58 protein-coding genes, 3 pseudogenes and 1 other annotated feature (1 of these 62 running past the window's edge) are annotated in these 57,671 nt (G+C 36.5%); of the genes and pseudogenes, 31 read left to right on the top strand and 30 right to left on the bottom strand.

Translation table 11 applies throughout. The features are described 5' to 3' along the window. On the top strand, window positions 1–481 hold the 3' portion of the coding sequence (locus E0H79_RS08660) for an N-acetylmuramidase family protein (RefSeq protein WP_131261390.1). Its footprint begins 101 nt before the window's first position; only the last 481 of its 582 coding nucleotides appear in the window; its start codon lies off the left edge, out of view; its stop codon occupies window positions 479–481. Between the two features lie 55 nt (window positions 482–536). Here E0H79_RS08660 and E0H79_RS08655 read toward each other — a convergent pair whose 3' ends face one another. Then, window positions 537–791, bottom strand: coding sequence for a metal-sensing transcriptional repressor (locus tag E0H79_RS08655; RefSeq protein ID WP_131261389.1), 255 nt, complete (start codon window positions 789–791; stop codon window positions 537–539). 348 nt (window positions 792–1,139) lie between these two features. Between E0H79_RS08655 and E0H79_RS08650 the strand changes: the two genes are divergently transcribed. From E0H79_RS08650 to E0H79_RS08630, 5 genes are all read left to right on the top strand, one after another. Then, complete coding sequence (locus E0H79_RS08650; protein WP_131261388.1) at window positions 1,140–1,760, top strand: hypothetical protein; 621 nt, start codon at window positions 1,140–1,142, stop codon at window positions 1,758–1,760. A 20-nt stretch (window positions 1,761–1,780) separates the two neighbouring features. Further along, complete coding sequence (locus E0H79_RS08645) at window positions 1,781–2,854, top strand: XRE family transcriptional regulator (RefSeq protein WP_131261387.1); 1,074 nt, start codon at window positions 1,781–1,783, stop codon at window positions 2,852–2,854. A gap of 107 nt (window positions 2,855–2,961) precedes the next feature. Continuing rightward, a complete protein-coding gene (locus E0H79_RS08640) occupies window positions 2,962–3,087 on the top strand; it encodes a YHYH domain-containing protein (protein ID WP_131261386.1) in 126 nt (41 codons plus the stop codon). Between the two features lie 88 nt (window positions 3,088–3,175). Then, the gene (locus E0H79_RS08635) at window positions 3,176–3,622 is read left to right on the top strand and encodes a DUF4236 domain-containing protein (RefSeq protein WP_131261385.1); all 447 of its coding nucleotides are present in this window, start codon (window positions 3,176–3,178) and stop codon (window positions 3,620–3,622) included. Next, entirely contained in the window at window positions 3,580–5,478 is a 1,899-nt protein-coding gene (locus tag E0H79_RS08630; protein WP_131261384.1) for a P-loop NTPase fold protein, read from the top strand. Before E0H79_RS08635 ends, E0H79_RS08630 begins: the two co-directional genes overlap by 43 nt. 65 nt (window positions 5,479–5,543) lie before the next feature. Here E0H79_RS08630 and E0H79_RS08625 read toward each other — a convergent pair whose 3' ends face one another. Continuing rightward, on the bottom strand, window positions 5,544–6,047 hold the full coding sequence (locus E0H79_RS08625) for a hypothetical protein (RefSeq protein ID WP_228258781.1): 504 nt from the start codon (window positions 6,045–6,047) through the stop codon (window positions 5,544–5,546). Between the two features lie 143 nt (window positions 6,048–6,190). Between E0H79_RS08625 and E0H79_RS08620 the strand changes: the two genes are divergently transcribed. Together E0H79_RS08620 and E0H79_RS08615 are read left to right on the top strand one after the other, a co-directional pair. Then, a complete protein-coding gene (locus E0H79_RS08620) occupies window positions 6,191–7,045 on the top strand; it encodes an ORF6N domain-containing protein (RefSeq protein WP_131261383.1) in 855 nt (284 codons plus the stop codon). 226 nt (window positions 7,046–7,271) lie between these two features. Next, window positions 7,272–7,862, top strand: a complete 591-nt coding sequence (locus E0H79_RS08615) for a uracil-DNA glycosylase family protein (protein ID WP_131261382.1) — start codon at window positions 7,272–7,274, stop codon at window positions 7,860–7,862. A gap of 77 nt (window positions 7,863–7,939) precedes the next feature. On the opposite strand, the gene E0H79_RS08610 is transcribed toward E0H79_RS08615, so the two are convergent. After that, window positions 7,940–9,463 carry a phospholipase D family protein gene (locus E0H79_RS08610; protein WP_131261443.1) on the bottom strand — a complete coding sequence of 508 codons (1,524 nt, stop codon included), beginning with the start codon at window positions 9,461–9,463 and terminating at the stop codon, window positions 7,940–7,942. A 237-nt stretch (window positions 9,464–9,700) separates the two neighbouring features. On the opposite strand from E0H79_RS08610, the gene E0H79_RS08605 reads away from it, so the two are divergent. Together E0H79_RS08605 and E0H79_RS08600 are read left to right on the top strand one after the other, a co-directional pair. Continuing rightward, window positions 9,701–10,816 (top strand): S-(hydroxymethyl)glutathione dehydrogenase/class III alcohol dehydrogenase, encoded by a 1,116-nt coding sequence (locus E0H79_RS08605; RefSeq protein ID WP_004973720.1) that lies wholly within the window; start codon window positions 9,701–9,703, stop codon window positions 10,814–10,816. A 517-nt stretch (window positions 10,817–11,333) separates the two neighbouring features. Further along, window positions 11,334–12,392: a 3-deoxy-7-phosphoheptulonate synthase gene (locus E0H79_RS08600; RefSeq protein WP_104851962.1), complete on the top strand. Its 1,059-nt coding sequence runs from the start codon at window positions 11,334–11,336 to the stop codon at window positions 12,390–12,392. Between the two features lie 123 nt (window positions 12,393–12,515). Here E0H79_RS08600 and E0H79_RS08595 read toward each other — a convergent pair whose 3' ends face one another. From E0H79_RS08595 to E0H79_RS08580, 4 genes are all read right to left on the bottom strand, one after another. Further along, window positions 12,516–13,706, bottom strand: a complete 1,191-nt coding sequence (locus E0H79_RS08595; RefSeq protein WP_131261381.1) for an MFS transporter — start codon at window positions 13,704–13,706, stop codon at window positions 12,516–12,518. Between the two features lie 295 nt (window positions 13,707–14,001). Further along, window positions 14,002–14,376, bottom strand: coding sequence for a glycine cleavage system protein GcvH (gene gcvH, locus E0H79_RS08590; protein WP_104851960.1), 375 nt, complete (start codon window positions 14,374–14,376; stop codon window positions 14,002–14,004). Window positions 14,377–14,447: 71 nt separating this feature from the next. Beyond that, window positions 14,448–15,476, bottom strand: a complete 1,029-nt coding sequence (locus E0H79_RS08585) for a helix-turn-helix domain-containing protein (protein WP_096902549.1) — start codon at window positions 15,474–15,476, stop codon at window positions 14,448–14,450. 227 nt (window positions 15,477–15,703) lie between these two features. Next, window positions 15,704–17,563 (bottom strand): ABC transporter ATP-binding protein, encoded by a 1,860-nt coding sequence (locus tag E0H79_RS08580; protein WP_131261380.1) that lies wholly within the window; start codon window positions 17,561–17,563, stop codon window positions 15,704–15,706. Window positions 17,564–17,983: 420 nt separating this feature from the next. Here E0H79_RS08580 and E0H79_RS08575 point away from each other — a divergent pair, with 420 nt between their 5' ends. Further along, on the top strand, window positions 17,984–18,442 hold the full coding sequence (locus tag E0H79_RS08575) for a DUF2147 domain-containing protein (protein ID WP_096902547.1): 459 nt from the start codon (window positions 17,984–17,986) through the stop codon (window positions 18,440–18,442). Between the two features lie 190 nt (window positions 18,443–18,632). On the opposite strand, the gene E0H79_RS08570 is transcribed toward E0H79_RS08575, so the two are convergent. Next, on the bottom strand, window positions 18,633–19,967 hold the full coding sequence (locus E0H79_RS08570; protein ID WP_131261379.1) for an ISNCY family transposase: 1,335 nt from the start codon (window positions 19,965–19,967) through the stop codon (window positions 18,633–18,635). Window positions 19,968–20,114: 147 nt separating this feature from the next. Then, window positions 20,115–21,440 carry an ISNCY family transposase gene (locus E0H79_RS08560; RefSeq protein WP_131261378.1) on the bottom strand — a complete coding sequence of 442 codons (1,326 nt, stop codon included), beginning with the start codon at window positions 21,438–21,440 and terminating at the stop codon, window positions 20,115–20,117. Window positions 21,441–22,284: 844 nt separating this feature from the next. Between E0H79_RS08560 and E0H79_RS08550 the strand changes: the two genes are divergently transcribed. The 5 genes and pseudogenes from E0H79_RS08550 (at window position 22,285) to E0H79_RS08530 (ending at window position 27,531) form a co-directional block, all read left to right on the top strand. Next, window positions 22,285–22,464 (top strand): DNA-binding protein, encoded by a 180-nt coding sequence (locus E0H79_RS08550; RefSeq protein ID WP_004915830.1) that lies wholly within the window; start codon window positions 22,285–22,287, stop codon window positions 22,462–22,464. A gap of 222 nt (window positions 22,465–22,686) precedes the next feature. After that, window positions 22,687–23,397: a TnsA endonuclease N-terminal domain-containing protein gene (locus tag E0H79_RS15580; protein WP_004639141.1), complete on the top strand. Its 711-nt coding sequence runs from the start codon at window positions 22,687–22,689 to the stop codon at window positions 23,395–23,397. Beyond that, window positions 23,394–23,987: pseudogene (locus E0H79_RS15515) on the top strand (transposase); the annotation flags it as partial. The gene E0H79_RS15580 and the pseudogene E0H79_RS15515, both read left to right, overlap by 4 nt. 1,312 nt (window positions 23,988–25,299) lie before the next feature. After that, a complete protein-coding gene (locus E0H79_RS08535) occupies window positions 25,300–26,250 on the top strand; it encodes a TniB family NTP-binding protein (RefSeq protein ID WP_131261375.1) in 951 nt (316 codons plus the stop codon). Window positions 26,251–26,298: 48 nt separating this feature from the next. Then, window positions 26,299–27,531: a hypothetical protein gene (locus tag E0H79_RS08530; protein ID WP_131261374.1), complete on the top strand. Its 1,233-nt coding sequence runs from the start codon at window positions 26,299–26,301 to the stop codon at window positions 27,529–27,531. Between the two features lie 144 nt (window positions 27,532–27,675). On the opposite strand, the gene E0H79_RS15275 is transcribed toward E0H79_RS08530, so the two are convergent. From E0H79_RS15275 to E0H79_RS08515, 5 genes are all read right to left on the bottom strand, one after another. Next, entirely contained in the window at window positions 27,676–27,840 is a 165-nt protein-coding gene (locus E0H79_RS15275; protein ID WP_165492526.1) for a hypothetical protein, read from the bottom strand. A 9-nt stretch (window positions 27,841–27,849) separates the two neighbouring features. Next, window positions 27,850–28,011 carry a hypothetical protein gene (locus E0H79_RS15270; protein WP_165492525.1) on the bottom strand — a complete coding sequence of 54 codons (162 nt, stop codon included), beginning with the start codon at window positions 28,009–28,011 and terminating at the stop codon, window positions 27,850–27,852. Window positions 28,012–28,177: 166 nt separating this feature from the next. Continuing rightward, the gene (locus E0H79_RS08525) at window positions 28,178–28,771 is read right to left on the bottom strand and encodes a DUF6338 family protein (protein ID WP_004910988.1); all 594 of its coding nucleotides are present in this window, start codon (window positions 28,769–28,771) and stop codon (window positions 28,178–28,180) included. Between the two features lie 14 nt (window positions 28,772–28,785). Further along, window positions 28,786–31,080, bottom strand: a complete 2,295-nt coding sequence (locus E0H79_RS08520) for a Mov34/MPN/PAD-1 family protein (RefSeq protein ID WP_131261373.1) — start codon at window positions 31,078–31,080, stop codon at window positions 28,786–28,788. Between the two features lie 6 nt (window positions 31,081–31,086). Beyond that, window positions 31,087–32,259 (bottom strand): metallohydrolase, encoded by a 1,173-nt coding sequence (locus tag E0H79_RS08515; RefSeq protein ID WP_131261372.1) that lies wholly within the window; start codon window positions 32,257–32,259, stop codon window positions 31,087–31,089. 120 nt (window positions 32,260–32,379) lie between these two features. On the opposite strand from E0H79_RS08515, the gene E0H79_RS08510 reads away from it, so the two are divergent. The 4 genes and pseudogenes from E0H79_RS08510 (at window position 32,380) to E0H79_RS08495 (ending at window position 35,803) form a co-directional block, all read left to right on the top strand. Continuing rightward, a complete protein-coding gene (locus tag E0H79_RS08510; protein WP_131261371.1) occupies window positions 32,380–33,273 on the top strand; it encodes a helix-turn-helix transcriptional regulator in 894 nt (297 codons plus the stop codon). Between the two features lie 3 nt (window positions 33,274–33,276). Continuing rightward, window positions 33,277–33,948, top strand: coding sequence for a hypothetical protein (locus tag E0H79_RS08505; protein WP_131261370.1), 672 nt, complete (start codon window positions 33,277–33,279; stop codon window positions 33,946–33,948). Window positions 33,949–34,175: 227 nt separating this feature from the next. Further along, window positions 34,176–34,520 (top strand): annotated as a pseudogene (locus tag E0H79_RS08500) (heteromeric transposase endonuclease subunit TnsA); the annotation flags it as partial. 49 nt (window positions 34,521–34,569) lie between these two features. Then, window positions 34,570–35,803 (top strand): annotated as a pseudogene (locus E0H79_RS08495) (IS3 family transposase). Then, window positions 34,845–34,961: a sequence feature (AL1L pseudoknot), on the top strand. Its footprint overlaps the pseudogene before it by 117 nt. Here E0H79_RS08495 and mrdA read toward each other — a convergent pair. The 8 genes from mrdA to cysS form a co-directional block, all read right to left on the bottom strand. Then, a complete protein-coding gene (mrdA, locus tag E0H79_RS08490) occupies window positions 35,786–37,675 on the bottom strand; it encodes a penicillin-binding protein 2 (RefSeq protein WP_131261369.1) in 1,890 nt (629 codons plus the stop codon). The pseudogene E0H79_RS08495 and the gene mrdA sit on opposite strands and share 18 nt — an antisense overlap. A 6-nt stretch (window positions 37,676–37,681) precedes the next feature. Then, complete coding sequence (thrS, locus tag E0H79_RS08485) at window positions 37,682–39,598, bottom strand: threonine--tRNA ligase (protein ID WP_131261368.1); 1,917 nt, start codon at window positions 39,596–39,598, stop codon at window positions 37,682–37,684. Between the two features lie 36 nt (window positions 39,599–39,634). Further along, a complete protein-coding gene (locus tag E0H79_RS08480; RefSeq protein WP_131261367.1) occupies window positions 39,635–40,990 on the bottom strand; it encodes a dihydroorotase in 1,356 nt (451 codons plus the stop codon). Next, complete coding sequence (locus E0H79_RS08475) at window positions 40,980–41,540, bottom strand: carbonate dehydratase (RefSeq protein ID WP_000619803.1); 561 nt, start codon at window positions 41,538–41,540, stop codon at window positions 40,980–40,982. The genes E0H79_RS08480 and E0H79_RS08475 overlap by 11 nt, the downstream gene beginning before the upstream one ends. A 29-nt stretch (window positions 41,541–41,569) precedes the next feature. Beyond that, window positions 41,570–41,989 carry a phosphoribosyl-AMP cyclohydrolase gene (gene hisI, locus E0H79_RS08470; protein WP_000233115.1) on the bottom strand — a complete coding sequence of 140 codons (420 nt, stop codon included), beginning with the start codon at window positions 41,987–41,989 and terminating at the stop codon, window positions 41,570–41,572. Beyond that, window positions 41,983–42,888 (bottom strand): GTP cyclohydrolase FolE2, encoded by a 906-nt coding sequence (gene folE2, locus E0H79_RS08465; protein WP_034583425.1) that lies wholly within the window; start codon window positions 42,886–42,888, stop codon window positions 41,983–41,985. Before folE2 ends, hisI begins: the two co-directional genes overlap by 7 nt. A 94-nt stretch (window positions 42,889–42,982) precedes the next feature. Beyond that, the gene (fur, locus tag E0H79_RS08460; RefSeq protein WP_131261366.1) at window positions 42,983–43,399 is read right to left on the bottom strand and encodes a ferric iron uptake transcriptional regulator; all 417 of its coding nucleotides are present in this window, start codon (window positions 43,397–43,399) and stop codon (window positions 42,983–42,985) included. 61 nt (window positions 43,400–43,460) lie between these two features. Beyond that, window positions 43,461–44,894 carry a cysteine--tRNA ligase gene (cysS, locus tag E0H79_RS08455; protein ID WP_131261365.1) on the bottom strand — a complete coding sequence of 478 codons (1,434 nt, stop codon included), beginning with the start codon at window positions 44,892–44,894 and terminating at the stop codon, window positions 43,461–43,463. A gap of 175 nt (window positions 44,895–45,069) precedes the next feature. Here cysS and E0H79_RS08450 point away from each other — a divergent pair, with 175 nt between their 5' ends. The 3 genes from E0H79_RS08450 to zigA are packed head-to-tail and all read left to right on the top strand — an operon-like array spanning window position 45,070 to window position 47,465. After that, window positions 45,070–45,816: a D-Ala-D-Ala carboxypeptidase family metallohydrolase gene (locus E0H79_RS08450; protein ID WP_034586623.1), complete on the top strand. Its 747-nt coding sequence runs from the start codon at window positions 45,070–45,072 to the stop codon at window positions 45,814–45,816. After that, complete coding sequence (locus E0H79_RS08445) at window positions 45,809–46,240, top strand: Fur family transcriptional regulator (RefSeq protein ID WP_111861127.1); 432 nt, start codon at window positions 45,809–45,811, stop codon at window positions 46,238–46,240. The genes E0H79_RS08450 and E0H79_RS08445 overlap by 8 nt, the downstream gene beginning before the upstream one ends. After that, the gene (gene zigA / locus E0H79_RS08440) at window positions 46,233–47,465 is read left to right on the top strand and encodes a zinc metallochaperone GTPase ZigA (protein WP_000370506.1); all 1,233 of its coding nucleotides are present in this window, start codon (window positions 46,233–46,235) and stop codon (window positions 47,463–47,465) included. Before E0H79_RS08445 ends, zigA begins: the two co-directional genes overlap by 8 nt. 91 nt (window positions 47,466–47,556) lie before the next feature. On the opposite strand, the gene E0H79_RS08435 is transcribed toward zigA, so the two are convergent. Continuing rightward, a complete protein-coding gene (locus E0H79_RS08435; RefSeq protein ID WP_000855862.1) occupies window positions 47,557–47,883 on the bottom strand; it encodes an ArsR/SmtB family transcription factor in 327 nt (108 codons plus the stop codon). 111 nt (window positions 47,884–47,994) lie between these two features. On the opposite strand from E0H79_RS08435, the gene E0H79_RS08430 reads away from it, so the two are divergent. The 8 genes from E0H79_RS08430 (at window position 47,995) to E0H79_RS08395 (ending at window position 52,892) form a co-directional block, all read left to right on the top strand. After that, complete coding sequence (locus E0H79_RS08430) at window positions 47,995–48,411, top strand: YeeE/YedE family protein (RefSeq protein WP_002009552.1); 417 nt, start codon at window positions 47,995–47,997, stop codon at window positions 48,409–48,411. Continuing rightward, window positions 48,412–48,828 (top strand): DUF6691 family protein, encoded by a 417-nt coding sequence (locus tag E0H79_RS08425; RefSeq protein WP_000787781.1) that lies wholly within the window; start codon window positions 48,412–48,414, stop codon window positions 48,826–48,828. A gap of 2 nt (window positions 48,829–48,830) precedes the next feature. Continuing rightward, the gene (locus E0H79_RS08420) at window positions 48,831–49,703 is read left to right on the top strand and encodes an MBL fold metallo-hydrolase (RefSeq protein ID WP_000071898.1); all 873 of its coding nucleotides are present in this window, start codon (window positions 48,831–48,833) and stop codon (window positions 49,701–49,703) included. Between the two features lie 67 nt (window positions 49,704–49,770). Further along, entirely contained in the window at window positions 49,771–50,556 is a 786-nt protein-coding gene (locus E0H79_RS08415) for a sulfite exporter TauE/SafE family protein (RefSeq protein WP_000269848.1), read from the top strand. Window positions 50,557–50,656: 100 nt separating this feature from the next. Then, on the top strand, window positions 50,657–51,052 hold the full coding sequence (locus E0H79_RS08410) for a rhodanese-like domain-containing protein (protein WP_000844633.1): 396 nt from the start codon (window positions 50,657–50,659) through the stop codon (window positions 51,050–51,052). Window positions 51,053–51,103: 51 nt separating this feature from the next. Further along, entirely contained in the window at window positions 51,104–51,439 is a 336-nt protein-coding gene (locus E0H79_RS08405; protein ID WP_000875385.1) for a carboxymuconolactone decarboxylase family protein, read from the top strand. Window positions 51,440–51,462: 23 nt separating this feature from the next. After that, a complete protein-coding gene (locus tag E0H79_RS08400; protein ID WP_034586653.1) occupies window positions 51,463–52,083 on the top strand; it encodes a methyltransferase domain-containing protein in 621 nt (206 codons plus the stop codon). 65 nt (window positions 52,084–52,148) lie between these two features. Further along, the gene (locus E0H79_RS08395) at window positions 52,149–52,892 is read left to right on the top strand and encodes an SDR family NAD(P)-dependent oxidoreductase (protein ID WP_034586657.1); all 744 of its coding nucleotides are present in this window, start codon (window positions 52,149–52,151) and stop codon (window positions 52,890–52,892) included. A 79-nt stretch (window positions 52,893–52,971) separates the two neighbouring features. On the opposite strand, the gene E0H79_RS08390 is transcribed toward E0H79_RS08395, so the two are convergent. The 7 genes from E0H79_RS08390 to E0H79_RS08360 form a co-directional block, all read right to left on the bottom strand. Beyond that, a complete protein-coding gene (locus E0H79_RS08390) occupies window positions 52,972–53,280 on the bottom strand; it encodes a NifB/NifX family molybdenum-iron cluster-binding protein (protein WP_034586661.1) in 309 nt (102 codons plus the stop codon). A gap of 104 nt (window positions 53,281–53,384) precedes the next feature. Next, complete coding sequence (locus tag E0H79_RS08385; RefSeq protein ID WP_034586664.1) at window positions 53,385–53,642, bottom strand: helix-turn-helix domain-containing protein; 258 nt, start codon at window positions 53,640–53,642, stop codon at window positions 53,385–53,387. Between the two features lie 143 nt (window positions 53,643–53,785). Next, window positions 53,786–54,790, bottom strand: a complete 1,005-nt coding sequence (gene cydB / locus E0H79_RS08380) for a cytochrome d ubiquinol oxidase subunit II (protein ID WP_034586667.1) — start codon at window positions 54,788–54,790, stop codon at window positions 53,786–53,788. Next, window positions 54,787–56,220, bottom strand: a complete 1,434-nt coding sequence (locus E0H79_RS08375) for a cytochrome ubiquinol oxidase subunit I (RefSeq protein WP_000172113.1) — start codon at window positions 56,218–56,220, stop codon at window positions 54,787–54,789. Before E0H79_RS08375 ends, cydB begins: the two co-directional genes overlap by 4 nt. A 152-nt stretch (window positions 56,221–56,372) precedes the next feature. After that, window positions 56,373–56,840: a DUF2946 domain-containing protein gene (locus E0H79_RS08370; protein WP_000242853.1), complete on the bottom strand. Its 468-nt coding sequence runs from the start codon at window positions 56,838–56,840 to the stop codon at window positions 56,373–56,375. Between the two features lie 403 nt (window positions 56,841–57,243). Next, entirely contained in the window at window positions 57,244–57,408 is a 165-nt protein-coding gene (locus tag E0H79_RS08365; RefSeq protein ID WP_228258784.1) for a hypothetical protein, read from the bottom strand. A gap of 66 nt (window positions 57,409–57,474) precedes the next feature. After that, window positions 57,475–57,671: integrase core domain-containing protein (locus tag E0H79_RS08360; protein ID WP_165492524.1), on the bottom strand; the 197-nt coding region annotated here is incomplete at its 5' end.

Below are 57,671 nucleotides of genomic sequence, written 5' to 3'. Positions count from 1 at the left end.
CTCAGGCTTTAATGTAGATGGCACACCAGTGATTCTTTTTGAGCGACATGTATTTCGGCAAAGACTGATTGCTAACGGTAAAGCAGCAACAGCAGACAAAGCTATGCGTGAGCGTCCTGATCTGTGCAATAAAACCATGGGCAACTATGGCTTATACTCGGCACAGCACGGGCGTTTGAATGCAGCTGCTCAATATCATCGTGATTCGGCTTTAGAGTCAGCATCATGGGGCATTGGTCAGGTGATGGGCTATCACTGGAAAGCTTTGGGCTATCCGACTCTGCAAAACTTCATCAATGCCATGTACCGTGATGAAGCATCACAGCTTGATGCGATGTGCCGCTACATTGTGACAAACAAGTTGGTTAATGCACTCAAAAATAAGGATTGGCGAGCATTTGCGCGTGGCTACAATGGCCCTGCGTACGCAAAGAATTCTTATGATGTGAAGCTTGGTAATGCGTATAAGAAAGCCCGCTAATGCGGGCTGTTCTTTATAAACTTACTCTTATTATTAGTTTGACCAAATGAGTTTTTTATAAGTACCTTTTACAAAGAGTTAAAAACTCTTCCAACTTTTCAGGGTCAGATTCTTCCGTATTTGCGAATACACGCTCTTTAAGATAAACCTCAATCAAGTGACGCATAAGCCCATTTAGTGCGCCGTCAACTGCTGCAACCTGCTGTAGAATTTCAGTACAAGTAGCATCACTATCCGCTAGGCGACTTTGAATCGCATTAATTTGCCCCTCAATTCTTCTCACTCTGGTTAAAGTGCTTTTAGATCTCATTTCAATTTATAAACTTAAGTTTCAACAAACCAACCTTTAAGATATATAAAAATACCTAAAAGAAATATTGAAATTTGTTCAATTTATGTTGAGTGATTTTAAATATATATAAAATACAATGTGTTATTTTTGTTTTTGCAGATTAAAACAACCCATTTAAATTTACTAAACGGTTAATTTTTAGTTTTTTTACAAAAAAGTGGAGTTCTTTTTACTGCGTAAAATGGATAGGGGATTGTTTGGTTGACAAATTTCGATTTTAGTCCGAAAAGTTGGTTGACAAACTTCGATTTTAGTCCTATTTTGATTTTAACCCACATCTCAGAATTAATTTTTGGACTAATTTGTATGAAAGAAACAAAGTTACATCCCCCATCGGCTTTTGAACCGCTGTTAACAGACGAAGTACTTGAATACTTCGCAACACCAATGCTTGATATTTATTTTGATGTTCACGAAATTTTAAATAGTGAAAATGACAATAACTATACTCGCGGCACAGCAATATTTGGTCGTACGTATGAACAATTTAAAAAATTAATCGCATCTCAGGACTGTCCTGTAGAAGTTCTCTTAAAAGATGAAACGTTTAGATTCGTTTTTCAAATTGGTTATGCGCAAATTGGTTTCTGTAAAGGCGACTTTACTGATCCTAAGTCATTAAAATTAAGAAAATATACACCTACAAATTATGACCTATTTCAGGTTGATAATAACCAGCCTGTCATTTGGAAGTTCATTCTAAATGAGCCGAAGTCAGAGGAAGAAGAAGCATTTGTTGAATTTGTTGGCTTTAATTTAGCCACAGTGCCTGTTGCTTATTGGCGATCTAATGACAATCTAGATGGTAATAAGTTACATTTAGTGGATCCAATTACTCCAGAGCCTATCCATTTAGATGCGCCATCAGTTGGAGATCTTGATGAAGATGATCTTCAAGATGAAGATTTGGATACCAAATTTAAATAGTAGTAGCAAGCAATGTCATTATGAACACGCCTTTTAATGGATTAGAACTAAAACTTCTGAGACAGTTTAATCAACTGTCTTTAGAGGAGTTAGGTCAGCACCTTGAGTGCACACGGCAGTATGTTCACAAAGTTGAGACAGGGCAGACCATGCCAAGTTCTCAATTTATTCAACAAGCTGCCGCATACTTTAATGTTCCCGTAGGGCTATTTACTCATTTAAAACCTGTCTTACAGGAAGAGCAAATCCACTTTAGAAGCCTAAGATCTACAAAAGTAGCAACAAAACAAGTTGTTATTGCTCGTGGAGAATATATTAAGCGATTGACTGAATATCTGGATTCTAAACTTAGATTGCCTAAATATGATATTCAGGCTTCTGATCGGTCTATTTCTATTGAAGCGATAGCAGAACAGTGTCGTGCTGATTGGGGGCTTGGTTTAGGTCCAATTAGCAATATGATTCGTCTTTGTGAAACTCATGGAATCGTAGTAACGACATTTTCTTCTGTATCAAAAGAAGTAGATGCCTTATCTTTAGCAACAAAGCGACCTATTTTTGTACGTAATGAAGCAAAAGAAAGTGAATGTCGCCAGCGCTTTGACCTTGCTCATGAGCTTGGACATTTAGTTCTTCATGATGGTACGGTGACAGGCGATCGTCTTACTGAATCAGAGGCAAATCAATTTGCTTCGGCACTGTTAATTCCACAAACAATGATGCGAACTCATTTCCCTACATGGTTTAAAGGTGGTCGTTATAACTGGGCTAAATTAAGTGAGTTTAAACAGACGTGGAAGGTAAGTAAGGCCGCAATTCTTTACAGAGCCAAGTCTTTGGGTTTATTGACTCAGGAACAATACACCAGTGGTGTAATTGCACTGAGAAAAAATAGTGAATCCATTACTGAAAAAGAAGACTATTTGATTCCTAAGGAAAATCCTGAGCTTCTTCAAACTTGCTTTGCAATGCTCGCAAAAAAGAAAATTTTTGCTGAGGATATTGCTCAAGCTTTGGATGTGAATGTCAGCTTCCTTGAAAATCTTGTTGGAATGGATGTTCCTAAAAAGCCAAGAACTCTTACCATTGTTTAAAAGAAGCGCCTAATGGCGCTTTTTTTAAATATTTCAAAAATATAATTTTACTTTTTATTGTAAAATGAGTAGTTTAAATACTCGATGAATAATAATGAGGGTACAACATGAAAAAAGTAATAATTTTGGCACTGATCGCTTCGTTTGCAACTACAGTCTATTCCCATGGTGGTCGTACAGACAGTACAGGCTGTCATAACGACAACAAGACAGGTACAAGACACTGCCATTAATACAAAAGCCACTTTAGGGTGGCTTTTTCAAATCATTTCATTAAAGCTTAGAAAACAGAAATTCCAGCATTAATTTAACAGGTGATTTATGGGCTTTAACTTTAGAAAGAGTTTAAAAATTGCACCTGGTGTAAGAGTAAATTTAACGAAAAAGGGTGTATCTAGTGTTTCTATTGGACCTCGTGGTGCCAAAGTAAACATAGGTAAAAAGGGGACTCGTACTACTGTTGGTGCACCAGGCACTGGATTGTCTTATAGCAGTTTTAGTCCTAGGAAAACCAATACATCCAATAGGCAAAATAGTACAGACAATTCCGCTAATAGAATGAATATGTCTGCTGTACCTAATATCCCGCCGTTACCGCTTATGCCACAGAAAACACGCAAAGTTTCTGTACTGTTAGCAATTGGTATTTTTCTGTTCCCATATATTTTTGCATGGTTTACTTTGCGTGAAGGTCACTCAAAAACAGCAAGATACGTGAGTTTTGGATGGCTTTTATTTCTAGTATTTATGGGAATGCAAAAAAATTAATGTTAGAAGTCTTGCAAAGTCTAAGCTTTTGTTATTACCCAAGTTTTAAAAGGTTGTTTATGTCTTACATTTCAGAACCCAATAAACATATTGAAGAATATCTAGATTATTATTGTGAAAACGAGTTAAGCAACTATGCAGTTTTGATTAATGGTAAATGGGGTGTGGGAAAAACATGGTTTATTAATAGATTAGAAGAAAAATTAAAAAGTAGGGGTAAAAATGTAATCTATATAAGTCTAAATGGTGTTGCTAATAAAGAAACTATTGATGATGAAATATTTAGATTTTTGCATCCATTTTGGGCAAATAAACAAGTAAAATTACTTGGAAAAATTGCTACGGGTCTAGTTAAAGCAACATTGAAATTTGATATAGATGGTGATGGTAAAGCTGATGGAAGCATGAATGTTGCACTCCCGTCAGTTAATATTGATGATCTCCTTAAAAAAGGAGAAAATTTAATATTAATTTTTGATGATGTTGAAAGATGCAAAATACCAATATCTGAATTGTTAGGTTATATAAATTATTTTGTAGAACATGCAAACTCCAAAGTGATTTTAATTGGAAATGAAGAAGAAATAATTGCTAAAAATACAGATTATTTTACTGAAAAAGAAAAAATCATTGGTACAACTTTCTTTTTTGATGGGGATAATGAAAGTGCACTTGACTCTATAATTGATGAACTTACAGATTATAATTTCAAAAAAAGTATATTAGAACACAAAGAAAAAATACTAGAAATTCACAAATTATCTAAATACAATAATATTAGAATATTAAAACAATCAATTCACGACTTCAAAAGATTATATGATAGAAAATTATTTAAAGATGATCCTGATTTACTTGAAAAAATATTAAAGTATTATTTAATATTTTCAATAGAAAATAAAAAAAATTCACTTAACGGTGATTTATTCTGTTCAAAAAAACAAGAGGGGTTTGATTTTTATTCAAAATATAATTTAAATGAATTTTCGGTTTATATTTTAGATAAATTAACTTGGATTGACATTGTAATAAACAATATCATTGATGATAAGAAAATTAGTGAAAATCTTGAAATCAATTATTTTTCCTATAAATCTGAAAAGCCTGAGTGGTATAAATTGTGGTATTACTATGACTTAACTAATTCAGAATTTCTATCCTTACTAAAATCATCTATTAAAAAACTTAGGCATTTAGAATATGAAAATTTTGGAGAAATTTTTCATGTTGTTTGTGCCACTATTTATTTCAACCAAAAACTTGTAACTCCATATAATTCAGAAGAAATTAAAATAATGGGCTTTAAGAATATTGAATTTATTTGCAAAAAAATGAATAGATTGGAGTTGGATAACTATATAAAATTTGAAGATAGAACTCATTGGGGTGGGTATTCTTACTTGGGGTATAGTCAAGACTCAGTTAAATCATTTATAGAAGAATCTATTGAAAAAATTAAAGAATTTAAAAATTCTAGAATTAAAGAAGAAGCAGATGAACTATTTAAATTGTTAAATGAGAATAGTAACCTTTTTATACGTAAAATTTGTTTAACTACTAGCAGCGACAATATTTATTATAATGTTCCAGTTTTATGTGAAATTCCTCCAGAAAAATTTTCAAATACTCTTGTAGAACTAAAATTTGATGATGTTAAAAAAGTTCTATCTGCATTAGATAGACGTTATGGTGTTAAACCAATTGCAGAAGATATTCTTGTAGAAAAAGAATGGCTCAATAAAGTTTTGGAACATTTAACATATATCGCCAATCAAAAAACTGGTATTGAGAAATATAGTATTCAAATTGTCCTGATCGATAGAATAAGTGGAATACAAAAAAATATACCAAATTAAAGCCCCTTGAGGGGCTTTTTTAATCCCTAAAACGCTAGGGGATCAGGCTATAAGTCAGTAGTGACTTACTTCTCACTATTTTTTTTATGAAGATTATCCATAAACTCATCAGTGATGTGATCTTCTACGATAAGCCAATTTAGACTACCAACACCATCATTGACGATGTCCAAATGACTATCACCTTGGTAAACCAAAACATTTTTATTAAAAAAGGCCAATCGTTTAAATAGGAACGTGTCATATAATCTCTTGAGCGAAAGCTCAATATCAGACTTTAACGAAGTTAAATCTTGTGTGTAATCTAAATCAAATGCCTTTAAAAATTTTCCATACACCAAACGCTTTCTGCCATCTTTTAACTTGATGATCTTAATATCTATATCAGCAGGATCAATGTGACTCTCTGCAACTTTTAATCCGTTGTCCATCAACTCAATCATAGCCGTATTTATAGAAATATCCTTTTCCTCGGCATAAGCCACGATATCATCATATTGATCTAATGGAATTCGTATCTGAGTTCGTTTCCACTCATCCTGATTCTGGGTACGTGTTTTATCTGACATTTGAAAACTCATTAACTCAATCATTGACACTAGATTAGTAACATAATAAAGTAATGTCAATGTTACTAATCTAGTGACAATGAAAAGCCCCTACAACTTGGCGGAAGAGGGGCTTCTATCTAATCCCTAGCAGGAGAATAGACATGACAAGTCTAGCACAAATTAACAATACTCAAGTATCCATCATCAATTTTAAATCTATTCCAGTTGTCACAACTGCGATGTTAGCTGACTTCTATGGAACAGATGTAAACAACATCCAACAGAACCATTCACGCAATAACGAGCGGTTTATAGATGGTAAGCACTTTTTTAAGCTTGAGGGTGCTGAACTAAAAGCATTCAAGCAACTGACTGACTCAAAGACAGTCAGTCGAAATACAAGAAACCTGATCCTTTGGACAGAACGTGGTGCAGCCCGACATGCCAAAATGCTTGATACCGACCAAGCATGGGACGTATTTGAGCAACTGGAAGATTGCTATTTCCATCGTCAGGAAATTTTAGCCAAAACCCACAAATCAGAGCGTGAGCCACTAACCAATGCTGTGAATATGCTCGTGGCTAAAACCAAGCACTTGAATTACTCAGAAGCATACAAACTTGTGCATCAACGCTTCAATGTAGAGCATATAGAAGACATCCCATACGAAGCTATACCAGTGGCAGTAGAATACGTGCATCACTTAATAGCGTTATTCTCCCAAGCAGAGAAAAGCCAAACTGCTGTTTCAGATCGGTCACGTTCAATGGCACTGCATGCGCTATGGCTCGATCACTGGTGGACAGAGTTCGGAGACGTGATCCGTAAGATCAGCCCAGTCATGGGGCATGGTATCCACGATCATTTTAAATTTGCTGCAGAAGATGCACGGCAAATTGTAGGTAGGGAAGTCTATATGCCAATTTATGAGTTGGCGCAAAGACATGACTGGCATAAGGGCGGGATAGGCTACAAAGCACTGTCAGAATGCCGCAGTTTAAACCCCGTCATTTAGTGATATTTAGCCACCTTCGGGTGGCTTTTTTATGCCCATTTTTCCCAAAATTCCACTGTCATTTAAGTCAATAAATTTTTAGCCTGAAAAAATCATATTGTGAAAATATTGTGAAAATTTTGTGAATTTGATTTTTTGGCTAAATAATTAAACTCAGATCATTACACTTTTCAGCTAAAATATATGCGATGATAAACTTAATTTATATTAAATTATTAATTCGTAAATGACTGATTCTAAAATAGAAACCCACCCACTAGAACCCTTTTTACCCACCAATGCTAAGCTGTTAATGTTGGGTAGTTTTCCTCCGCCAAAAAGCCGCTGGAAAATGGATTTTTACTATCCGAATTATCAAAATGATATGTGGCGAATTTTGGGCTTATGCTTTTTTCAAGATAAAAACTACTTTTTAGATTTAGAAGCTAAAAATTTTCATCTTCATAAAATTATTGATTTTTTAAACACCACTGGCATTGCTATTTCAGATACGGCGCAGCAGGTGATTCGCTTAAAAGGCAATGCATCAGACAAATTTTTACAGATTGAAAAACCAATGGATATTGCAGCACTTTTAAGCAAGATACCTTTATGTCAAAGCATTATGACCACAGGCGATAAAGCGACTGATACACTCATGTTATCTATGCCTGAATCTGCCGAAAAACCTCAAATTGGGCAGGCGACACATTGCTATTTTGCCAAGCGTGAGCTGCATTTATATCGGATGCCTTCATCTTCACGAGCCTATCCTTTAGCTTTAGAGAAAAAGGCAGAAGCGTATTTTAACTTATTTAAAGAAATAGGCTTACTATAAGTAACTTTAAATAATTGTAGACAGTGATGGCAGAGAAAGAAAAATACGCTTCCATAATTAATGTCTATCTATTGTCATTACATCATCCATTCAATAGGGAATAATGAAACTGTTTTCATCATAAAACGCTGAAACTGTGTGGTTTCAGGATCATGATGATACGTTTGAATACTGCCATCTGCCTGATGATCTAACCAAATAATTTGACCGTTTTCGTCTAATTGCAGTTCATACGCAATTTGTGGCAAATAGCGGTCTAAAGATTGAGAAACATCGTTTTGCAATTGTTCAGACTCTAACACCAAGCCAACTTCGGTATTTAATTTTGCAGAACGAGGATCAAGGTTAAAAGAACCTACAAAGACCATGCCATCTATATCAAAGAATTTGGCATGTAAACTCGAGGCGTTTTTGCCTTTGGCAGGAATTACGTTACCCGTTGCAACTTCATACCAAGTACGCTTTTTTCGTTCAATATAAGGCTTAAATTCATATAAACGAATACCTGATTTAAGTAAATCTACGCGATACTGCTGATAAAATGCATGTACCAAAGGCACATCATTGGCTAAAAATGAATTGGTCAATACACGTATCTGTATTCCTTTTTCAGCCAGTTGAGTGAGTGTTTTAAGACCATCTTCTGTTGGGACAAAATAGGCAGAAACCAGTTCTAAATGTTGTTTGGGCTCACCCATTAACTTTAACATTTGTTTGTAAATCAGTTGCTCGCCTTGAGCTGTACCCCGAATTTTATTCGGAGAATCTGCCACAAAATGCGCACATACCCACTGTACAGGATGTTGTTCTAATTTGATGCTGACTTCTTCTTGCGCGTTAGCCACACGTTCACGAATTTTATCTTTATATTTGGCATTTAATTCATAGCGATTACGCAATTCTCTCAATTGCAACGCGTTGCCTGTGCCTAATAATTGCTTTACTGAATAGCTTAGTTCGTCATTCCAAAACTCTAAAAACACGGCATTGGCTTGGGGGACAGCACTGCCATAGAATAGAATATCCATATCAGTAAATTGAAAATTTTCACTGGCATCAAAATATTCACGGCTAATATTACGCCCACCTGTCACGGCAATCGCCCCATCGGCAATAATTAGTTTATTGTGCATACGGCGATTGATTTGTTTAAAACGAAACAAATAATCCATCACACGAAAATGCCGATATTTGTACGGATTGAAAATTTTTATTTCAAAATTAGGATGCTGAGCAAGCCGTTTTAAGGTTGGATCAAGTTGCGTACCATTTTGATCATCAATTAATAAACGAACTTTTACACCACGATCTGCTGCTTTGAGCAGTTCAGCCAACATCAACTGACCAATTAAATCATCTTCCCAAATGTAATATTGTAAATCTAAATGGTGCTGTGCTTTTTGAATCAAATATAAACGCGAGGCGATGCTACTAAAGGCATCATTTAGAGAAAGATACGCTGTTAAATTTTGGGATAAATGTGCATCAATTTCCTGACCATTCAGCCAATGATCTACATAATGCTCAACAGGGCTATCTTTGCTCGCTTGATTCATCGGTAAACTGCATCCTGTCAGTAAAATAGCGAAAAAAGCCAACATTCCAAGCCAGTAACAAGGTCTTTGGATCTTCATGATTATTCTTAAGTCATTCTGTATTTATACATGGAGATTATCCTCATGTTAATGCTTGAAACTCTGAATAGAAAGAGGGTATTGTGAGAGTCTGTTGATATTTTATAAATAGCTTGCGAGATATCTCTCTCACATCGCAAACATAGACGAATTGTCAGCAGCCCCTTATCATCTGTTAATGTATTTTTTAGGGATAATTTGCTCATGAAATCACGTGCAGCCGTCGCATTCGGCCCAGGTCAGCCGCTTGAAATTGTTGAAATTGATGTTGCACCGCCGCAGGCTGGAGAAGTCTTGGTCAAAATTACCCACACAGGGGTATGCCATACCGATGCATTTACCTTATCGGGTGAAGATCCTGAAGGTGTTTTCCCTGCAGTTCTTGGGCATGAAGGTGCAGGTATTGTGGTTGAAGTTGGTGAGGGTGTGACCAGTGTTCAACCAGGCGATCATGTGATTCCGCTTTACACAGCAGAATGTGGCGAATGTTTATTCTGTAAATCTGGTAAAACCAACCTATGCGTTTCCGTACGTGCGACACAAGGTAAAGGTTTAATGCCTGATGGCACGACACGTTTTTCTTATAATGGACAACCGATTTATCACTACATGGGCTGTTCAACCTTTAGTGAATATACGGTAGTTGCTGAAGTATCTTTAGCAAAAATTAATCCTGAAGCCAATCATGAGCAAGTTTGCTTATTAGGTTGCGGTGTTACAACTGGTTTAGGTGCAGTTAAAAATACTGCAAAAGTCCAAGAAGGCGATACCGTTGCGGTATTTGGCTTAGGTGGTATTGGTTTAGCAGTTGTGCAAGGTGCGCATAAAGCCAAAGCCAGCCGTATTATCGCCATTGATACCAACCCAGAGAAATTCAAATTGGCAGAACAATTTGGTGCAACCGAATTCTTAAATCCAAAAGATTATGACCGCCCAATTCAGGAAGTCATTGTTGAAAAAACAGGTTGGGGCGTAGATCATTCTTTTGAATGTATTGGAAATACCAATGTGATGCGTTCCGCTTTGGAATGTGCGCATCGTGGTTGGGGACAATCCATTATTATTGGTGTTGCAGGTGCAGGTCAGGAAATTTCAACTCGTCCATTCCAATTGGTGACAGGTCGTACTTGGAAAGGAACTGCGTTTGGTGGTGTAAAAGGTCGTTCGCAATTGCCAGGCATGGTTGAAGAAGCCATGAAGGGTGATATTCAACTCGAACCATTTGTAACGCACACCATGGGGCTAGACCAAATTAATGAAGCCTTTGATTTAATGCATGAGGGTAAATCTATTCGTAGTGTGATTCATTTTGATCAATGATGAGTAACGCGCTTAAATAAAGACCCAACAAAAACCAAGCTTCGGCTTGGTTTTTTTAACCCCTGGATTCGCTAAAACAGCAGCTTAATTTTAATAAATACATCCAATAAAAATTATTTTACAAAAAGGATTGCCAAACGGAACAATACAGCGTATTTTAATTTTAACAGCTCATTTTTTGATGAAAACAAGATGTTAAAGCAACCTTTAATCGCAAACGCTTACTATTACTTTTGGCAGTTTCAATGATTGCCTGAGTCGCGTTCGGGCAAAAGGTTGCCCACCAGTTGATACCTGATCGGCAACCCTGATCAGGTTTTTTTATGTCTGGTGTTTTGAATTTTATAGGTTTTTCGGAGATTTAATCATGTACAACGTTAATTATTCATACTTTAGCAACTTTTATTGGTTTTACTTTAGTCAATCTATGACTCAAACCTTGCAATCCATTAGACCCATAACGCTGAAATAAATGATCGGACTGTAAAAAAGAGAAACAGTCCAAAGGAACAGACCAATGAATGCTTTAAATACTGCTTTACAACAACAGACCAACAATACTGAAATTAGTTTAAGTTTACCGCATCAACTCAAAGCGCAACTCCCACTTTCATCTGCGCTAAAACAACAAATCGCACAACATCGACAAATTATTCAGAACATTTTAGCGGGCACAGACCCTCGCTTATTGGTCATTACAGGACCTTGTTCAATTCATGATCCGCAAGCAGCACTCGAATATGCAGAAAAATTAAAACAATTACAAAGCCAAGTTTCAGATCAAATTTTCTTGGTGATGCGCGCCTATATCGAAAAGCCACGTACTACGGTAGGCTGGAAAGGCTTTTTGTATGACCCAGACTTAGATGGCTCTGCAAACATGCAATTAGGCTTAGAAAAATCACGTGAACTGTATCTACAAATTATAGAAATGGGTTTACCAATTGCTTCTGAAATTTTAAGCCCAATGGCAACGGGATATTTTGATGATGTACTGGCTTGGGGTGCAATTGGCGCACGTACCAGTGAATCACAAATTCACCGTGAAATTTCTAGCGCCATGCCGTATAGCATTGGTTTCAAAAACGGAACTGATGGCTCAATTCAAATTGCATTAGATGCAATTCAATCGGCAAGTCATCCACATCAATTCATGGGAATGAGCCAGTCGGGTTTACCTGCTATTTTGTCATCACAAGGTAATCCACACGCGCATTTAATTTTACGTGGCGCAAATTCAGGGCCAAATTATCAATTGGCAGAAATTGAGAAAATTCAGCACAAAGCCAAAGGGCAGTTGCCTGCATTGATTATTGACTGTAGTCACGGTAACAGCCATAAAGACCCACAACAACAACCGCAAGTCTTGCGTACCATTGTGGCAGAACGTGAACAGACGCAAGTCCGTGGCATCATGTTAGAAAGTCATTTGGTGGATGGAAATCAAAAGATTTCTTGCGAGATGACTTATGGTCAATCTGTTACCGATGGCTGCTTGGGTTGGGATAAGACTGAACAACTGCTTATTGAGGTCGCTGAAAGCTTAAATCGTCAGGTTTTGGCTAAAACTGCATAAAAAATAAAACTCCAGAAACCCAAAAAACCTGAAATTTCAGGTTTTTTGGGTGGGAGAGTATTTAAAAATCAACTCTTCTTAGATTAGTTTTTAAAATAACAATTCTTTTGCTGCTATTAAAAACTAAGCCTGAATATCTGCATTAGGTTGTTTAGCCACAACAAATTTATAGAAAATTAAACTGATTAAGGTCACAACAGCACAGAGCAAATACGCTGCGGTATAGTCATAACCCGCAATAATCCAACCTAGAATTAACGCGCCTAAGGCGATACCAATATCGTAACAACAAAAATACGTAGATGTGGCATGACCAATACGATCTTTAGGGGAGCGTTGAATTGAAATGGTTTGCAGGCAAGGTTGGGCAGACCCGAACCCTACACCAATTAATGCAGCAGCCAACATAAAACCGAATACACTGTGTACCTGACTCAAGACAATTAATCCTAAAGCAAATAATATAATTGCAGGATAAATCACATAACTCGCCCCTTTACGATCATAAATTTTGCCTGTAATTGGGCGCAAAATCATCATCGAAACTGCAAATATCACGAAGAATAAACTCGCATAAGACAGCATATTGCGTGATTCTGCAAAGGTGGAAATAAATGACATAATACTGGCATACGCGAAAGAAACCATCATCGCCATGAGTGATACAGGAATTGCTTTTTTCTCTACAAAATCTTGAAGCCCTAATTTACGTTTAGGTGTTGTTTCAGTTTTTACTTTTTGGGTCGCAATTGGAATCATTAAACAGAAGGCGAAACCTACCCAAACACTGACGGATAGTAAGGTAGAAATACTGGCATAAGAAACACTTTGAATCAGACTTAAACCAATTAAAGGTCCCAATACAATCCCTAAATTTACTGACACCAAAAAATAGCCCATACCTTCACCTTTGCGACTGTCTGGAATAAAGTTATTGGCAATAGGGACGGTAACTGTGGTGACAATGCTGAACCAAATCCCATGTAAAAAACGCAGTACGAGTAGAAACAGTAAACTATCTACAAAAATGTATGCCACGCTACACAGACAAAACATGATTTCAGAAACATATAAGGTTTTCTTTACACCAAATTTTTCAATAATCAAACCGCTAAATGGGCGAATCGCGATTGCAGATAACATAAACAAAGTCATGGCTAAACCTGCCTGTGACAAGCTACCACCCAACTCATTCACAATATAAATAGGCAAAATTGTCGTTTGCGCAAAATAAAATATGAATAAGAACAAGTTATTGAATAAGCAGAGAATAAACGACTTATTCCATAAATGTTCGACATTTATAGCTGACATAACTTAAACCTATATATGGTGAGTGGAGTAGCGTGCAATGTGTACTTTGTTATACAGATGCTTTGTTATTGGAAGTCATCACACCGCGAGATCATGCAAAAAATAATAAACCCATTTATGTGAAAAGTACAGCTATTCAATAAAATTAAACTTAAAATTAGATTTTAATGCAATTATTTTAATTATTTTATCAAATAAAGATAATTAGGTTTATTTTCTAAAGTTGCAATACAAAAAAAATCAGCCGAAGCTGATTTCTTTGAATTTGAGCGATTAAACGCTGCAAATTTAAGGCTTATAAGCCAGATTCATAGTCTGCACTTGATAAAAGCTGTTCTACATCTGCCATATTGTCTGGTTTGATTTTATAAATCCAGCCTTTGCCATACGGTTCATCATTCACAAAATCAGGGTCATCTTCTAAATTGCTATTCACTTCAACTACTTCGCCTGAAACAGGGGCGTGAATATCTGAAGCTGTTTTAACAGACTCAACCACACCTGCTTGTTCACCCGCAATTACTTTTTGACCAACTTCAGGTGCTTCTACATAGACCAAATCGCCTAAAGCATCTTGTGCATGGTCTGAAATACCTGTGACGATCAAATCACCTTCAATACGCACCCATTCATGTGTTCTTGCATATTTTAATTCAGCAGGGTGATTCATTTGATAACTCCTTAAATTGTATCGAATCTTTTTGCCATGTTTTATACATGCTTTTTGCCAAAAACAAAAGTTTATAAATACGGATCTTTACGCCAATTGCTCGGACTGCGTCCACTCCAGCGTTTAAAAGCACGACTAAAATTAGCCACATCGCTATAACCCAATTCATCGGCAATTTGTTCTAGCGTGTAGTCTGTACGGGAAAGCAGGGAAGTTGCATGCCGATAACGTACTTCATCGACCAAGTTTGAAAATGAAGTACCTTCTGCAGCCAGTTGACGTTTGAGTGTGCGGTCGGACATGTGTAGATAGTCGGCAACATTTTCAATGCTTAAATAATGCTGTTCTGCGTGGGTTAAAATATCACGTACTCGCATAGAAATGCGGCGACGTTCACCTAAAGCAGAAAGTTCGGCTTCACATTGATTAATCGCAATTTGACTGGCAATAGGATCGGCATTAATCATTTTTAAGCCTAGATATTGCTTGTCAAAACTTAAACCTAAATACGGCTGATCAAAACGGAATTGATGATAAGGAAATTTCGCAAAATATTGATCAAAACCCGCAGGTTTTGGGAAGTCAAAATCGACTTCGCCCGTAAAGTGTTCTGTACCTGTCATGGCTTTACTCATGGTGATCATGCCAATAATTAAAGCGATAGCGATTTCTGTGCGTAAAGGTTCCATGTGAATATCACACTGCAATTGCAGACTGGCTTTTTCACCAAAAGTTGAGAAAAACAATTGTAAAAAGGGCATACGCAGTTGAATAAAACGATTGGCTAAAATCAACGCATCACTAATTTCATGCGCAGTCATAATCGCATAGCCAATAAAGCCATGAATGGAAATGCGCATTTGCGTACCAAGATGATAACCGAGCGTCGATTCGCCTGTAAGTTTTAAAGCATGTTTAACCAACTCATTGGCAATAGGTGTAGGAATACGACATTCTGGGTCTGCCAACATTTCGCTATTGAGTTGAAATGGTGCAAATAAGGTATCTGCGTTATAACCCCAACGGGATACAACATCCAAAACCAATAAGCCATAAACCCCTGGAACACCTTGTTCCTGACGTGCTGATATTGTTTTCATGCATGTTCCATTGCATTTGCTAATTTTATTTTAATTTGCCTTAGCGACTGTCATCTATGCATATCTTAGTTTGCCAAACGGCGACATAAGAACGTAGATGACATATTGCATCTTGGCATGAAAATTAAAGAAATTCTATGGAAATTGTTAGACAAAACAGGCTTTGACTATATGCGATAAATCTGCATTTCATCAAAGCCTGAGTTACAGCAAAGTTGCTGGAGATGCTAATTTTTATCAGTCGATGGTTTTACGATTTTATCTTGTTCAATTAAAAAACCACCTGTTTGACGCTGCCAAAGTTGTGCATAAATTCCGTTCATAGCCACCAGTTCATCATGCGTACCTTGTTCTGCAATACGTCCTTGATCGAGCACAATTAAACGATCCATTTGTGCAATGGTAGATAGTCTGTGTGCAATCGCGATTACAGTTTTACCTTGCATGAGTTCATCGAGGCTCGATTGAATTGCCGCTTCAACCTCAGAGTCGAGCGCACTGGTGGCTTCATCTAAAATTAAAATAGGTGCATCTTTTAAGAAAACACGGGCAATGGCAATACGTTGACGTTGTCCGCCTGAAAGTTTAACACCTCGTTCTCCCACGTAGGCTTCATAGCCTTTTTTGCCACGTAAATCGGTCAATTGTGGAATAAATTCCTCGGCTTTAGCTTTGCGTACTGCTTCAAACATTTCTGCATCAGTGGCGTCAGGTCGCCCATATTTAATATTTTCAGCCACAGTACGATGTAATAATGAAGTATCTTGAGTCACAAGTGCAATATTTTTACGCAAACTGTCTTGGGTCACATCCTCAATATTTTGCCCATCAATCATAATTGAGCCGTGTTTGAGTTCATAAAAATGCAAGAGCATTTGAATTAAGGTCGATTTACCTGCACCTGAGCGTCCCACAATACCAATTTTTTCGCCTGCACCAATATGCAGATTAAACTGGTCAATCACGTTTTTACTGTTATAAGCAAAACTTACATCTTTAAACTGAATTTCGCCTTGAGTAACTTGTAATGGCTTCGCATCGGCTTTATCTTGTATCGCAATTGGACGTCCAAGAGTTTTCATACCGTCTTGAATGGTGCCGACATTTTCAAACAGGGCAGAGGTCTGCCACATCATAAACTCGGCAATACTGTTGAGTTTAAGAATCATGGCTGTGGTGGCTGCAATAATCCCCAATTCTGCACGACCATTTAACCACAGCCAAATTGCAGTACCTAAAACGCCTACATACAACACCACGCTCAGTAAATTGATGCTGATTTCATATTGAGCGCCCAAACGCATTTGTTTATAAACCGTCACCATAAATTCTTGCATAGATGCTTTGGCGTATTGGCTTTCACGACCTGCATGCGCAAACAATTTTACGGTTTGGATATTGGTATAAGCATCGGTCACACGTCCTGTCATCACTGCACGTGCATCGGCTTGTTCATTAGATACTTTGCTCAAACGCGGAATAAAATAAGCTGCTGCAAGAATAAATAAAGCCAACCATAGCAATAACGGCAAAATGAGCATTGGAGAAATTGCGCCCAATACCAGACTAATCGTAATAAAGTAAATGAATACATAGGCAAGCATATCGCCCAAAATGACCCAAAACTCACGTACTGCTAAGGCGGTTTGCATGACTTTGGCAGAGAGTCTTCCTGCAAAATCATTATGGAAAAAATCCAGACTTTGTTGCAACATTAAATTGTGGAAACGCCAACGCAAACGCATTGGAAAACCACTGTATAACATTTGATGCTTCACAATTGACTGCGCACTGGCAAAAAAGATATTGGCCAATAAAATACAAAACAGCAAAGTAAGGTTCTGCTGATGTTGCGCAAGGAAAGTACCTGGCTGACTTTGACTAAGCCATGTGACTAAATCGCCAATTTTTGCATATAGCAAAGCTTCAAAGCTGGCAGCGCCTGCAGTACATAAAACCAATAACAATAAATATGGACGTACACCTGAAGCTGCTTGCCAAACAAAGGCAAAAAACGTGGTTGGCAAGGGTTCGGTCAAACCTTTATTTGGATAAGGATCTATAAGTTTCTCGAACCACTTGAGCATACGATATTACCTTGATGACTAAACTTAAATTTAACGACATACAAAATTAAAAGAATTAAAAACAAGTGCTTGGGATAAAACCAAGGGTATTCACCTGAATTTTCATAACGAATAACACTCCAACTTGTAGAGCTAGTTTACGCCATAACACAGCAAATGTTGAAAGAAGAAATATAGATGGTTAATTTGCATACAAAACCATGTCGAAGATTCACTTTTATGCATAAAGCTGCAACGCATCAAAATTCATCTACCCATAAAAAGCGTATTGGTTCACATTTTTAATGATATTTCATCGAACCAATAGCATATAAATATTTAATTTTTATGAAAAATTTATTTAAACTCAACATTGATTGCTATAATCACGCCCATTTTTAGCACAACCGTGCTGTAAATTGGTTTTAAGTTGATATTTTTATGATGCGTAACTTTTTAGGTGCAATTGCACTATATTTTGGATTTATTTTTCCTGTTCAAGCCATGCCATTTGATCCATTGATTGGTACATGGAAAGTCATTGATGATCATACAGGGCATTATGTTGCGGAAATTGTGATTCGTAAGAACTCTAAAACTTCGGAATATAGTGCTGTAATTACTCGAAATTTATTGTCGGTAGGCACAACTCAATTAGAGGTATGTAGCAAATGCCAAGGCAACTTAAAGAATCAGCCCATAAAAGGCATGCAGGCATTAGAAGGCTTGGTAGCAAATTCAAATCCAAAACAATTTTCGCAAGGACAATGGATTAATCCGAAAGATGGTTATGTCTATAAAATTGATGCTCAATTAAATGCGGCGAATAATCAAATGAAAGTATATGGCAAAGCCAAGAGCGCGAATGCGATTAGCACGATGACTTGGAAAAAACTTTAACAGATTGTACGGCGTATTTTTGAAGCTACTTGATTGAAAGATTGAGTAGCTTTTTATCTTTTTGTGAATGATAAGGTAAATTGAGATACCGAATACTTAAAATAACTTAATACATATCAATTACTTAATATTTATTTGTTATTCACCAATTAAAATGTCTATGCGATAAACCATTTAAAATGTCCTGTTTTTAACTGCAAGAGTCAAGAACAGGATTTAAATTTCTTTGTTCAATAACAACTTTCTGAGCTTTACGACTCGGCATACTTTTCTTGGCACGGGAACTTTTATTTTGTTTTTCCAACTCTTCATGTTGTTGCTGGATATGGGCCAGAACCGCACCTAATCTTTTATTCTCAACTACTTCATTCTGCTGCAGTCTAGCCAGTTTATTGAAAATACTGTAGTTGATCTTCCGTCCTTCGTGCATGATGGCCACAGTACCATCTGGATACTCTAAAAATGTTATGTATTGCCCAACAAGTTTGTGGTTCAGTGGTGTTGGCTCAAGCATATAAATACACTTGTCATACGTGATAGTCAGATTCTTCGTGACCTTACGCGGTTCCTGCCAGGTAAAAATATCCTCTAGCTCAGCATCAGATTCCGTTAAAGGTCGATGCAAGTTCTTCGAGTTTCTCGCACATTTGGCAAACTTCTGATTGAACTGCTCAATGAAGCAGGGCAGCCAAGCATTGGCCTCGGTAATTGAGCAGATGCCTTCCAAACGCATTTCCTTGATCAGGCGATCCTGCAGAGTTCTGTTGGCGCGTTCCACACGTCCTTTGGCCTGTGGTGAGTTGGCAAAGATAATATCGATGTTTAATTCGTTGAGAATCCTGCCAAATTGCGTGATCTGGCTGTCTTGCTTGGATTTCTGATTGACTCGAAATACTGAGTGTTTATCGCTATAAAAGGCCAAAGGCTTGCCGTATTGCTCAATGTAGGCTCGGGTTGAAAGCATATAATCAAAGGTCGTTTCGGCCTCACAAAAGCGCAGATGCAACAGCTTTCCAGTGGCATCATCAATATAAACCAACAAGCAGCATTTAGCGTCACGTCCTTCAAACCAATCGTGATATGAGCCATCAATCTGGATTAGCTCACCAAAGCAATCGCGGTTATATCGAGGTTGATATGGACGTTTCTGGCGCTTGGATCGCGGAATCCAGAGACCATTTGCAGTCATCCAGCGCCGAAGCGTTTCTACAGGGATATTCAGGTCAAACATGCTGTTGAGTTTCTCATGCGCCAAGGTGGGACCAAAGCCCAGCAGATGTTCAGAAATAATGGAAAGGCACTTTGATTTTAACAAGTCATCATGACGACGATGACCCAGTTGACCACGACTGGCATGTGCCAGACCTGAAACACCGTCTTGATTGAGCTTGTGCAATAATCGAGTAATTTGGCGTGTTGAAAGATTCAGAATTTCTGCAGCACGGACTTGTGTAATACGTTGATCTCGAACATCTTGCAGGACTGCAAGACGTTGTATTTCCTTGTCAGACATAGTGATCAGCATCTCAAGTTTATATCCAGTCCATGATGTTGATGCGCATCATAGACCAGACATTTTTATTGGTGAGAATACAGACACTTTAAATGGTTTCTAACAATACCTGTTATTCCTAAGTAGAAATGTCCTACCTAATAACCAAATAGAAATGTCCTATATGGACAATTCCAAGTCAAGCACAGGATTTAGATTTCGTTCTTTGATTGCTATTTTCTGTGCACGTCTGCTTGGCATCTTTTGAGAACGATTGCGTTTGTTTTGTTGTTCCAGTTCTTCATGCTGTTGTTGGATATGATTCAGAACAGCACCCAACCGTTTATTCTCAACAATCTCTCGCTGATTCAGCTGACTTAATTTATCGAAGAGGCTGTAATTGATCTTTCGGCCATCATGCATGAGGGCTACAGTACCATCCGGGTATTCCAGGAACTCAAGATACTTACCGATCAACCTTTGATTTTCTTCGGTGTTTTCCAGGAGATATACGCATTTATCATAAGTAATCGTCAGGCTATTCGTGACTCTGCGGGGTTCACGCCAAGTAAAAATATCATCTAATTCTTCGGCTGTTTCAGTGATAGGCCGATGTAGATCCTTAGGATTAAAAGCCATCTTGGCGAACTTCTGATTGAACTGCTCAATGAAGCAGGGTAGCCAGGCATTAGCTTGCTCAATCGAGCTGATACCTTCCAGACGCATCTCCTTGATCAGACGGTCCTGAAGGGTTCTGTTGGCACGTTCCACACGGCCTTTGGCCTGTGGTGAATTGGCGAAGATGATATCGATATTCAGGGTACTGAGTACGCGTCCAAACTGGGTAATCTTGGTGTCTTTCTTGCTGCTTTGATTCACCCTGAAGACTGAATGTTTGTCGCTGTAAAATGCCAACGGCTTACCATGCTGCTCAACATACAAGCGTGTTGAAATCATATAATCAAAGGCTGATTCTGATTCACAGAAGCGTAAATACTGCAATTTTCCTGTAGCATCATCGATAAACACCAGCAGACAGCATTTAGCAGCGCGTCCTTCAAACCAGTCATGATATGAGCCATCAATTTGGATCAGTTCACCAAAGCAATCCCGGTTGTAACGAGGCTGATACGGGCGTTTCAGGCGCTTGGATCGAGGAATCCATAAGTCAGCTGCAATCATCCAGGAACGCAGGGTTTCTACTGAAAGATCGAATCCATGTACGGTGGTGAGCTTTTCATGCGCTAAAGTGGGTCCGAAACCATGGAGTTGGTCAGAAACAATATTGAGGCACTTGAGTCTGAGTTCTTCAGGAAGTTTGGAATTGCTGATTTGGCCACGACCGGCATGGGCTAATGCAGCGGGACCTTGAGCTTTGTATTTCTGCAGTAAGCGTCTGATCTGACGTTCTGAAATATGAAGTAGCTGAGCAGCCTGGGATTGAGTTATGCGTTGATCGCAGATTTCCTGCAAGACCGACAATCGTTTAAGTTCTTTATCCGACATAGACACCAACATATCAAACCGTCCGCTAACGAAATTGCAAAAGTGCATATTCTAAAAGCGGACATTTTTACTTTGGAGAAACCGGACATTTCTATTTTGGAGTTACAATACCATTGCGCATAATGTATATTATGTTAAATCCGATACACCTAATCATAAATTCATATCCTTCTTACCGTCACGCGACAGATAAGTTGTCATTTGCGACAGATGTTATGTCATTCAAATGTATATTACACGTAACATACATAAATTTATTGGTCTGACTCTTAGACTCAACTTTTCTCCTATATTCCATAACGTCTCACCTAAGAAGGCTCCTAGCAATTCTTTTAGCTCTAATAAAATACTACTTGGCTACTGTTTTATTAAAAAAACTCCTGAATATTTCATATTTATAAAAAATATTTTAGGAAAATGTAATAAAATATTTCAATGTCTTAAAATACTTTTGTCCCTTTTCCTAGGCTTTTTAAAATATATTCATGAAGCGTTAAAAGTATCGTTGGGGTTTAATAAAAATATATTTAAATCCCTCTATCTTTATTAAGTATATAAAAATATTAGAAAATTAATTCTGCTTAAAACCTTAGTTATAAGTTAATAATAACTATTTAAAAAAAATTAAACTTAGCTCTTAAACTCTTAAGATATTTTAGACAAGATATTAAAGGCCTTTGACTTTTAATAATTCATATTTAGTTAATAAAAACAAAATCTTATGTGTAATTATTACTCTATTTTTTGATTTTTATGGAAAATTTTGGTCTTAAACAAGAAATATGGAAATTTGTAGTTTTTATAAAATTACTATATTTTTATAAAAAATTTAGGAGCTTTCGAGATGATTAAAAGTATCCAGCAAGTAAAAGAAGAATTTAATAGTTCTGGTATATCAATTGCGGAATGGTCAAGGGAGAATAATTTCCCTGCTCAATTGGTCTATCAAATATTGAATCACACACGCATTCCACAAAGAGGAAAAAGCCATCTGATCGCAGTGAAGCTAGGTATAAAGCAATAGAAATTTATTCTTATAGGTTTATATAAAAGAAAACGACTTATGTCTGCAAACATAAGTCGTTTGATTCCAATACAGAAATATTGAAACCTCTTACTCAAAGTATCTTCTGTATTGGGCAATTCGTCAAGCCCTACATTTTGTTTTTTACAAAGTGAATAAATAGGCTCGTTTCTGAATAGCAGCCCTGCTGTTTTTTCAAACGAGTTAAGGAAGGTACTCAACATGAAAAAATATAAAGATGATCCAAACTCAAATCTTCATGAGCAGATCGAACTTGCTTTTAAGCGGGGCTCTGATATTGCAGGTGTCTTGCACGGCATCAGGAAAATTCATCAAGGTAGCGTTGGTAAGCGTACCTCGTTATTTCCTAGTAAGAAAAATGCTGGAATGATACCTATTGAAAGTAATTTGGAATTAGCATATGCAATTGAATTAGAGAGAGATCTTTCTGTTGTTTCCTATCGGACACAAGCATTAAAAATCCAATTAAGCCAATATGAATCAAATTATCCTGACTTTTTAGTTAAATACTCTGATGGCCGTGTTGAAGTCCATGAAGTAAAACCAGATAAACATAATTTGACAGAAAAAAAAGCTAAGAAACACCATCGAATTAAAAAAATAATAAATTACCATAACATACAATATAAGGTAGTCGATAAAAATGATGTTGTGTTGGGATTTAACCAAACTGCATTATTATATTTTTATCAACGCTTAGGAATACAATCGTGGACAGATCAGCTGATAGATAAAGCAATAAAAGTCATTCCTACTCATGGTCAATTACTATTCACAGAAATACAAAAAATACTTGAAAACAATAGTTTGCCTGTTGATATGGCATATTACTTAATATTTTATAAATATATTCCTATGCCAGTTTACATCCCAGCTCTAGTAGAAGCAGTTAGATCTCGGGGGCTACTATGAACTCACATTTGTTAATTCCAAAGATAGGGTTAAGATTTTTACTAACTGGTACCTCCTTTGAAGTTAGTTGGACAAGTCAAGGGATGGTACGTTACTCAGCAATCACTGGGGGAAAAATCTACTCAATTAGTATCGAAAAATTTACTGAAAAATATCATTCAGGTGAGATCAAATTAAATGGAGATTTATCTGACTCAGTATTAAGTAAGGAAAAAACTAGAGATCTATTGAGAAAACAAGAATACATTAAAACCGTGTTAAATTCAGTTAGTCATCCCTATTCACATTCTAATGTTTATAAGACAATTATCGATGTTTCAAGACGAATAAAGGACCATTCTCCTCCCTCACCCCGTTCAGTCATGAGGTGGATAAAACTGTATTTAGATAATGACAAGGATCTCTATGTTTTAAATAAAATCAAGCCGGGAAATAAATTCCTTCGCTTCAATATTGAGATTGAACAAATTATAACTCTTGCAATTAGAGAGTGCTATCTAGAACCGAAAGAACATCGAAGCAGCATTGATGTTATAGCATTTATAAAAGCAAAAATGCTTGAGCAAGATATAAACGTTAATCAATGTCCATCATTACGTACTATTCAACGAAGAATTAAGCAGCTGGATCCGTACATCGTAATACGAGCAAAAAAAGGCGCGAGAATCGCAAATACAACATTTAAAGCTGCTGGAATAAAAAAAGAAAGCCCTTTTGTAATGGCAATAGTCGAAATTGATACTCATTATTTAGACATATTTATTATCGATGAAGAATCAAAAGATGTTATGGGGCGTCCTTTTCTAACTTGTGCTATTGATATCTTTACTCGTTGTATTGTTGGATGGTATTTAAGTATGTTACCTGTTAATGCTTCGAGTACTCTTGCAACTTTTAAAGATATGTTGAATAGACCACATAATGGTCTTCCAGGTGGAATTCCTGCTTTAATTATCCCTGATAATGGTGTGGAATTTAAAAACAATACAATGAGCAAAATATGCTGTGAACTAGGCATTACGATTCAGCCAGCTCAAAATAGAACACCAGACGATAAAGCTAAAATTGAACGTTTTTTTGGGACAATAACTCATAATCTGATTCAAAAGATAAGGGGGACCACATTTTCAAATCCTCGAGAAAAGGCTGATTATGATCCAAAAAAAAATGCTAGCATTACTTTAGCTGAATTAAGATCCTATCTAACTGAATGGATTGATGAAATTTATCATAAGACTATACATTCAACTATAAGTCGAGCTCCCATACTGGCATGGGAAGATGCTGTTAAAATAACCCCTCCTATTCTGCTCTCAAAATTTCAGATTGATGTCGTTACACGAAAAACTGTTAAAAGAAATATAAATCATGGTCAGGTTAAATTTTTGTATCTAACTTATAAATCTCACGTACTCACAACATTGTCAGCTCAGGGGATACTTGAAGTTACCCTTATGGTGGATGAATCAAATCTAGAATATGTTTATTTTCAAGATCCATTTGATAGTAGTAATTATATTCGAGCTGATTCAACTGATCCAATCTATACAAGACGATTGACATTGTATGAACATGAGTTGATTCAAGAAGAAATAAAGAAAATATCAAAAGCAGATAAAGAAAAATTAGGTGAACATGTAACTGATTTCGCAAGATGGGCTTTACATCAGCGTATTCAATCAGATGTTAAGTTAAGTAAAAAATCAAAACAACTTAAGATTGAGCTGCCAAATCATTTAAAAGTTCTTTTGGAGGATCCTATAGAATTTAATCTAGATGAACAAAAAAATGATTGTTTCAGTACTTTGCCGCTTATGTCATCACCAGCCAAAGACTCAGTTTCAGATAGTTTATCTGATGAGAAAGATAACTATTCAGATTTTTTGACTTGGGAGTTTGATGATGAATAATGATCAAGTTATTTTAGATAAAATAAATAAAATCATGCAACTAGTTATAGTTTCATCTGAATTTAATACTGCTTATAAAGGAATTTTACTTTGTGCAGAAAAAAATAAAACATACGCTCAGCCATTTGGTTGCTTGTTATTAGCAAAAGGTGGCTTAGGAAAAACAACTCTCTGCCAAACTATTGTGAGAAAACATCCCCCTACTTATCGGACTGAGGAGGGATTTAAGAAGTCAATAGTCCCTGTGTTTTATATAGAAGTACCCTCTCCAGCAACTGTGAAATCTGTTGCAAGTTGTATGTTAAATGCTTTGCATGATCCTGCTCCTTTTTCAGGGAGCACAGCGCAGATGAATCACAAACTTGTAGCACTGTTAAAAGTATGTGAAACAAGGCTGATATTTATGGATGAATTTCATCATTTGTTTGATCTTCAAACTTCGACCAAACGAATGAATACAGTGGTATGCAATTGGATAAAAACCTTGGTGAATGAAACTGGTATTTGTTTTTGCCTAGTAGGTCTACCTGAGTTTGAGTCATTATTGAAGATTGACAGTCAACTTGCACGAAGATTCTCACAAACCTTTAAGCTGAATCAGCTTAAGGTTACAAAAATAGATGAACCAGGAACATTACATGCATTCCTTCATCAAATTTCATTAAATATCGAAAAATATTTGCATATTAAATTTGAACCTTCTTTAACAAGTCAACTATTAGCTTTACAGATTTATATAGCAACAAATGGTCACCATGCTTACCTAATGCTTCTTTTAGAAAATTGTCTTTTCCAAGTTATGAAAGAAGATAAATATACAATAACGATTGAAGAGTTTATTAAAGCATGGGATGACGGTATTACTTCTTATATAAGTAAAACTAAATCAAATCCATTTCGTCTAGATATCACTAGTATTTCCTCAAAAATAAGAAATACTTAGTTCTGATTATATACATAAAAAATACTTTCATTATGTGGAGTAGAAGTATTGAATAAGCCAAATTTTAATAGAAAATTTCTTGTCATCCCTATACCAGAAGAAGATGAATTTATTCTGAGTTTTTTAAACCGAATAAAAATGGCTAATGCTTACCCTTCAATAAACTCTGTAATAAAAATAATTTTTGAAAAGAAGATAAATATTATCAATATAGTCAAAGGGAATTTTGATAAGTCAGTTTTTTACAAATTTACAGATTTAGTAGAAGATGAGATAAATAAATTGTGTCTAACTGACCAAAATAATTTCTATATAGTTAGTTGTCTCTTAATTTGTCCATATTGTATTAAGCAGCAAAATTATGTCTCTCTTGATGGATACAGAAAAAATTTTATATGCCCTACTCATTCGATTCCATATATAAGTAGGTGTCCCCACTGTAATAAATTGTTAGATTGGGATGCCGAAAAAATTGAAATCTGCAAATTCTGCAAGACTTATGTTTACTCAAATATTAGTGATTATATTGTTGAATATGATAAAAAAATAAGCCATAGTGATATATTTGTAATTTATAATGATTTTTTAAATTTAAAAGGTTTATCACCTAGCAGAAGTGAGCAGTATAGTTTAAATAATTTACATAAAGGATTAAAAAGGTCTATTGATTTTTTAATGCAACCAGATCCGTTTGTGATCAAAGAATTTAGAGAGTTATTTATAAGAACTGATATTAGATTCCCTAATTATAAAATAGTTAGATATGAATTTTTCTTATTAGTGTTTAAAATAATTAGATTGATAAATAGCATTTCTTTAGTTGGTTTTAAAATTAGAGAAAGTCTTTCGAATATTGTTGGATTCGAGCTGGTTGAAAAAATTTCCAATAATTATGACAAAGAGTTATATAACCTTTTGAATTATTACAATGAAAATTTTGGGCAAAGAAAAGTTGATTTAAATGTTAAAAAAATATTGAATACAACTGACAATGTTTCAGATTTGATAATAAATAAGTATTTTGAAAAATACGATAAAAATAATACTATTAAATTAGAGGATTTTATTCACTTCTGTAAAAGTTTATCTAAAAATTTAAGCTTTGACGATATCAATGACGACTTTATTTATCTTTTAGATTTTTCACCGAGCAAACAATTGGAATTGCTTGATAAAATATTTTATGAACCTATTTTTTTGTATAATTTTAATTATAGAGAAGTCTTATCAGGGGTTAAAATTAAAAGAAAGGATTTAAATCTAGTTGAAAAAAATCATTAAATTTACTTAAGAGTTATGTGGAAAATAGATATTCTTCAAACCTTTTACTATCGCTTCACGATTTATTCTGTTCAAAGTATTTCTATCAAAAACAAGTATATAAATAATGGAACCCACATAAAGAATGTGAGCTCTATATCCATCTTAAGGCTTTCTTGGTGGAGATGTAGTTTGTTGAGATGAATTTGATGCGTTCCCGCCAGAAGATCTGGTCGGTTGATAACCAAATTTATCTGAATCAGAAATAGATCCAGAAGGTTTCGGACTGTAACTATCATTTATGTTTTCAGGATTTTTAATATTAGACATTTCGATTCCTTAGGGTTTTTTAGGTGGAGATGTAGGTGCTTGAGGATTACTCGGGTTTGTTCTTCTCGATTTTTCTGGTTGATAACCTGCACCAGGCATTGGGTTGTGTGGTTTTATCACAGCTGGACTATAACCATCACCAACAGGTACTCTTTGAGTTTTATCATTCATAATTAATCTCGCTTTAAAATTAAGGTTTTTTAGGGGGCTGAGTATTTGATGGATTTGTTGAAGTCACCTTTTGTGGTTGGTAGCCTCTCGTTTGTAAGTCGTTTGGTATACTCTGAATATTAGTTTTTAAATCTTTAGTTGACATTGATAACTCCATAGATAAATATTAGGGATGTTGAAAAAATTCAATACTTTGAATGTCTTTGGATAATATTAGAATTCCTTCAGATTGCTCACGTATTCTTTCAAAACCACCCTCAGCACTAACCTCCCATGCTTTTTCTAAATAGATTTGTGGATCTTCAGGAAAACTCGATGTAAATGATTTCTCTGAATATTCTCCTGCTAGTTTTTTCCCATCAGATAAGGTAACTAAAACAAAATATTCTTTTCTCTGAGAAAAAATATAGTCCCATGCTCTTGGTGTAGGATGAGGAGCATTCTTTTTAAAAAACTCCATATTTCTTAATTTTAACCATCCCCAAGCTAAAAATGCTGGAAAAACAAGCATGACAAATGAATAAAAGATAATTGTAAAAAAAGGACAAATAAAATCCCATTTTTTACTAAAAATCATCATATAAATAAAAGGTCCTAATAAAGCATAGTTCAAACAACTATATGTAATGGCATCAATAATTAGCTTTGTACTATCTTTTTCATGATTTGGGCACAGTAACGAATAAGTTTTTATTGAAATAAAGCCTGGAATTGCAAAAATAATAAATAGAACAAGCTTACTAGATTCAAAGATTTCCATAATAATCCCCTATATTAAAGATAAAAACTGACTTTATTAGAATTTATGATAGCCATTAAAACGGGATCATTTGGATCATCTATCTTATTTTGTAAATCGGTTAGTAATACTTCATCCAACGCACTAGGTCTTGTCGATACATGGTCAGGATGAGAATGCCAATCACCGATATAGCGAACAATATAGGCTGTTTTCTCACTACATAGATCAATGTAATCTGACAGGCCTTCACTACCCCTTATGAAAGTTGTAGGTGTTGCAATGCTATCGTGAGGTGCTTCACAAACATCCACAATATAGATACTTTTTAGTTTCTGATCGATGTATCCTAAAATTACACCACCTGTTTCATTTGGAAGTTCTTTTGCTCTTATTTCAGATAATTTTTGGTGAGTAAAATTATCATAAATTATTGTCCAGCCATTCTGTAAGATTTCTCTCTTTGAGGGTAATACTTCTATAATCTGAGAATTTATTTGCCCTGTCGAATCATCTAAAGACCAGATTTTAATCTGAGCTTCATTACAGTAGCTACCCAAACGAATTTGTCGTGCCAGTATAGCGCCATGTAATTTAATTAGTTCATCAGAAATAATCATAGAAATATCACGGCATCCTCCACCTGTTTTAAATGTACCAAGATGTTTCTTAAGATGTTTTACTCCCCAATCATTATTTAATATAGCTCTATAATATTGTGCTTCTAATGCATCAATTCTAATCTTCTGTTCTTTATCTTCGAATAATAAAACAGAATCATCACCTGATGGTGTTATAAATGTAGATACTATACGTGTCGAATTTGCTAATGTTGGTAGATCTCTTGCTGCTTCAATTGATGTTGTCACATCAACCAATAATTCAGCGTTATTAATAGCTTCTTTAACTTGAGAATTTTCTGAGTCGTTAATTTTTGCATGAATAGCAACACTTTTTTCTCCAGAACGATAGTTTAGATCCACTAATTCTTTTACAACATCTACTTTAGATTTTCCAATATGGCAGTCTTTACCGATATGCCGGATTACATTATGAGGTTTAAGTAGGTCATCATCCACATACGACCACTTCCCCCATGCTTCTTTTGACCAAATTTCAGCTAATGTACTACCAAGTGCACCCACCCCAGCTAATACACCGTTAAAATTTGCGTTTGAAAGATCTATTCCTGAGGCCATTCTTGCGAACTTTTGTGTGGTTTCGAATGTAATTTGAACATATTCAAGTTGAATATTTGTTAAATTATCATTGGGCTGTTCAACTTTTAGATCAAATAAATGGTGATCAGGAAAACATATATTTTCGTTTTTTTTATCAAAACCTTTGTTCAAAGCGCCTAACCTAATACCCAAATCAGAAATAGTAGTATTACTAAGAGCAAAACCATAAAAATCGTAGTTAGTGCTTTCATCATTATTTTGATTAACTATTGGAACTATAAGTAAAAGCAATAAGAATGTATTCGTATTTGGTGATAAAAACTGAATACCATTATGATCTACATTTTTTTTAATTTCTTCTATCAATATATTCTTTAGATCAATATTCTTTGCTCTAAAATATTCAACTAAACCATCTAAAGTATCAGGAACTCTTTCAATCGGATTTAAACCAAGTTCAGGCAGTTTTACTACTATACTTTCTAAATAAACCTCGTCAATTTTTTCAGCTACGTCTATATATGAAGCTCTAAAAATTTTATATAGCTTATCCTGATTATAAATATAATTTAACCTAAGTTTGAAATTTTCGGAATTCAAACTATTAAAAAAATCAGATGGTAAAATTACTTGGTAAAAATTATTATAAAATAATCGCTCAGGAATAATATCATTTAGATGTAAAGTATCATTTGATGTTTCATGAAGCCACCATAAGATTCTCTGAAGAAATTTTTGGGGTGTCCAAGTCCTCTCAACTGATTCCCAACTTTCAGCATATAAGCAAAGCGAGGCTGGCTCTCCAGAAGATGTTCCATTTAAATGAGGAGTTTTTGGAAAATCTTTTCGAAGTGCTAAAACCTCATAGGGACTGCCAAATCGTTTATTAGGGTTATAAACTATAGCCAGTACTTCTGTCACTAAAATACCGACTTGGTTTTCCGTTGGGACAGTCCCATCACCACAGTGGACAATAATCGCCTCAGCTGGTTGATCTGATTTCCAAGACAATTCAACAATATCAGCAATATCAAAATCAGGATGACTAAGGCATGATTGAAATAATTGACGTGTCTGTTCATACTTTAGAAGATTAGGATCTAAGCTAGAATACGATTTACCTATCTTGAAAAACGGATCGACTGACATATAGTATTATCCTGCTCTAAGGTTAGGGGAAGCTGCAATTGACGCTGCGCCAATGACAGCTTTATTAGCTACACGTACCCCAACGTTATCAATCTCAAAAACGAGTGGCTTCACATTGGTACTCTTAGGATATTCACCCGTACAGTAAAACTTACCACTCACAGAGAGTTGCTGGACAATTCTTGTATAAGTCCGTTTAGCACGGATACATGGAGGATCACTGTCTTCATCCTGAATCAACTTACTACTGGCAACAATGGCAGCCCCTTTTCTTGCCTGAGATAGTGCATTGACCGCATCAGCAGACTCTTTTGCACTTTCTCCCTTTCCACTCCAGCTATCATGTGAAAGAGTACGCCATGAACAGTGATGGGGTGTTTGCAAAATATTGTACGCAAGAACCTCTGGAGTAGAACGATACTTATCCCAAATCAGCTCCCAAATTTCTACCTCTGCATCACCACCAGATAAGAAACGGCATTTATCAGAATAGTCATTTGAAGCAATACTAAAATTAATGATTACGCTTGAATGATTTTTAGAAAGAATACATTCCAGTTCTTCACTTTGCTTGGTCATGGGCGCGATTAAGAAACATTCAAGATTTGAATCATACCCTTGATTATTGATTCTAAAGGTTGTGCCAGATTTAATGAGAATAGGATTTAGATCATCTGTCTTACCATTCTCATCTTCACCCATAATAAGGATTTGATCTCCTTGAGGAATACTAAAGAAATTATTCTCTTTATTAATTTTAACTCGACGTCGTGCTTCTGTATTGAAAGCACAAGCATCCTCACATAAAGTATGATTTTTTGAAGCGCGTCTAAACACCATCGGTGAAGACCAGAGCTCACGAATCACAATTCTCTTTTCATTGTCTATTTTATTATCATCACAATAGTTAGCTAAAGCTCCTAAATGAAAATGCTTTTGCAATCCCGTACAATGATCTTTATCAGGATGGCTTAATAAAAATACATCAACAAAAGGACGATTATTCATATCCCGCTTAAGTCTGCCCCGTAAGTCACTGGCAACATCATAAGTAGAAGTTAAAGGATTATCAGCATCCTGACGGATATTGATATCAACTAGTATGGTTCTACCATCAGCTAAAGTGATAAGTGTCATATCACCATTATCGACGGGAAAGAAAACGATTGAAGCAGGCATACGTTTACCTTAAGCGACTAGAAAAGATTGATGCCTTAATATACAATATAATTTTTAGATGGGAATACTTTTTATACCCATCTAAAAATTATATTTGTTAGCAAACATTTCAGGTGATGTATGACCGATAAAGAATCAAAAACGTCAAATTGGTCACAAGACAAACGGTTGGAGTTTATAGATTTTAGGCTTCAATGGACTGGTAAAATCAATCGTAGTGATCTAGTAGATTTTTTTGGAATATCTGTTCCTCAAGCTTCTCTTGACTTAGCTCGTTATATAGATTGGCGTCCAGATAATGTATTTTATGACAAAAAAACAAAGGCTTATTTAAAGTCTGAAGAATTCCAACCTCTATTCAGCGAAAAAGGTTCACGCTACTATTTACGTAATTTACTGGCTTTAAATCAAAATATTATTAGAAGTGATGAAAGCTTTATCGGCATGGTACCACCAAGTGATGTCTTACCATCTTTAGAGCGAACAGTGCCTGAAAATACCTTAGCTTTGGTTATTGATGCGATTAATAATAAAAAAGCTATCAGAGTAAGCTATCTTTCAATGACGAGTGATGTAGCTTCTGAAAGAACACTTAATCCACATGCTATGGTATTCGATGGTCATCGTTGGCATGTAAGAGCATTTTGTCGAACACGTAAAGATTTTCGTGATTTCGTTTTAGCTAGAATTATTACAGCAGAAACTCTAGATGAAGCAGTGGTATCCTCCGAACAAGATATAGCATGGCATACATACATCACACTGGTTTTTAAGCCTTCATATGACTTATCTGAAACACATCGTAAAGCCATTGAATTTGACTATGGAATGATCGATGGGAAAATAGAGATAAAATGTAGAAAAGCATTATTATTTTATACTTTGAAACGTTACAATCTCTTAAAGGATTTCATAACTGATAACGAGAAATTAAATAAGTTAAATGATCAATTTATATCCTTATCAAACTATGAAGATATCTCTCATTTAATAAAAGATGAGATTGGGCAATAAGTTATGGCAAATGAATTATCTACCTCAGAAAAACTTCAAAAAGAAAACATAAGTAACATATGGAAAATCATATGTATGGATTTTCTTATTTTAAATATTATTTTATCCGCATTGAATATAGAAAAATTTATGAGTTTATTACTTTCAAAAAGTATGTTGGATAACTCTTTATTTAAATTATTATCATCCTTTATCTTGGGTATTTTAATCGTAAAATTGCTATTAAATATTTTACCAGCAGAAATGAAACATAACATTATATTTGGGAAGTTGAAATATAGTCTCCCAGGGCATCGGGCTTTTACTGTACATGCGAAAAAAGATCCACGTATTGATATGGAAAATTTAGAAAAAATACTCGGTGTACTTCCTACACTACCGTTTGAACAAAATCGTGTCTGGTACAAAATTTATCAAAAGCATAAAAATGATGAACAAATTGTTGACTCTCATTTAAAATTTCTATTTTTTAGAGATAGCAGTATATTAACTATTTTTATACTTATTGGCTTTATTATTCTTTGTATCACTTTTAAAGCAACACTATTCCAATGGATACTTTCAATTTCATTCATTACTATTCAATTAATCATTTTTATCATCTCAGCAAGAAATAATGGCATTAGATTCGTCCAGAATGTTTTATGCCTTGAGTCTCATAAAGATCTACCTTAACTTATTCTATAAAAAAATTAAGAAAAAATTCCTAAAATAGTGAATCATACCAAATTATAATTTTTTAAAATTATATAAGTGTGTTTAGACAATATAGTTTTAAACTAAACATTAAAGTTCTAAACTAGACATTAAAGTTGTAAACTAAATAAACCCAGCTATACTGATTAAAAAGTAGGCTGGGTTTTTCTATGAGTAGAGCACCGAGATTCTTCACATAAGAACAAATTAGCAAAAGAATAAAAAGTGGTCGTGGACAAGGTATGGGAAAAGATTACCAACCATGGCTGACTATTCAGGATGTACCCTCTCGTGGGGTCTCTCATCGTATTTACTCTCATAAAACGCAAAGAGTTCATCATTTACTTTCTAATTTGGAACTGTATGTTTTTTTGATTTTAGATTGGTCTAGTTCTGTTCAGGATATTCGGGAACAATTTCCTTTGAATATAGATGACACAAAAGAAATCTGTTTAGAGCATGGATTGAGACATCCCAGCATACAAGGCTCGGAACAGGTTATGACTTCCGATTTTCTGATTGATACAAATGATAAGAAAAAACCTCAATTTGAACCGTACCGGGTTTGTCGGAGACCAAGCTTTCTGAGAGAATGTCCCGATGAAAAAAGTAAAATATACCCCTGAAATCAGAGAAAGAGCGGTTCAATTATTGATTGAATCCGAGAAAGATTATCCATCGAATTGGGCTGCGATCACCGCTATTGCTCCCAAGATAGGTTGTACTCCTGAAACTCTACGTGTTTGGTATCAAAAATATTTAGATAAACAAAACCCAATTAAAGTACAGCAACTTTCAGATCAAGAACGTATTAAACAACTCGAACGTGAAAATAAAGAACTGCAACGTGCTAACGAAATTCTACGTAAAGCAGCCGCTTTTTTCGCCCAGGCGGAGCTCGACCGCCCACACAAATAATGGTAGATTTCATCCATAACAATAAGGCGTTATATGGTGTTGAGGCGATTTGCAGGATTTTACCGATCGCGGCTTCTACCTATTATCGAACACTAGATTTCGTTGAAAACCCAGAACATCGAGCAAAGCGAGATCTACATGACTTGCATCATGCTGAACAAATTAAACGAATTTGGAAGGAAAGTTCAGGTCGATATGGTGTGCGTAAAGTTTGGCAAAAATTGAAACGTGAAGGCTATGTTATTGCTCGCTGTACAGTTGCTCGATTGATGCAAAAACTAGGTATACAAGGTGTTTGGCGTGGTAAGAATAAACAAACTACCCGTAGCCGAGAGGATCAAAAACGAGCAGATGACTTGGTGAAACGCAATTTTAGTGCTGATCATCCTGACCCTTGCGAAGCAATACTTCTCAGGTCGCTGACTTCACGTATATTCAAACAAATTCAGGCTGGGTTTATACTGCATTTATTATTGATGTCTTCTCACGAGCAATTGTTGGATGGAAAGTATCGACACGGATGAATACAGATATGGTGCTCGATGCACTTGAGCAAGCGTTACATGCTCGAGACATGCCAAAGAATGTGATTCACCATAGTGACAGAGGGGTTCAATATCTTTCCATTCGCTATACCAATCGTTTAGAAGCAGCAAATTTACGAGCATCAGTCGGTACGACCGGTGATTCATACGATAATGCTTTGGCTGAAACAGTGAATGGCTTATACAAAACAGAGGTGATTGAATATTTAAAAGCAGATTGGCAAGGTTTAGCGGATGTACAACTTGCGACATTAAATTGGGTAGATTGGTTCAATAAAGAGCGTGTACATAGTGCACTAGGTTATGTGCCACCTTTTGATTTTGAAGCAATGTACTATGATAAAATTAATCCGTTAGGTCAGGTGGCCTAACTTAAATAAAAAGTCTCCGACAAACCCGGTACGGTTCATACTTTCTTTCAACCAATAATCAAAAATTGGACGAGCAACTTTGGCAGCAGCACTACCACTGCGTCCATTCTCTAAAATAATGGCAAGAACAATTTGAGGGTTATCCGCAGGAGCAAAGCCAATAAATAGAGCATGATCGTAATGCCGTTCACTGAGTAAGGCTTCATTGTAGTGTTTGCCCTGTGCAATACTTTTAACTTGGGCTGTACCTGTTTTTCCTGCAATTTGATATTGTAGTCCCGACTTGATACCTTGACCTGTACCAGACTGAATCACATCAATCATGGCGTGATGCATTTTTACCCAATCGTTAGGGGTGCCATTAAAGAGAATTTTACCATCTGTATCATGGTGGATTGGGTAGGGTGTTGAACCTTTACTTTCTTTAAGTAAATGAGGGGTAATATGCTTACCAGAATTGGCAACGATTGCTGTCGAAAGGGCTAATTGTAATGGTGTAGCGGTGAATGCCCCCTGACCAATACTTACGGAAATTGTTTCACCCATTAACCATTTTGTCCCACGGGTTCGCATTTTCCATTCGGGTGATGGATATAATCCCGAACTTTCATAAGGTAAGTCAATTCCTGTTTTTTCACCAAAGCCAAACTGGGTCATCCATTTGTACATATTGTCGATACCCATTTGATAAGACAATATATAAAAATAGGTATCACTAGACTGTGTGATCGCTTTATGTAAATCGACAATGCCATGGCCAGATTTTTTCCAATCACGAAATTTATGACTATCACTAGGGATTTGGAAATAGCCAGGATCAAAAATTTTGGTATTCCAGTCAATATAGCCATAATGAATACCGCCCAATCCAGCCATAGGTTTAATTGTTGATGCTGGTGGATAAGTCCCCTGTAATGCTCGGTTATATAATGGTTGATCAAGATTCTCATTGAGATTGTTATAATCTTTATGGCTAATACCCGTCACAAATAAATTCGGATTAAAACTTGGGCTAGATACCATTGCCAGTACTTCACCATTACGAGGATCTAAGGCGATAATCGCTCCACGTTTCTGTGCAAGTTGTTCCGATGCAAACTTTTGTAAATGAAAGTCAAGTGAAAGATAGAGATCATTGCCACGAATTGCAGGTTGGTGTTCTAAATGTTTTAAAACTGTCCCATGTACATTGACTTCAACAGATTCATGACCTTTTTGCCCATGTAAAAGTTGTTCATAAAATTTTTCTATACCGATTTTACCAATCAGGTTTGTACCTGCATATTTATCTTTATCAATAACTTTTAGCTCTTTATCATTAATTCGTCCCACATAGCCAATTAAATGAGCAAACAAATCATCATAAGGATAAATTCGTGTCATTTGGGTTGCAATTTCAACATCAGGAAATTGATATTTAACTTCACTAAATCGTGCAATATCTTCATCAGTAAGATGGAATTTAATGGTGACTTGGTCAGTTTTTCGTGCATCTTTAAAACGTTTTTGAACTTGTCCAATATCTTCTGCTGATAAATTTAATATTGGTTGTAAATTATTGATTAAATTGTTAATTTTTGGATATTGAGCTTTATTTACAGTAATTGAAAAAATAGGATAATTATGGGCGAGTAATATTCCATTACGATCGTAAATATTTCCTCTCGCAGGTGGGATTGACTGTAAACGAATTCTGTTAGATTCTGAGATAGTTTGAAAATGTTGATGCTGATAGAGCTGCAAATAACCATATCTAATGATCAAGACAGCAAGACAAATTCCCACTAGAGCCATTGCAAAATAGATTCTCAGGTTAAAAATCTTCTTTTCCTGCTGTAAATTTTTAACCTGATTATGTGTTTGATGCCACATAAGCAATCAATTCACAAAATGTGCTTGAGTCGTAAAGAAATCAGGCAGATCTGTAATCAGGATATCCCCAAAATCCCGCCCATTTTGCGCACGTATTCGAATAGATGATTGTTGCATTTCTTGCTCCCCAACAATGATCAGATAAGGTATTTTTTGTAGCGTATTTTCACGGATTTTATAGTTCAATTTCGATTGACTTAAATCTAATGTTGCCCTAAAGCCATTCTGTTTAAGTGATTCTTGGACTTGTTTGGCGTAATCATGTTGTGCATCTGTAATCGGTAAAATTGCGATTTGGACAGGTGCAAGCCAAAATGGGAAGTGCCCCATATAATGCTCGATCAAAATACCAATAAAGCGCTCAAGAGATCCAAATAAAGCACGGTGCAACATCACAGGCCGTTGTTTTTCATTATTTTCATCAATGTAATGAATATCAAAACGTTCTGGTAAATTTAAATCAACCTGAATTGTTCCGCATTGCCATTCACGACCAATGGCATCTTTTAAGGTAAATTCAAGTTTAGGGCCATAAAATGCACCTTCACCGATATTTAATGTATAAGGAATATTAAGCTGTTCGAGGGATTGTTTTAGTGTATTTTCTAAGAAATCCCAAATTTCTTCCGTGCCGACACGATGATCAGGCCTTGTCGATAATTTAAGCGAAACTTCATTAAAGCCAAATTGCTCATAAATTTTATAAATGAGGGCAATTGTATTTTTACATTCAGATAAAAGCTGGCTGTTAGTACAAAAAATATGGGCGTCATCTTGGGTAAAATGACGAACACGCATTAATCCATGTAAAGATCCAGATGGCTCATAGCGATGAACTTTACCAAATTCCGCCATACGTAATGGTAAGTCACGATAACTTCTTAATTCATGTGCATATAGACAAACTGCGCCAGGACAACTCATAGGCTTAAGTGCATAACTTCGCTGATCTTCAGTGACGGTGGTAAACATATGCTGCTGATAGTTTTGCCAGTGTCCCGAAATTTCCCAAAGTTCACGATCCATGACATCGGGAGTATTAACTTCGATATAACCCGCATCATCTTGTTGCTGGCGTAAATAATCTGATAATAACTGAAATAATTTCCATCCTTTCGCGTGCCAGAACACGGCACCTGGTGCTTTATCATCAAAATGTAGTAAATCAAGTTGTTGTGCTAATTTACGATGATCTCGTTTTGCGGCTTCTTCAACTTGCTTTAAATGTTTTTTTAATTGTTTTTGGTCAGCCCAACATGTGACATAAATCCGCTGTAACATCGGTTGTGTAGCGTCGCCTTGCCAATATGCACCAGAAACATGAGTCACTTTAAAATATTCTAAAAATTCAGTATTTGGAACAAGTGGATATAAGTAAACGTCTGAGAAATCATTATTTTGATGGAAAAATAAGTCGCTTGAGTTACTCGTATTTTTTAAGTATTGATACTTAAAATCCAAATCTTGCTGTTTAAAAAAATTAGCTGCTTGATCGACTGCAATCTTTTCAGTGCGAATATCTAAATGTTGTTGTACCCACTCATGCATTTTCAGTTCAATGTGTTGTAAATCATCCTGATTAAAATGCGGCGTATCGGCGAAATCATAATAAATACCTTGATTGGTAATTTGATATTCTACAGGTTGAGCAGCAGAGTATAACTGATGGACAGCCTGTGCTAATAAATAAGCATAGGAGTGTCGTAGTAGATTTAAATTATTGTCATCGTTCAGACTGAAAAGTTCGATGTGACAGTCATGTTGGATGACATGATGCACATCAACGAAATGAGCATCAATTTTGGCGAGAAAAGCTTTTTTATAGCCTTGAATTTTGAAACGGGACAAGGTTTCAAAAATCGACATTGGTTGCTCAAGTTGAAGATGCTGTGCTGAACCAAGGAAATTAAGCTGGATATTCATGTAGAGTCGTCTAAATACAGGTTGGGTTATTGCAGATTAGCGGTCAATTTCTAAGGCTTGACCCTGACAGTTAAGATAAGGTTGCTGTTGGTGCCATGCGAGTTGACCAGAAATGATGGTTGTATCCACCAGATAGCGGAACGTTTTCTCTTGGAAGGGTGTCCAGCCGCAACGCATAAAATTAGTCTGTTCAGCTACTGATTGTTTTTTCTGATTTTCGCGGATGAGGACTAAATCAGCCCAATAGCCTTCGCGGATATAGCCTCGATCTTTAATACGGAATAAATCGGCAACTTGATGAGAAGTTTTTCTTACCAGCGTTTCAATTGATAGCTTTTGATCTGCCACTAATTCTAATAATGCGGGTAAGGCATGCTGAACTAGCGGTAACCCTGAAGGGGCATTAAAATAAGTTTGCTGTTTTTCTTGCCAAGTATGCGGCGCATGGTCTGTGCCAATAATATCTAAACGCTCACTATTGGCGACAGCATCAATGAGGGTATGCTTGTCACTGGCAGTTTTTATTGCTGGATTACATTTAATTAAATGTCCTAAATCTGCATAATCAGACTCATCAAAAGTTAAGTGATGTATACATACTTCAGCAGTAATATGCTTTTTATCTAATGGTAAATTTTTAAATAAGCAAAGCTCTTTTGCTGTCGTCAGATGCAACACATGTAGCTGTGTACCAAATTCCTCAGCGAGTGATACGGCTAATCGAGAGCTTTCAAAACAGGCTTGTTTATCCCTAATTTTAGGATGTAAGTTTGCTGGAATATCTTCGCCATATTTATCACGATAAAACTCTTCCAGCTGTTTGATCCGGGGCGTGGATTCGCAATGTGTTAATAAAATAGTGGGTACATTCGCAAATAGGCGCTCTAAAATTTTTGGATCATCAACCAACATATTACCCGTTGATGCTCCCATAAAAACTTTCACGCCGCTAACCAATTTAGGATCAAGCGCTTCAACAATATCTAAATTTTGTGCACTTACCCCAAAGTGAAATGCATAATTGGCTATGCTATGTTGAGCTGCAATTGCTTTTTTATCGTGTAGTGCAGTTAAGTCCAATGTAGCAGGATTGGTATTCGGCATATCCATAAAGCTGGTAATTCCACCTATCGCAGCTGCCAAAGATTCTGAGGTAAAACTCCCTTTTTGTGGTGAGCCTGGGTCGCGGAAGTGGACTTGATCATCAATCATGCCTGGGAGTAACCATGCGCCATCAGCCTCGATGCTCTTGGCATTGTGGATACCCGTTATATTAGATTGTATTTTACGAATACGGCCTTGCTGAATAAGGACATCACCGATTTGTTGCTGCCCCTCATTAACTATATTCGCATTACGTATGATGAGATTTGGGAGTTGTCTAAAATTCATTTTGTAATGCCTTATAACCTTGTACTAACTCAATATTAGTGCTCACCACACTTTCAGAAAATTCACTGATAGAAATATCGATCGGTGGGTATAGGCTTAAGTCGGTTCGGGCATTGATATAGCTCATCGCAGGGACATAAAATGATTCAGGTAAATCGCGACCATCGACAACTGCATTATGACGGATGGCACTATGATCACCGACTTTACAGTTGAATAAGACACTGTTAAAGCCGACAAATACGCGGTTACCAACCACACATGGACCATGAATAATCGAACGATGGGCGATGGATGAGTTTTTTCCAATCGTGACTTGTGCACCTGCTTTTGAATGAATGACAACACCATCTTGAATATTTGAATTTTCACCAATGATGATGGGTTGCATGTCGCCATTTTCATCCACTTCATCTGCACGGATCACCGCATAAGGACCGACAAATACGTTCGCTTCAATAATGACTTTTCCACAAATAATTGCGGTCTGATCAATATAAGCGGATTGGTCAATGACAGGGAGATGACCAGTTGGATTTTTACGAATCATGGTAATGTCTTCAATGTTATATAAATTAGCTAAATAATGGGCTGAGTTAAAATTGTGGCGTGTTGTGTGTTTAATCCAAGATAAAAACAATTGGGGCGATTAGTGTGGCAGGCTGGTCCAGTTTGCTCGACCAAAAAAAGGATGCTGTCACCGTCACAATCAAGTCTGGCTTCAATGAGTTTTTGACGATGTCCTGAACTTTCGCCTTTTCGCCATAAGCACTTCCGCGAGCGAGACCAATAGCAAACCTGTCTTGTATTTAGGGTTTCAAGTAGTGCATCACGGTTAATCCAAGCAAGCATTAAGACATCTTTACTTTGTCCATCTTGGGCAATGGCAGTGATTAGTCCATCCTTGTTCCAGGGAATAGCATCAATAATGCTTTTCAGTTCATAACATTGCCCCATCTTTCCTTGTTCAATGTCTAGAAAAACTGTTGAACCTACCATTGCCATGATCCCTGAGCGACTGCATCGTGAGCATGTAAACTTTCAGCATGGATGACTTTGAAGTTAAATCCTGAAATACCTGAGTAGTTGACAAATGCGTGGTATAAGCGGCGTAAAGCATCTTCACAGAACATTAAATTTTGACCATTTGCTAATGCGAATGCTTGCTCATCTACGCGTTTGACAGCTGTCTGAACAGGTGTTGTCAAGGCTTGTTCTGCATGTGAAATGAATTGCCGAATTGGAATGGACTGTAAACAAGGGTCTAAGTTAAAACGTAGCTGAGCAAAACTTCTTTGGCTGTGTGGAGTTGCTACAATCGCATCTGTTGTACCTAACCACGCCATAATTTCATCGGTGTTTTGTGGATTTATTTTTTTTGTATCAATGGCATCTTGAAAGCTTTTTTGAATGAGGTCACGTGCTAAAGCAGCAGAACAAGGACAGGTTGAGGAATAGGTGATTTCTATTGCTAATTCTGCTTCAAAAGTATGCTCACTTAACTTACAGGATAAGCTAAATGGATAACTTTTCCAGCCCGATAGTGCGCTGACTAAAGCAGGTTGTTCTAAATTAAACTCTGCTTGAATATCAAGGCGGGCTTGTTGAGAGAGCTCAGTATGGCTCGCTAAAAAATCTTGAAGCGCTTGATAAATTTTACTTAAAGTTAGGTCAGGTAGGGCATGGAGTTCCAGCAGTCGAGTATACAGTCTAGACATATGAATACCTTTAGCCTGAGGATTATCTAAGCTGACATAGGCATTCACTTTACTTGCGCACAGTGTATTTTGAATGTGAATAGGTAAGGCGATATTCTCCATTCCGACCCAATCGAGAGGATAGGCATGCATATTCAGAAAAGGTTCAGATGAGACATCTGGGAGCTGCAAGGCATTCATAATTGAAAGTAAGTGTTATGTTATAACATAACACTTGATAGGTGTTATTTCTAGTATGCTTGTGATAAAAACTGATAAATAGTCGTTTTTTATTTTACTGAGTTGAATTTCTACAATATCCAAATAAGATCAGAGAATGTCCTGTGAGTTGAAAATCATGCTTTGTTGCAATATCTAGAAGCAATTTTTCAATTTCTTCATTCTTAAACTCAATGATTTGGTTTGTTTCTTGACAGACAAGATGATCGTGCGAAGTATTTTGCTTTATCTCAAATACAGCATGATTGTGATCAAAGTTACGGCGTTGAATAATACCTGCCATTTCAAATTGAGTTAAGACTCTATAGACCGTTGCTAGTCCAACATCCTCATCTTGCTCCAATAGTTTTTTATAAATATCCTCGGCACTCAGATGGTGAGGAATTGAGTTTTCCAATATTTCTAAAATTTTTATTCGCGGAAGAGTGACTTTTAGTCCTGCTTTTCTCAGGTCTTGATTGCTAATTGCCATATGTGTAATCCGTATTTGATAAAGGTGGGAAGGATGAATCTTAATAAGTAAACATCATTCATTATTGATTGAGTCTCCAAATTGTTTGTGTCTGGGTATCTTCTAAAAGGATGCCACTTTTAAGCAATTTCTGTCGAATTTGATCTGCTAAAGCATATTGTTTATTGCTTCGTGCTGTATTTCTTGCCAGAATCGCTTCTTGGATTTCCTGCTCGGAAAGGGGTGAATCTTGTTCACTAGCTGAGTGCTTTAATATTTTCTCAGGATCATACTGAAAAATATTTAGAATATTGCCGATCCAAAGAAGTAACTGATAATTTTTAATAACGTTTTCTGGGCTCTCTTCTTTTAAGGCTATGTTTAACTGCTTCAATAAGTCAAAACAAATGACGAGTGCTTCAGGGGTGTTAAAGTCATCATTCATGGCTTGGTTAAATTTTTGTATAAAAGGATTACTGTTTAGTTCTGTTTTAATAGCATCATCTTTTGATGTGATAAAGGGTTGTGCGTGGTAAATTGCTTGATAGAATCGAGACAATACTTTTTGTGTATCTTTTAAAATATGATCAGAGAAATCAATAGGACTCCGATAATGAGAACTAATCATTAATAAGCGAATGACTTCAGGATGATAAGACTTGAATGCATCGCGGATGGTGAGAAAATTACCTAATGATTTCGACATTTTTTCTCCATTGACATTGATGAAGCCTGTATGCAACCAGTAATTCACATATTTTTCTCCAGTTGCAGCTTCACTCTGCGCAATTTCATTTTCATGATGTGGGAAAATTAAATCACCCCCACCGCCATGAATATCAAAATGGTTGCCAAGATGACACATTGACATTGCCGAACATTCAATATGCCAACCTGGTCGCCCATTTCCCCAAGGCGATTGCCAAAAAGGTTCATTGGGTTTTGAAGCTTTCCAGAGTACAAAATCAAAAGGGTGACGCTTTTCAGTTTCTATGTTGATGCGTTGGCTAGCGCCTGCTTGCATATCTGCTAATTTTCGGCCAGATAATCGTCCATAGTCAGGATAGCTTTCAATGGAAAAATAAATATCACCATTTGATGTTTGATAGGCGTATTTTTTTTGGAATAAGGTTTGGATAATAGTTTGAATATCTTGAATAGAATCAGTTGCTTTAGGTTCTGCATCAGGAGAGAGGCAGCCTAAAGTCTGAAAATCTTTATGCATTGCTTGAATAAAGTGATCCGTCAATTCGCCGATGGATTCGTGGTTGTCTTGTGCTTTTTGAATAATCTTGTCATCGATATCCGTAATATTACGAATGTATTTTACTTTCCAGCCCTGTGATCTTAAAAAACGCACAATCAAATCAAATGCAATCATGGTTCTGGCATGTCCAATATGACAGTAGTCATAAACGGTGATTCCACAGACATAGAGCTTGATCTCGTTTGCTACGATGGGCTCAAAGTGCTCTTTTGAGCGAGTTTCAGCGTTATAAACATACAAATCAGACATTATTTTTTCCTTATTAACCCTCTATAAATTGCAAAAAATTATTAAATAAAATCTCATTCCGCCTACTTAAATTAAGAAGAACAGCTTTTAAATATATTTGTTATGTTATAACATAACAAATACTGAGGCAATCTCAATAAGATTGAGAGCTGTGATATTAGGGTATAAATGAGTAATGAAACATTTTTTAATTTTCGGGGTACTTTTTTGTCTTATCGCATGTAGTCAAAAACCAATACGGCATTTGGTTTCGCAACCCTACTCTTCGGAAGAAGATGACACATTCAAACATAAATCTGTGCAGTCTCGTCCAACACTTCAGAAAATTACACCTGCTTCTTATCAGAACTGGTTATCTCAACCTTTTAATAAAAATCAGGTTCATCGTTATCAATCTTTTTTAAAAAATCAAGACTTGCAGAATGTAGTGCCTGAATTTGAACTATTTCAAACAGCGCGAGATTGGCAAAACTGCCATGCATCTGAATATGAAATTCCACCGCAAGAAATTTGGAACAATATCGTACCGACTTTAAATATTTTGAAGGAATTAATTAATGACAATGTGATTGATGATTTTACAGTCACTTCTGTTTACCGTAACTCTGCCTTAAATCGTTGTGCGAAAGGAGCAGATTCTTCCAGACATGTTTTTAATGCTGCACTCGATTTTAGGATTGGTCCAGAACAGCCAATACCAGAAGAACTTACAACGATTCAGCAAACAAAAACAAATTTGTGTCAATTTTGGGTCAAAAATGGTGATCGCTTGAATATGGGACTAGGAGTCTATGCTTCTGGTCAAATTCATATTGATAGTGCTGGATATCGCACATGGGGACCGGATCATAGAAGTACCTCATCTCCCTGTATCACCCAGCTTTTATCTAATCGAAATGATAAAGGAAATGTAGATGAGTGAATTAAAACTTAGTGCGATACAGCAAAGGGTATTAACAATTTTGCAAAATGAGCAGAAAGCAATAAGTGCTTATGCTTTATTAGAAAAGGTAAAACCTTATGGCTTGCAATCTCCAGTACAAATTTATCGTATTTTAAAAAAACTGTCAGGCTATGGCTTAATACTTAGACTTGATACATTGAATAAATATTTAGCGTATGAATTGAAAAATAAACAAAATTACTTACTCGTCACAATTTGTACAGAGTGTCAGACAGTTCAAATTCTTGATTCACCTCAGTTTACTCAAGTGATTGAACAGTCACTTGTTCATCAGGATTTTAGCCCTAAACATCATTGTTTAGAGCTATTAGGTCAATGTGCTTTATGTTTTTCCAAACGTAACAAGCCTTTTATTAAGATAAGTGAGAAAGCCAATGGATAATTCTTTAGCCACTCCAGCCAAATTACCTGTAACTGTGCTGTCGGGATTCCTCGGTGCAGGTAAGACGACGTTACTCAATCATATTTTAAATAACCGCGAAGGTCGTCGTATCGCGGTCATTGTTAATGATATGTCGGAGGTAAATATTGATGCTGCTTTAGTACGAGATGGTGGCGCAGAACTTTCCCGTACTGATGAAAAACTGGTAGAAATGAGTAATGGTTGTATCTGCTGTACTTTGCGGGAAGATTTACTGGTAGAAGTTCGTCGCCTTGCTCAAGAGTATCGTTTTGATCAATTAGTCATTGAGTCAACGGGAATTTCTGAGCCATTGCCCGTAGCCGAAACTTTTACTTTTGAAGATGAAAATGGTGTGTCACTGAATGAGTTTGCACGACTTGATACCATGGTGACTGTTGTAGATGCCTTTAATTTTTTAAAAGATTACAGCTCGTATGATAGTTTGCAACAACGCGGAGAGTCGTTGGGTGAACAAGATGAGCGTACTGTGGTTGACCTGTTGATTGATCAAATTGAGTTTTGTGATGTCATCATCTTAAATAAAGTAGATCTGATCAATGAGGATGATAAACAACGTTTATTTGCAATTCTAAATAAACTTAATCCACGAGCAAAAATTGAAATTTCTGAATTTGGTAAAGTCAATTTAGATAAAGTTTTAAATACAGGGCTTTTTGATTTTAATGAAGCCTCTCAAGCCCCAGGATGGCTGAAGGAATTGCGTGGGGAACATACACCTGAAACCGAAGAGTATGGAATTAAAAGTTTTGTGTATCGCGCAAGACGTCCATTTCATCCACAACGCTTTTATGATTTCATCAATTCCGAATGGAAAGGTGTGGTTCGTTCGAAAGGCTATTTTTGGTTGGCTTCAAACCCAGAGTTTGCTGCTTCTTGGTCACAAGCGGGTGCAATGGCTAGACATGGTGTTGCCGGCTATTGGTGGGCAACGGTTCCTGACGAGCATTGGCCAGAGGATCAGCAAAGCCGTGATGAAATCATCAGAAATTGGGATGAGCGTACTGGGGATGCACGACAGGAAATTGTAATGATTGGAATGGATATGGATGAACAGAGTTTAATCCAACAGTTTGACCAATGTTTACTGACGGATGAGGAAATGGCAGGAGGACCTGAGCAGTGGAAACTTATGGTTAATCCATTTCCTGAGTGGGAGAACTTAGAGCAATCTTCAGATAATTGATTTGAAAAAAAGTAACAGACTTTTTTGCTTGAAAAGTTAGCAGAAGAGTCTGTTATTCCAAATGTGAAATATTTTTAGGGAGTTAACATTTCTAGTCCGAGTCTATGTCATTCATACAATATAAGCCGTATAGGGTCTGCATGATTTGTAATATTCTCATATCACTAAATTGATAAAAGATTTGTTTGCCTTCGCGGCGTGTCGATACCATTTTACTTTTTCTGAGTATCGTTAGTTGTTGGGACAATGTTGGTTGGTATACCTGAGCGGTTTTTTCAATTTGTTGAACATTCAGCTCACCATCAATTAAGACACATAAAATTTTAAGACGATCAGGATTCGATAAGACTTTTAGACAATCAGTGACAAGGTCGACTTTTGAAAGATCTATTTTCATTTTTAATTCATTGGTTTTCATAAGCGTATCCTAAAAATCATCTTATTATTATACAAAAAAATAAAGTAATACTTGTATATTATTTAATTATATAATATTAATAAGTATATTGTTTGGCGTGATTTGAATTGTATGTATGACTATTTGATTTCCTTTATGGGTGGATTATTGCTAGGTGCAGCTGTAGTTGGCTACCTATATGTACATGGTCGTATTGCCGGAATTAGTGGATTAGTTGCACAAATTCTAAACCCTCAAATGATATTTAAGACACCTGCTATTTGGTTTATGTCAGGTTTGATCATTATACCTTTCATTTATGGGCGATTTGTTCAGCCAGAAATTGAATTGAATGCCAGTCCGTTGATGATGATCATTGCTGGGCTATTGGTGGGTTTTGGGACACGCCTAGGTTCAGGCTGTACCAGTGGTCATGGCATTTGTGGAATCAGCCGCTTATCTAAACGTTCTATTCTAGCCACCATGAGTTTTATGTTCGCTGGATTTGTTACGGTTTATATGATTCGCCATGTCACAGGAGCTTTCTAAATGAAGAATTTTCTTGCTTTCATTTTCGGCGGTTTATTTTCTATAGGTTTGATGCTTTCAGGGATGTCCAATCCAGAAAAAGTTCTAAACTTCTTAGATTTGTTTGGTGATTGGGATGCAAGCCTAGCTTTTGTAATGATTGGGGCGATTATGATTGCAATTATTCCTTTTCAAAAGGTGGTACGCAGTCAGGCACCTAAAACCGTATTTAATGAACCAATTGAGTTACCTAGCAATCATAAAATTGATTTTAAATTGATCTCGGGCAGCCTTTTATTTGGTATTGGTTGGGGGATTGCTGGGATATGTCCTGCACCCAGTTTTACCTTGATTGGTCTTGGGCATTATCAGGTTCTGTATTTTATTGTCTCAATGTTTGCAGGCATCTTGCTTCATCGTAAGTGGACAGGAGCTTAATCATGTCAAATTCACCTGTTGTAAAAGATTTTTTTCATGAAGATACCCATACTTTTAGTTATGTGGTAAGTGATCCTTCAACGAAAGCATGTGCAATTATTGACAGTGTGCTGGATTATGATGCTGCATCTGCCAGTACATCGACCATACATGCCGATAAGATTATTGCTTATGTCAAAGAGCAAGGCTTAACAGTTGAGTGGATTTTGGAAACCCATGTCCATGCCGATCATTTAACTGCGGCGCAGTATCTCAAAGCTACACTTGGCGGAAAGATTGCCATGAGCCATAAAATAGCGATGGTTCAGAAGACTTTCGCAGCGATCTATCATCTGGATATCAAGCAATGGAATACTCAGCAGATGTTTGACCATTTGTTTGAGGATTATGAGAAATTCCAGATTGGTTCCATTGAGGCATATAACATTCCTACACCTGGACATACGCCTGCCTGCTTGAGTTATGTTATCGGTGATGCTGTGTTTGTTGGTGATACCTTGTTTATGCCAGATTATGGAACAGCGCGTTGCGATTTTCCAAAAGGAAGTGCATCAACCCTTTTCGATTCCATACAAAGTTTGTATCAATTACCTGAAAAAACACGAGTATTTCTCTGCCATGATTATTTGCCAGAAAAACGTGATACCTACATGTGTAAAACGGATATTCAGACGCAAAAAAAACACAACATTCATGTTCACGAAGGCACAACCAAAGCTGAATTTGTTGAAATGCGTAATAAGCGTGATGCGCTTTTAAGCATGCCAGAACTGATTTTACCTTCGATACAGATCAACATGAAAGCAGGACAGTTTCCTGAGCCAGAAGATAATGGTGTTTCTTATCTAAAACTTCCACTTAATTACTTCAAGTAGGCAAATTTTAAGATTAAACAAATTTTATCTTTTGTTTAGTTGTTCTGGTAAAGAGGGGATAGTGGCTATGTGGACGCTAATACTTGAAGGCTTGGCCATCGGTTGTTTACTCGGTTTAACTGGTGCAGGTGGTGGGATTTTGGCAGTACCTGCACTGATGGCAAGTCAAGGGTGGACAGTCGCACAAGCTGCTCCAGTAGGTTTGCTTGCAGTGACCTTATCAGCGCTGGTTGGAACATTTGAAGGTTTGTCCAAGCACATCGTACGGTATCGTGCTGCACTATGGATTGCACTGATCAGCATTCCTTCAGCACGTTATGGTGTATATCTGGGAGGGGTTATTTCTCCGACATGGCTTACGTTAGCATTTAGTTTAGTCATGCTATTTGTTGCCTATCGGATTTTCTTTAAAAAAGTGAATGATCATCATACAGGTGCGCTGTGTAAAGTAAATCAGATGACAGGGCGTTTGATTTGGAATGTAAAGACGGCTTTGGCCCTTGGTGGTATAGGTATAGTCGCAGGTTTATTAACTGGTTTGCTTGGAGTTGGGGGTGGGTTCGTGATTGTACCCGCACTCAGTAAATTTACAGACTTGGATATGCGTAGCATTGTAGCTACCTCACTCATGATTATTTTTCTGATTGGTGGCGTTAGTATTTCTGCTCATATTTTAGATGGTTTTCAATACCCTGTCTCAGTTACGCTGACTTTCGTTTTAGCTTGCGTGTTAGGGATGTTGATTGGTCGAAGTTTGATGCCTTTAGTTAAGAATAGTCAAATCCAAAAGGTTTTTGCTGTGACAGTCATAGGCGTAGCGTTTTATTTAATTTTTACAGTTACTATGGCTTAGTTCAAGCAATAGGCTGAAGATAAATTTTAAAACAGCATTTTAAAGATATGAAGACGTAATCAGAGACTAGATTTTTATAGATCGGAAGAGGTAAAGAGTAATGAAAACAGCAGATCAATTAATTTCAATGGCAAAAAGCCGAATTCAGGAAGTGACTGTCACAGACTTACTTGAAGCCATGAAAAACCATAAAACAATTCTCATTGATGTCCGCGAACCCGAAGAATTTCAAGCAGCTTTTATTGATCGTGCTGTGAACTATCCACGTGGTGTTTTAGAAATGCGTATACATCAGCATCCGTTTGCCAGTCACCATTGCGATACTGTTCAGGCACTTGAGCATTTGAAAGATCAGCCTATTTATTTGATTTGTGGAACGGGCGGGCGATCAGCTCTAGCTACAGATACTTTGCAGAATATGGGTTTTACTCAGGTTAAATCTGTTCAAGGAGGTTTTCAAGCATGGGTAGAACATGGTTATCCAGTAGAGAAATAAATTGTTGTTTAAAGTCTAGTTCAAATTCACCGATATTTAAGTGAGAGAGTTATGAAATACAAAGAATTAACCCAAAACATTTCAGGAAACTTGAAGACATTAGTGCAGGATTCTCCTGATTTAATGAAGAGTTTTAATCAATTGTCACAAGTTGCAATGCGTGAAGGTGTTGTTGATCCTAAAACTAAGGAAATGATTGCTTTAGCAATTGGTGTTGCAGCACGATGTGATGGATGTATAGGCTTTCATGTCAGAACCCTAGTCAAAATGGGGATAACATTACAAGAATTGGAAGAAGTGCTTGGCGTTGCAGTTTATATGGGAGGTGGGCCTTCATTGATGTATGCAGCGAATGCATTGGAAGCATTTAAAGAATTCACAGCCTAATTTTTCGATCATTGGAAAGCGATATGAGTCAGCATTGGGATAGTCTTTATTCGCAAACACAGGATCTATATGGCATTTCGCCCAATCATTTTATTCAACAGATAGCAGATCAAATTCCAATTGTGGGAAAAACCCTTGCTATCGCAGAGGGTGAAGGGCGGAATATCCTTTATTTAGCGGATAAAGCAAGACGGCAAAATGATTCATTTTCGGCAGAAATATGGGATTACTCAAAAGTTGCCTTGCAACATTTGTCTGCAAAAGCTCAAGATGCTGGATTTGATTTTACACTTAGAAATATTGATCTCAGTGATGTCGAGTGGCCAAGAGAACGTTATCAAAATGTGATGTGTGTGTATGGGCATTTTGATGAAAATACGCAATTTAAGGTACTCACTGGGATTCGCCAATCATTGACAGACAATGGTTGGTTTATTGGAGAGCTTTATTCTAAAGAGCAAATCCATTATCGAACTGGTGGTCCCAAAGATATCAACTATTTATACGACCCAATGCTGATTCTGTCGGTATTTAAAAATGATCATCTCCATCATTTTTATGTCGGAGAGCAGGAGCGCTATGAAGGTAAATTACATAACGGAAAATGTCATGTAATTCAATTTGCAATCCAAGTGCAGAAATAGGACGTAAGACGATTCAAGCACGAGCATGGCTCATATGCTCATTTTATAAAGAAGAGAGGTCTAAGATGTCAACACGCTTTAATAATAAAGTGGCTTTAGTTACAGGTGCAGGTTCGGGTATTGGGCGAAGCACGGCGTTGCTTCTTGCTAAGCAAGGGGCAAAAGTTGTTGTTTCAGATATCAATCTTGATGCGGCTGAGAAAGTTGTAGCTGAAATTATGGCTGCGGGCGGTCATGCTGTTGCGAATAAAACGGATACATCTCGTCCAGAGGAAATGAAACAAGCAGTTGACTTTGCTGTGGAAAGCTTTGGAGCTTTGCATTTAGCATTTAATAATGCGGGTATCTTAGGTGAAGTTAATCCGATTGCTGAGTTTAGTATAGAGGGTTGGCGTCGAGTGATAGATATTAATTTGAACGCTGTTTTTTATGGGCTGCATTATCAGATTCCAGCAATGCTTAAATCTGGTGGTGGTGCGATTGTTAATACCGCATCTATCTTAGGTTTAGTTGGGACTAAGAATATTTCAGGATATGTTGCGGCTAAGCATGGTGTGACAGGTCTGACAAAGACTGCTTCATTGGAATATGCTGATCAAGGTATACGTATTAATTCAGTTCATCCTGGGTATATCCAAACTCCATTAATTGGAGAATTTGAGGAATCAGAATTAGTGAAACTTCATCCAGTTGGTCGATTGGGTAAACCAGAAGAAGTTGCTCAAGTCGTGGCTTTCCTATTATCAGATGAAGCTTCATTTGTGACTGGCAGTCAGTATACGGTTGATGGTTCGTATACTTCACAATAATAAATGAAATAAGAAAACCCTGCATCTGCAGGGTTTTCTTATTTTGTTCATGATAAATGACCGCTTTCCTTTAAACTTTTTATTTGGTTGAAATTAAACTGCAGATAAATTGTTCTGGTTCAATTTCTGCTGTTATCATGACATGTACACCAATATTTCTGAGTTTTTCTCGTAATCGATCGCCCATTCCCGTGGTTACGAATATATCCATAGGCAGCAGTTTTTCGAGTACTTCACCAGACTGGGAAAAGGATTGCTCCTTTTCAACTTCAATAAGTTGCTTGTCAGTCACTTCTCCATCTTTTAATTCATATTTCCAGAATTTCCGACATTTTCCCGCATGGGGAGTAATATGACGCCGGTTTTGTGATGTAATAACAATTACCATAAATATTTCTCCAAACCGATACGACCACTTTTTATGGTCATGTATCGGTTCATAATGATTTATAAGTTACTAATAAAAGCTATTCACAAATCTAGCTAATTGTTTTAAGCAAGATTTTCCAATACAAACTGAGGTGACTTTATAAACAGTTTGATTAAAGCCTGCGCCGAACTTGAAGGATGCCGAACACCTCTTTCCCAACTTTCTAGCGTTCTTGGAGATATGCCAAGTTTAGATGCTAACTGTTGTTGAGAAATATTCATTTTTTTTCGCGCTCTTATAATTTCCTGAGCTAATGTTAAATTAACGATATATGGGAAATCATGATTAAAATTCACATGGTGCTGTTGAAGTAGATGCATAAATATCCTCTTCTTTCTAAGGACCTAATAAGCAAGTTGAAGTAAGAATCTAAAGCTCATAGCAATGACCAATAAACTTAAGAAACCGACTAGCCATAACAATATGAACCATTGAAATTTAGATAATTTCATTAGGAATTCCTTTAATGATAACCGTCATCCCCAATACGAACTTTATCTCTGAATACCCAGTATGATAGGGCGGTATAGACAAGTATGATTGGAATTAAGATCAGTGCTCCAATCAGTGCGAATAGCTGACTATTGGCAGGTGCGGCAGCATCCCAAATGGTAATTGAGGGCGGAATAATGTAAGGAAAAATACTGATCAAGAAGCCTGAATATGCTAAAAAAACTAATCCTAATGTATAGATAAAAGGCATCGCTTCATTTTGCTTAATACATGAGCGCACCGCTAAAAAGGTACAAACTAGAACAAGCAAAGGGACTGGGCTGAAATAAATCAATTGAGTGGGATTAAACCAGCGCTCAGCAATTTGTGGATGTGCGATAGGCGTATAGATGCTGACAGCAATGAAAATAACCAATAAGCCAATCAAAAGCTTGGGCATTAATTTATACATATGCTTTTGTAGTAGGTCATCAGTCTTCATGATGAGCCAACCACATCCCAATGCTGCATAAACGACTACAACACCCAAACCTGTAAATAATGAAAAGGGTGTTAACCAATCAAAGCCACCACCAGCGTAGCGATTATCAACAATATCAATACCCTGAATATAAGCTCCTAAGATCACCCCTTGTAAGAAACTGGCAACAATAGAGCCCCAAATGAATGCATTATCCCAAATGTACTTTGTTCGATTGGCTTTGAAACGAAACTCAAAAGCTACGCCTCTAAAAATCAAAGCTATTACCATCAATATGATAGGTAAATATAAGGCTGACAGAACCGCTGAATAGACAATAGGGAAAGCCGCAAAAAGACCAGCGCCACCTAGAACCATCCATGTTTCATTACCATCCCAAACGGGAGCAACGGTGTTCATCATCACATCACGCTCTTGCTGATTTTTAATAAAGGGGAATAAAATCCCGATACCTAAATCAAAGCCATCAAGTAGCACGTAAATAAAAACACCAACTGCAATAATGACAATCCAGATTAAAGATAAATCAATCATAAAGATGCTCCTTGATCCTGATCATCAATTTTTTCATCAATAGCACTCAGGGGGCGCATTGGTGTTTTAAAATGGCCAACGCCTCCGATTTCTTCTGGTGGGTTATGTAAAAACTCAGGTCCTTTATGCATGAGTTTGAGCATGTAATAAATGCCCACACCAAAGACAATAAAATACACGATCACAAAAATAATGAGGGTTAATCCCACCTGTTCTGCTGAGACTGGAGAAAGCGCATCTTTTGTCCTCATAACGCCATAGATAATCCATGGCTGACGTCCTACTTCTGTGGTGAACCAACCTGCGAGTAACGCGATGAAGCCTGAAGGACCCATTAGGATTGCAAAGCGATGAAACCACTTACTCTCATAGAGGTTGCCTGTTTTTCTGAGCCATAGGGCCGTGACTGCAAGGAAGAGCATAAGCATGCCTAGCCCAACCATAATACGGAAACTCCAAAATACGATTGTTGAATTTGGACGATCTTCAGGTGCAAAATCTTTTAATCCTTTCACCGTCCCATTCATGGAATGGGTCAAAATTAGGCTTCCTAAATGTGGAATTGCAATCGCATATTTCGTGCGTTCTTCTTGCATATCAGGAATACCAAATAAATATAAGGGCATCCCATGATCATGGTTCGTTTCCCAATGGCCTTCCATAGCAGCAAGTTTAGCTGGTTGATGTTTTAGGGTATTTAAACCATGGGCATCACCAATAAAAACTTGGAGGGGGGCTAAAATAAGGATTAACCAAAGCGCCATTGAAAATGATGTTTTGACTAATGCATCTCTACGGCCTTTGAGCAAGTGCCACGCAGCAGTAGCAGCAACAAGAAGAGCAGCTACTAAAAAGGCTGCAAGTGCCATATGGAATAAGCGATAGATAAAGGATGGGTTAAAAACAATAGCAAACCAATCTTGAGGTACAACAACCCCATTTTCAATCGTGAAGCCTTGTGGTGTCTGCATCCAACTGTTTGAAGACAAAATCCAGAACATTGAAATACATGTACCGATGGCGACCATCAGTGTGGCAAAAAAGTGTGCTTTTTTACCGACACGCCCCCATCCAAAAAGCATAATGCCTAAAAATCCTGCTTCTAAGAAGAAAGCACTTAGAACTTCGTAGCTCAGTAACGGGCCTGTAACGCCTCCTGCAAATCGAGAAAATTCACTCCAGTTTGTACCAAACTGATAACTCATCACGACACCAGAAACGACACCCATACCGAATGATAATGCAAATATTTTCACCCAGAATTTGAATAAATCATGATAAATAGAGTCGTTTGTTCTAAGCCATCGCCATTCTAAAACTGCAAGAAAGCTTGCAAGCCCAATAGAAATCGCAGGGAAAATAATATGAAATGACACCGTGAATGCAAACTGAATACGTGCTAACTCAAGTGCCGTAAAACCTAAGGTCATAGCAACTCTCCACATCCGAAGCATGCTCTAGATTGCATATGCTCTGATATGAGTGTGCCTACACAGATACGTGCATTTTTTAAAAGTAATAACATAGCGATTAGTCTCTTCAACTAATTAAATTTCAAAACAATAAGGAATTGCCAATAAATTTAGACAGCAAAAGAGACAGGAGGTGCTCGACCTTGAGGGATCAGAAATAATTGCTTTAAAAGAAAGAAGATATGAAAGAAAGCTTCTTTAAAAGCTAATAACCGAACTTGAATTCTCACGACTACTTCTTTAACACCCATGTCTGGTAGTGGAACGACATGTGCGTAAACAACACAGTACTGACATTGATGATTTGCATCGTGATGATGGCTAGATGAAGTTTTTTGTTCAAGATGTGCATGATTAAGCTTTTCAGTATCATGATTAACAAAATCCAACTCTTGATGAGAGTGATTATGCGTAAAATGATCTGAGCTATGCTCATGGTGAGAAGTATCTAATTGAAGTGCATGGACAATAGTTTCACAGACAGGAGAAATTTGATATTTCTCTGGAAGTAAAGGCTGTATAAAAACAGCAATCTGTAACAAGATTGCTGAGAATGCGAGCAATCTTCCTAAAACCATGATCACTTAGATTGTCTCAATTATCCAAGTAAGATGGTTAGATTGTAGCAGATTTACTATTTATTAAAAGTATAAGCGATATTAATTTAATAGTTTTGATTTAATCCAGCGTAATAATTTTTAGGATAAAGTAAAAATAAAAATAATTGATTTCAATCTGAATTAATTCAGATTGAAATCGTGCATGATTAATTTTGCTTTTAAAAAATAATGATTAAAATTTATAAAGTAAAGTAGGCGAGAATATTTTCCCTACATTGTAGTGAAATTTATTAACTTACCTATTAAGGAAGATGAGGTTTTGTGTGCACGTCAATAAATTCACCAATCTTTACTTAATTTAAAAGTCTTTTAGAGGCACAAGACGATTTTATCGGATATTTAAAATAGCGTCCAGTAATTATCAAGTCTTTAATAAAACTTTCTCTATCTCTAAAATCAAATTTTTTTCTAAAAGTGATTTATGTAAATCTTTTTCTGTGAGCAATTGAGAATGAATAAAGCGTAAATCATCTTGGGACAATGTATCCCATTGATTAGGCTTTAAGTATTCTGATTTTTGGGGTATTAATTTAACAATATCACTTGATGAATAGTGAACCGTACCGGGTTTGTCGGAGACTTTTTATTTAAGTTAGGCCACCTGACCTAACGGATTAATTTTATCATAGTACATTGCTTCAAAATCAAAAGGTGGCACATAACCTAGTGCACTATGTACACGCTCTTTATTGAACCAATCTACCCAATTTAATGTCGCAAGTTGTACATCCGCTAAACCTTGCCAATCTGCTTTTAAATATTCAATCACCTCTGTTTTGTATAAGCCAT

Origin of the sequence: Acinetobacter sp. ANC 5045 (assembly GCF_004331005.1) — a bacterium.
Classification (GTDB): Bacteria; Pseudomonadota; Gammaproteobacteria; order Pseudomonadales; family Moraxellaceae; genus Acinetobacter; species Acinetobacter towneri.
The sequence above is the reverse complement of the archived record's forward strand: the minus strand, read 5'-3'. Positions and strand labels throughout refer to the sequence as shown.

Coding starts and splice junctions, on each gene's coding strand:
- E0H79_RS08405 (WP_000875385.1), top strand. CDS start 51,104: ATGAAATACAAAGAATTAACCCAAAACATTTCAGGAAACTTGAAGACA.
- cydB (WP_034586667.1), bottom strand. CDS start 54,790: ATGATTGATTTATCTTTAATCTGGATTGTCATTATTGCAGTTGGTGTT.
- E0H79_RS08635 (WP_131261385.1), top strand. CDS start 3,176: ATGGGCTTTAACTTTAGAAAGAGTTTAAAAATTGCACCTGGTGTAAGA.
- E0H79_RS08520 (WP_131261373.1), bottom strand. CDS start 31,080: ATGTCAGTCGATCCGTTTTTCAAGATAGGTAAATCGTATTCTAGCTTA.
- E0H79_RS08650 (WP_131261388.1), top strand. CDS start 1,140: ATGAAAGAAACAAAGTTACATCCCCCATCGGCTTTTGAACCGCTGTTA.
- E0H79_RS15580 (WP_004639141.1), top strand. CDS start 22,687: ATGAAAAAATATAAAGATGATCCAAACTCAAATCTTCATGAGCAGATC.
- E0H79_RS08630 (WP_131261384.1), top strand. CDS start 3,580: ATGGCTTTTATTTCTAGTATTTATGGGAATGCAAAAAAATTAATGTTA.
- E0H79_RS08620 (WP_131261383.1), top strand. CDS start 6,191: ATGACAAGTCTAGCACAAATTAACAATACTCAAGTATCCATCATCAAT.
- E0H79_RS08415 (WP_000269848.1), top strand. CDS start 49,771: ATGTGGACGCTAATACTTGAAGGCTTGGCCATCGGTTGTTTACTCGGT.
- E0H79_RS08615 (WP_131261382.1), top strand. CDS start 7,272: ATGACTGATTCTAAAATAGAAACCCACCCACTAGAACCCTTTTTACCC.
- E0H79_RS08510 (WP_131261371.1), top strand. CDS start 32,380: ATGACCGATAAAGAATCAAAAACGTCAAATTGGTCACAAGACAAACGG.
- E0H79_RS08550 (WP_004915830.1), top strand. CDS start 22,285: ATGATTAAAAGTATCCAGCAAGTAAAAGAAGAATTTAATAGTTCTGGT.
- E0H79_RS08370 (WP_000242853.1), bottom strand. CDS start 56,840: ATGGTTTTAGGAAGATTGCTCGCATTCTCAGCAATCTTGTTACAGATT.
- E0H79_RS08435 (WP_000855862.1), bottom strand. CDS start 47,883: ATGAAAACCAATGAATTAAAAATGAAAATAGATCTTTCAAAAGTCGAC.
- folE2 (WP_034583425.1), bottom strand. CDS start 42,888: ATGAATGCCTTGCAGCTCCCAGATGTCTCATCTGAACCTTTTCTGAAT.
- E0H79_RS15275 (WP_165492526.1), bottom strand. CDS start 27,840: ATGTCTAATATTAAAAATCCTGAAAACATAAATGATAGTTACAGTCCG.
- mrdA (WP_131261369.1), bottom strand. CDS start 37,675: ATGTGGCATCAAACACATAATCAGGTTAAAAATTTACAGCAGGAAAAG.
- E0H79_RS08645 (WP_131261387.1), top strand. CDS start 1,781: ATGAACACGCCTTTTAATGGATTAGAACTAAAACTTCTGAGACAGTTT.
- E0H79_RS08585 (WP_096902549.1), bottom strand. CDS start 15,476: ATGAAAACAATATCAGCACGTCAGGAACAAGGTGTTCCAGGGGTTTAT.
- E0H79_RS08655 (WP_131261389.1), bottom strand. CDS start 791: ATGAGATCTAAAAGCACTTTAACCAGAGTGAGAAGAATTGAGGGGCAA.
- E0H79_RS08600 (WP_104851962.1), top strand. CDS start 11,334: ATGAATGCTTTAAATACTGCTTTACAACAACAGACCAACAATACTGAA.
- E0H79_RS08430 (WP_002009552.1), top strand. CDS start 47,995: ATGTATGACTATTTGATTTCCTTTATGGGTGGATTATTGCTAGGTGCA.
- E0H79_RS08445 (WP_111861127.1), top strand. CDS start 45,809: ATGAGTGAATTAAAACTTAGTGCGATACAGCAAAGGGTATTAACAATT.
- gcvH (WP_104851960.1), bottom strand. CDS start 14,376: ATGAATCACCCTGCTGAATTAAAATATGCAAGAACACATGAATGGGTG.
- E0H79_RS08400 (WP_034586653.1), top strand. CDS start 51,463: ATGAGTCAGCATTGGGATAGTCTTTATTCGCAAACACAGGATCTATAT.
- E0H79_RS08475 (WP_000619803.1), bottom strand. CDS start 41,540: ATGATTCGTAAAAATCCAACTGGTCATCTCCCTGTCATTGACCAATCC.
- E0H79_RS08505 (WP_131261370.1), top strand. CDS start 33,277: ATGGCAAATGAATTATCTACCTCAGAAAAACTTCAAAAAGAAAACATA.
- E0H79_RS08410 (WP_000844633.1), top strand. CDS start 50,657: ATGAAAACAGCAGATCAATTAATTTCAATGGCAAAAAGCCGAATTCAG.
- thrS (WP_131261368.1), bottom strand. CDS start 39,598: ATGAATATCCAGCTTAATTTCCTTGGTTCAGCACAGCATCTTCAACTT.
- E0H79_RS08605 (WP_004973720.1), top strand. CDS start 9,701: ATGAAATCACGTGCAGCCGTCGCATTCGGCCCAGGTCAGCCGCTTGAA.
- E0H79_RS08535 (WP_131261375.1), top strand. CDS start 25,300: ATGAATAATGATCAAGTTATTTTAGATAAAATAAATAAAATCATGCAA.
- E0H79_RS08375 (WP_000172113.1), bottom strand. CDS start 56,220: ATGACCTTAGGTTTTACGGCACTTGAGTTAGCACGTATTCAGTTTGCA.
- E0H79_RS08595 (WP_131261381.1), bottom strand. CDS start 13,706: ATGTCAGCTATAAATGTCGAACATTTATGGAATAAGTCGTTTATTCTC.
- zigA (WP_000370506.1), top strand. CDS start 46,233: ATGGATAATTCTTTAGCCACTCCAGCCAAATTACCTGTAACTGTGCTG.
- E0H79_RS08425 (WP_000787781.1), top strand. CDS start 48,412: ATGAAGAATTTTCTTGCTTTCATTTTCGGCGGTTTATTTTCTATAGGT.
- E0H79_RS08390 (WP_034586661.1), bottom strand. CDS start 53,280: ATGGTAATTGTTATTACATCACAAAACCGGCGTCATATTACTCCCCAT.
- E0H79_RS08450 (WP_034586623.1), top strand. CDS start 45,070: ATGAAACATTTTTTAATTTTCGGGGTACTTTTTTGTCTTATCGCATGT.
- E0H79_RS08480 (WP_131261367.1), bottom strand. CDS start 40,990: ATGAATTTTAGACAACTCCCAAATCTCATCATACGTAATGCGAATATA.
- E0H79_RS08515 (WP_131261372.1), bottom strand. CDS start 32,259: ATGCCTGCTTCAATCGTTTTCTTTCCCGTCGATAATGGTGATATGACA.
- cysS (WP_131261365.1), bottom strand. CDS start 44,894: ATGTCTGATTTGTATGTTTATAACGCTGAAACTCGCTCAAAAGAGCAC.
- E0H79_RS08385 (WP_034586664.1), bottom strand. CDS start 53,642: ATGCATCTACTTCAACAGCACCATGTGAATTTTAATCATGATTTCCCA.
- fur (WP_131261366.1), bottom strand. CDS start 43,399: ATGGCAATTAGCAATCAAGACCTGAGAAAAGCAGGACTAAAAGTCACT.
- E0H79_RS08640 (WP_131261386.1), top strand. CDS start 2,962: ATGAAAAAAGTAATAATTTTGGCACTGATCGCTTCGTTTGCAACTACA.
- E0H79_RS08575 (WP_096902547.1), top strand. CDS start 17,984: ATGATGCGTAACTTTTTAGGTGCAATTGCACTATATTTTGGATTTATT.
- E0H79_RS08395 (WP_034586657.1), top strand. CDS start 52,149: ATGTCAACACGCTTTAATAATAAAGTGGCTTTAGTTACAGGTGCAGGT.
- E0H79_RS08625 (WP_228258781.1), bottom strand. CDS start 6,047: ATGTCAGATAAAACACGTACCCAGAATCAGGATGAGTGGAAACGAACT.
- E0H79_RS08560 (WP_131261378.1), bottom strand. CDS start 21,440: ATGTCGGATAAAGAACTTAAACGATTGTCGGTCTTGCAGGAAATCTGC.
- E0H79_RS08580 (WP_131261380.1), bottom strand. CDS start 17,563: ATGCTCAAGTGGTTCGAGAAACTTATAGATCCTTATCCAAATAAAGGT.
- E0H79_RS08525 (WP_004910988.1), bottom strand. CDS start 28,771: ATGGAAATCTTTGAATCTAGTAAGCTTGTTCTATTTATTATTTTTGCA.
- E0H79_RS15270 (WP_165492525.1), bottom strand. CDS start 28,011: ATGAATGATAAAACTCAAAGAGTACCTGTTGGTGATGGTTATAGTCCA.
- E0H79_RS08420 (WP_000071898.1), top strand. CDS start 48,831: ATGTCAAATTCACCTGTTGTAAAAGATTTTTTTCATGAAGATACCCAT.
- hisI (WP_000233115.1), bottom strand. CDS start 41,989: ATGGTAGGTTCAACAGTTTTTCTAGACATTGAACAAGGAAAGATGGGG.
- E0H79_RS08610 (WP_131261443.1), bottom strand. CDS start 9,463: ATGTTGGCTTTTTTCGCTATTTTACTGACAGGATGCAGTTTACCGATG.
- E0H79_RS08570 (WP_131261379.1), bottom strand. CDS start 19,967: ATGCTGATCACTATGTCTGACAAGGAAATACAACGTCTTGCAGTCCTG.